The sequence below is a fragment of the Pseudorhodobacter sp. genome, assembly GCF_034675685.1.
GTDB lineage: Bacteria > Pseudomonadota > Alphaproteobacteria > Rhodobacterales > Rhodobacteraceae > Pseudorhodobacter.
The window spans coordinates 56824-107276 of sequence record NZ_JAUCDA010000012.1 but is presented as its reverse complement, the minus strand read 5'-3'; the positions used below and the strand labels follow the sequence as shown (position 1 = coordinate 107276).

The following is a 50453-nucleotide window of genomic DNA, read 5'->3' as shown; positions in this document are numbered from 1 at the left end:
AATTGCCACTGAGAATTGACCCGGCAACTGCCAAAATTGTCACTGAGAACTGCCCCATGTGCAACCTTGCCCCAGCTTAAACCAGTTGGGGGCATATGGAGTGATCGAGATGGGATTTTTGAAGGTTATCAGGACATGGGCGCTGCGAGACAAGATGCCCATTCGCGAGATTGCGCGGCGCACGGGCATTTCGCGTAACACAATCAAGAAGTATTTGCGGGAGGGGATTGTTGAGCCTGCGTTTCAGACGCCGGATCGTGCGAGCAAGCTGGATCCGTATGCCAGTCAGCTGACAGGATGGCTGGTTTCGGATCAGCGCAAATCACGCAAAGAGCGCCGGACGGCGAAGCTGATGCATGCCGATTTGGTGAAGCTGGGATATGAGGGTTCCTATGAGCGAGTTGCGGCCTTCATTCGGGAATGGAAAGGCGAACGGCAGCGGGCGCATCATACGACGGATCGGGGAACTTTCGTGCCGCTGGTGTTCGCTCCGGGCGAGGCATTCCAGTTCGATTGGAGCGAGGACTGGGCCTATGTTGGCGGCGAGCGCATCAAGCTGCGGGTTGCCCACATCAAGCTGTCTCACAGCCGCGCCTTCCTTGTGCGAGCGTATCTTCTGCAGACGCATGACCCTCTCGTGACATTTCCTGCAGAAATGCACTGCCGGGCAATGGATGCTGTTCGACGCGCATTGGCATGGCTTCCGCTTCTTCGAGGGCATCCCGCGCCGCGGCATCTATGACAGTGAGGCTTGACCGCCATGGGTCCGAGGTCAGGCCGAACGAAGACCGCCGTCGACAAGGTCGGCATTGGCAAGAAGCGCGATGTGAATGCGCGGTTCACGGCGATGACCAGCCATTATGTCTTCGATCCCGAGTTCTGCAATCCGGCCGCAGGATGGGGCAAGCCATTGGTGCGCCATTGGTTCAAGCCCAATGGCGGCGGGCAAGTCGAGAAGAATGTGCGCGATGCTCGTCACCGCATGTGGCAGCTGATGCCGGCCTTTCCTGATCTGGATGCGCTGAACATCTGGTTAGAAGATCGCTGCAAACTGCTGTGGACTGAGACGGCCCATGGCAGGTTGCCTGGAAGCATCGCCCCTCTCATGGTTTGCATGCAAACCACTGCCGGGCAGTGGATGTGTGGGAAGCTGAGAAGCCTGCGCTGATGCCGCTCCCCACAATGTTTGATGGCTTTGTCGAGGAAAGAAAGCGCGTCTCGCCGACCCGCTGCCCGGCAGCGCATGCTTGCATGCGCGAGAGGGGGCTTGATCAACTTTGATCGCACCCGTTATTCTGTGCCCGCCAGTTTTGCGAACCGCCCCGTCAGCCTGCGCATTTACCCTGAGCGGTTGATGGTTGTGGCCGAGGGGCATGTAGTCTGCACGCATGAGCGAATTATTGATAGATCCCACCGTCAGCCGGGGCGCGTGATCTATGACTGGCACCACTATCTGGCGGTAGTGCAGCGCAAGCCCGGGGCGCTGCGCAATGGTGCCCCCTTCGTGGAAATGCCCGAACCTTTCCGCGTATTACAGGCAAAGATGCTGCGCCAACCCGGCGGGGACCGCGAAATGGTCGATATCTTGTCACTTGTCTTGCACCATGATGAGCAGGCGGTGCTCTGTGCCGTGGAAATGGCGCTCGAAGCAGGTGTGCCGACCAAAACCCATGTGCTGAACCTGCTCCACAGGCTGCTGGATGGCAAGCTGACCGACCAGCCGGATGTGAACCCTCCAGCCGCCTTGTCGCTGAGCAAGGAGCCTGAGGCCAACGTCGCGCACTATGATGGGCTGCGCACCCAGAAAGGAACCCGTCATGCGTCATGATCCCGCGGGTGCTGCGCTGATCATCATGTTACGCAGCCTGAAGATGCCAGGCATGGCGCAGGCCGTGCAGGATCTGCATGAGCAAGGCTCGCCTGCATTTGAAGCTGCCATGCCGATCCTGTCGCAGCTGCTCAAGGCCGAAATGGCCGAGCGCGAAGTGCGCTCGATCGCGTATCACATGAAGGCCGCCCGCTTCCCGGCATACAAGGACTTGTCCGCCTTCGACTTCGCGGCCAGTGAAATGCGTGAAGCTCTGGTCCGCCAACTTCATCGATGTGAATTCCTGGATGCCGCAGAGAATGTGGTGTTGATCGGCGGCCCTGGCACAGGGAAATCCCATGTTGCGACGGCGCTCGGCATTCAGGCAATCGAGTATCACCGTAAGCGCGTGCGCTTCTTCTCAACGGTCGAATTGAATAGCCCCGAGTTTCCTAGACACCTTGCAGCTTCAGTTTTTGCTGCTGTTCGAAGTCAATCGGTGACAGCATGCCATTCCTAACGTGTTTGCGCTGTGGGTTGTAGAAAAACTCGATGTAGTCGAACACGTCCTGACGGGCTTCAGCGCGCGTTTTATACTTTCTGCGTCGGATGCGTTCGCGTTTGAGCAGGTTGAAGAAGCTTTCTGCCACTGCATTATCCCAACAGTTCCCGCGACGGCTCATGCTTTGCGTCAGATTGTGCTGTTCGAGGAACTCTTGCCACTCGTAACTGGTGAATTGTGAGCCTTGGTCGGAATGCACCTGAACTTTGGTCTTTGGTTTGCGCCGCCAGACAGCCATCAGCAGGGCTTGCAGCGGCAGATCGGTATATGTGCGGCCTTGCATGGACCACCCAACAACGCGCCGGGAAAACAGATCGATGACAACTGCGAGATAAAGGAAGCCCTCGTGGGTGCGGATGTAGGTGATATCTGTGACCCAGAACTGGTCCGGAGCGTCGACATCAAACTCTCGGTTCAAGGTGTTGTCGGCCACGACCGCAGGGCTGCCGCCATAAGAGCCGGGCTTCTTTTTGTAACCAATCTGGGCCCTTATCCCTGCTAGACGCGCCAAACGCCAAGCCCTGTTGGGGCTGATGTCTTCGCCCATGTCGCACAGATCATCGTGCAACTTGCGGTACCCATAGACCTCTCCGCTGTCATCCCAAGCCTGCTTCAACAGCACCGTTTGGCGCTGATCCTCCAGCGCACGCTGACAAAAAGGTTCACGCAGCCATGCATAGAAGCCGCTCGGATGAACGGCCAGCATCCGGCACATAGCCCTGACGGCAAAGATTGGCCGGTGTTCGGCGATAAACGCATACCTCACCGGGATTCCCTGGCGAAGTATGCGGTCGCCTTTTTTAGGATGTCCCGTTCCTCCGTGACCCGCAGCAGATCTCGCTTCAACCGGCGGATCTCATCAGCTTGCGCATCGACCTCTTGGATCACCTTTGCGGGCCGCGAAAACTGCTTCTGCCATGTGTAGATCGACTTGGTGCTGACCCCCAATCGCTCGGCCACCTCGCGCACCGGATAGCCCCGATCCTCGACCTGTGCGACCGCATCGCGTTTGAACTCATCTGTGAATTTGTTCGTGGACATATCGTCCTCCTTGCTTCCAAAATTACCAAGCAAGGCGTCTACAAATCTAGGGGCTATTCAAGGATCAGCCGGTCATAGCCTTCACCGCCAGTGATTTGGGCCACCCCATTTACGAAGAATACATCCTGTGCATCGGCGTAGATCACGTCGTGACCAGCACCGCCGTGCATGACATCGCGACCAGTGCCTCCCGCAAGGACGTCGCTACCATCGCCGTCGTTTCCACCAAAGAGGTTATCTAGGGCCGCATCAATGGTGTTCCCTACCTTTCCAAGGAAGCCGGACCGGTTGTGGACACGCACCCCACCCGCCACATAGGTGTGAAGGTCTTCGACCTCGAAATTGTATGTTTGCCAGGCGTCGATTGCGGCGGGCTTCAGGGCGGCGTTGCCTGCAATCATCCCTGCGACCTGCGCCTGTTCGAACAAATGCGCGGCTTCGGCGCTGTAGGCAATCCGCTCAGCACTGACTTCGGTCAACTCGCCCGAGGCAAGCACGACCGTCGCGCGGCCATTCTCCAGCATCTCCTCAATCGTCGGGAAGTTGCCGAAACGGTCGAGGAAATGGTGGCCGGGCGTGGCGACCAGTTCCTTCGTCTCGCCACCCTCAACCCATGCGAGCTTCACCCACTCATCTGTGGTATTCCTATACAGCCGCGCCACCTTGCGCGGCACCAAGGCACCACGGCCAAGATCGGCTGCAGGATCAAAGGCCAGAACAGTGTCGCCCACCCGGATGTCGGCGATAGGGCGGGTATCGGTCAGGGAAATGGCGATGGGGGTGGAGGAGGGGAAGCATTCATCCCAAGGACGACTTTCCATGTATTTCTCGATGGTAAGCCCATAGCCACTGAGCGTATCAGCGTACAGGTTATTGTAAAGTGTAGCAATCGCGGCTGGCGTTGCATTGGGCAATCGCTCTTGGATTTCAGAAAGAAGCTTGGCTGTGCGTTCAATGTTTAAAGATGGAGAATTCCGCACTTGGTCAGGCGTTACACGTAGGGCTTGTTGAGATTCAGGATTCACAATTTGGCTGACTTCTGATTCACTCCTTCAAAAAAGGAGGTTTGGATGTTGAGCGAGCGTTTTGTTATCAACGATACCCAGTGGGCTTTGATGGAGCCGCATTGTTTTGGCAAAAAAGGTGACCCCGGTCGCACGGGTGGGGACAGTCGCGTTTTCATGGAGGCGGTTTTGTGGATTGCCCGAACCGGTGCCCCGTGGCGTGATCTTCCAGCTGAATTTGGCAACTGGAACACCATTTTCAAACGCTTCCGACATTGGGTCAAAGCCGATGTTTTCAAACGGATATTTGACGCCGTGTCGGGTGATCCTGACATGGAATGCGTCATGATTGATGGCACAATCTGCAAGGTTCACCGCCACGGACAGGGCGCAAAAGGGGGACTCAAAGCCAGGCTATAGGGCGATCTCGCGGTGGAATTACCACAAAAATTCTGGGCCTGACTGATGCGCTCGGCAATCTGGTTTCATTTCGTCTGATGCCGGGGCAAGTCCATGATCTGCGCGAAACGGCGGAGATCATTGAGGGTATTTCCTGCAAAATGTTCCTTGCGGATCGCGCATTTGACGCCAACTGGCTGCGCGAAACCCTGAGTGTTTCAGGAATTATTCCGGTCATCCCGCCAAAATCCAACCGAAAATTCCCGCCAGAGTTCGACAACCATAGTTACAAATGGCGGCATCTGATTGAGAACTACTTTCAAAAACTGAAGGAATTCAAACGTATAGCCCTGCGGGCCTGTAAAACAGACCAGAGCTTCGCTTCAATAATCTATCTGGCCGCCGCTATCATCAACTCTCGATGAATCTTAGGGCTTGTTGAGATTCAGGATTCACAATTTGGCTGACTTCTGATTCACTCCTTCAAAAAAGGAGGTTTGGATGTTGAGCGAGCGTTTTGTTATCAACGATACCCAGTGGGCTTTGATGGAGCCGCATTGTTTTGGCAAAAAAGGTGACCCCGGTCGCACGGGTGGGGACAGTCGCGTTTTCATGGAGGCGGTTTTGTGGATTGCCCGAACCGGTGCCCCGTGGCGTGATCTTCCAGCTGAATTTGGCAACTGGAACACCATTTTCAAACGCTTCCGACATTGGGTCAAAGCCGATGTTTTCAAACGGATATTTGACGCCGTGTCGGGTGATCCTGACATGGAATGCGTCATGATTGATGGCACAATCTGCAAGGTTCACCGCCACGGACAGGGCGCAAAAGGGGGACTCAAAGCCAGGCTATAGGGCGATCTCGCGGTGGAATTACCACAAAAATTCTGGGCCTGACTGATGCGCTCGGCAATCTGGTTTCATTTCGTCTGATGCCGGGGCAAGTCCATGATCTGCGCGAAACGGCGGAGATCATTGAGGGTATTTCCTGCAAAATGTTCCTTGCGGATCGCGCATTTGACGCCAACTGGCTGCGCGAAACCCTGAGTGTTTCAGGAATTATTCCGGTCATCCCGCCAAAATCCAACCGAAAATTCCCGCCAGAGTTCGACAACCATAGTTACAAATGGCGGCATCTGATTGAGAACTACTTTCAAAAACTGAAGGAATTCAAACGTATAGCCCTGCGGGCCTGTAAAACAGACCAGAGCTTCGCTTCAATAATCTATCTGGCCGCCGCTATCATCAACTCTCGATGAATCTCAACAGGCCCTAGATCAGCACGAATAATGTCCAAATTCTGCTGCAACAGCCATGAGTCAGCCATCTCGGGCGGCAACGGCGCATGCAAGCCCTCGACTGAAATGTGTTTCCAGGCGGATTTCGTCGCGTTATCGTGCCGAAGATCGTCTTCCGGGTCACGCGAGTCAAAGCGCCGCAGCATTTTCAGCTTTTCGATCTTATTGCGTTCAAGTCGCACTACGTTGGAGAGCCACTTTCGTGCTTCCTCTGCCGTGATCTGTTGATCAACCACCTTTTCCATAATCATATCGCTCTCCGCACTGATCTTGCGGGATAATATAAGGGCAACACTATAGTCTGTCGTCCCCAAGGAGAGCTTGAGATCGACGATTCCTGTGGATTGTCTGTGCGATCTGCGCCGCCATTGATAAACATTGCCACGTTTAGCGAGGTGAGGATGAGCCTGCATGTTTGTGTCCGATCGCGTTTGGACAGGCATGAAAGGCCACGGTGGGGTGCCACACCTACGAAGCCACGCTGTGACTTCGTTAGGTTTTTCAACAACTTACGTTGAAGTTGGCTCCGGCGGTAGGGATCGAACCTACGACCAATTGATTAACAGTCAACTGCTCTACCGCTGAGCTACGCCGGAACATGTTGAGCGATATAGCAAGCTGTTCCGGGGGCGTCCAGAACCTATCTACATATTTTGAGAAAATAAATGTAAGGTGATCGCAGGCATCTCTTGGCTTGCCTTTGGAAGTGGTGCCGTGGCTTGTTTGGGCTTATCCAACCTTGTGGGCGCGCCCATATCGCGGTTGCTGAGGGCGTTTTGACTGCTTTTGGGGACTGGTTTCACCCTTTCAGGCGGGTATAGCCGCCATCAGTCGCCTGATTCCGATCGTGGCGACCATGCGCTTGATGTTGTAGGCCAGCACGTTCAGCGCCATTTCGGTCCTGACATTCTTCAGGCGGCGCATCAGGAAATGGGTGGTTCCCATCCAGGCCTTGATCGTCCCGAAAGGATGCGCGACCGTGCTGCGGCGCTGCGTAGGCGGTCGCGCATTTCATCCACAAGATGCTCATATTCCAACGGGTGACGCGGCGTTCCGTGCCCCTGGTGCAGCGCGACTTAACAGGGCAATGCTGGTATTCATTGGTCCAATATCGCCCGACACCGAGCCCGACTTCCTTGCGCCTGTAGCGGTAGATCAGCCCATTTTCTGTTGGGCAGATGTAGACATCCCGCTCGGCGTCATATTTGAAGTCGGCCTTCACATACATGCCCTTGCTGCGGTTCCCGGATGTTTCAGGGCGCGGCATCACCACCGTTATGCCAGCCTTGTCGCAGGCGGCAATCTTTGCGCCGCTGAAATAGCCCCTGTCGGCAAGGTCGGGTACAATCAGCCGCTTGTATCCGGCATAGTCGTCCATTGCCCGGTAGGCGAATGGAACATTCGCCGTTAGGGGGCTTGTAAGATGCCGCCAAAGCCCTGCAATATCCGTTCGGTAAGCAACCCGCCCCGGCCAGGTGCGTAGGTGAAGGCAACGCCCAGTGGCGCTGCACCTCTCCACGGTCGGTCATCGCGGGCCAGCGCCCAGAAGTATCCGGTCTTGGTCTTCTTGGAACCTGGGTCGAGCACCGGGGCACGGGCCTCGTCTGTTAAACTTGGGGCGGTTCACTGTGTGCCCGGCGCGCCTGACCGTTCACAGACATGAAGAGGACAGAATGTTCAAAAACTGGCAGCAAGAGAAAGCCACCACAGCCCTTATTGACGAGGCGCAAGCCCTGACCGAAAAGCTGGCGACGGCAAAACCGCATTGGCTGGAAAGCCACGCCGCATTCGCCGAGTTCTGGCGACATTCCCACCTTGCAAACGGGCAGGACCTTCAGGATGTGAAGCTGTGGAAGCCCGCCATCAGGGCGCGGTTCATCAAGGCGACAGAGGCCCAGATCGCAGCACTCCGCAAACAACGGGAGTATGAAAGCAGCGATGGCCTGACGGTTTGGCTGCACACCGCGCGTGCCGTGACAGAGCCGCGCATCGCGCCCGCGGTTCGTGACCTGTGGCAACTGCTTATGCATGCCGGGCCCAACGCCGACGCGATGGCGGATGATTTATTGCAAGACGCAGACCTCTCTCCCCAGCGAAACCGCCGCATTCCGACGGGTTTTCAGGGTGATGATGTGTAATTCACCACCCCGGTCTGACCGATCACAATCGCCAGATCCGGCTCTGCACAGATGCCCCCCTGAGGAGAGAAAACGCGAAACTTCAAGAAATTGATAGTGAACTGTAAGCGTTTGCAGCCGCTTTCAAATCAGGCCCTTAGCGACAATCAACCTACAGGCTGTTGACCTTCGTGCGCTTAACTGTGGCGCTGCTCCAGCGTGATGCGCCAAGACAACGCCTGGGGCACCTGACATATACGCGCTTATACAAAGCTAATCGGCCAGCGCCTCGGACACCGCCATATCCGCCATTTCCAACACAGCCTGTCGGGAAGCGGCCACCGCGATAAACCGACCGTTGTGGCAAAACTTCGCCCCTGTGACGCCGCTGGCAGCTTCAAGCGCGGCGTCGGTCAATCCCGCCCAGGCGGCAGGAAGGTCCGCACGGTTGTCAAAGCTGTCATCGCGCAGGCGGATCGTGGTCAGCGCCCAATCGGTGCCGCGAGGGTGGATCACGAACAGCAGATGATCAGCGCCCGCCTTTTCCACCCCCGCACGAAACGGCATACCCATCGGCAATTCCAGAACGCGCCCCTTACCCGCCGCCTTGATGGCAGCCATCACCATCGCTTCGGCCCGGTATTTCGCGGCCTTGCGTTTGACCTGCGCCTCAACAAAAGCGCGCGCCACGGGCAAGGCGGCCCTGAATGCGCGGTCATCAGACCCGTCATCGCGGTCATCAAACACCGGTTTCAGGCTTTCCAGCAGAATCGGCAAGGTCAGACCAGCAAACAACGGCCCAGCCTCGGCCGCGTTCACCGCGCCGTTGTCGAGCAAATCGACCGGCAGAACGAAGCCGCAGTCAAGCGAATCGTGGATCGCCTCAATATCCTGCGCGGGCACGTCAAAGGCGCGCAGGTAGTCGCGGCCATACTGCGCCCAGATCAAACCGAAAGAGCTATAAGGCTGGCCATCTGCGCGCAGCGGGTTGGGGCGCTGGTGGTGGTCAAAAATCTGCGCGCCTGCATCGAACTGGCCACCGACGTCATAGATGATCCGATCTTCACCGGGCGTGATCCACGCCTTGTCCCGGCTGCGGATCAACTTTGCTTCGGGGAACAGGCGCATCAGGATGACCGAGGACAGCAGCTCATCGGCATGAAAGCCACCGGAATGGGTGACAAGGTGGGTGATGGTCATCAAAGGCAGGCTCCAGCCGGGCTTGAAATGATTTGGGCGGCCTTACAAAAGCCGCCCGTCGGATTATCGCGATAGAGGTTCTTGCGAGGGTGGGCGCTGCGCCACATGCTGCGCCGCAAAAACGCCCGCCTACCCCATATAGGAAAGCGAACAGCTAGACGGGGCTTTCACCCCACCCCGAGACACTATTGCCCTGATTTACAGACTGTCAGTGTGTCCAAACACCGCGCCGATTGGTCGCAAAGTTGTCGCCGTAGCCACCGGGACGAATGTTGACTTTGCGGGCGTTCGGCTCAGAAACAGCATAGGCAATTCCATGCAGTTTGGCATAGGCCTCGGCCGCCACACGGCTGTCAAACTGCAAGCGCACTTGCGAAGTCATATCACCACTTGATGTCCAGCCCATCAGCGGGTCCAGCGACCGAGCCGATTCAGGGACAAAATCCAGCACCCAGCTTTTCGTATTGGCTGTCCCCGATTGCATCGCGTTACGGGCGGGTTGGTAGATACGGGCGCGCATGAATATACTCCTTGGCGTAGGGCAGGCTTGGGGTATATGGCTGAAAAACCGTGGGATTTGCAAGTGCTTTGGGGCTGCCCCAGCTTAAAGTGCTGTCGACCAATCGCTGGGAGTGTGGGTGGGGTGTGTGGTGCGATTGGCCGACAGTCTTTGCTGCTTGCCCCTTTACTCTGCATCATGCCTTCCAAAAGCTCAACCAAAAGATGCAATCTTGTCTTAGATATTCTTTAAAATTGAACTTCTATTCCTAACTTTTCCGAAACCTCGGTTAACAACGGCTTAACGCCCCCTTGAACCAGAACAAAAACAGATCAAATCTAAGGGGTCAAAGAAATCATCATGCCCCATAACAATACCAACGCCCCAGCAATACGGCCTGACGTGCTGACACGCCCGAAACTGGAAGGCGGGCGGCGGTTCAAGCTGTCCACACCGTTTGAGCCTGCCGGCGACCAGCCCACGGCAATCGTAGAGCTGTCAAACGGCATCATTGCAGGCGAACGTGATCAGGTTTTGCTGGGCGCGACGGGTACGGGCAAAACCTTTACGATGGCCAAGGTGATAGAGGAAACGCAACGCCCCGCGATCATCCTTGCCCCCAACAAAACGCTTGCGGCACAATTATATGGCGAATTCAAAGGTTTCTTTCCCGAAAATGCTGTCGAGTATTTTGTCAGCTACTATGATTACTACCAACCCGAGGCCTATGTCGCCCGTTCTGACACCTACATAGAAAAAGAATCGCAAATCAACGAGCAGATTGACCGGATGCGCCACTCGGCCACCCGTGCGCTTTTGGAACGCGATGATGTGATTATCATCGCCTCGGTTTCGTGCATCTATGGCATCGGCTCGGTCGAAACCTATTCGGCGATGACGCAAGACCTGAAAACCGGCGAAAGCTATGATCAGCGTCAGATCATCGGCGAACTTGTGGCCCAGCAATACCGCCGCAATGATCAGGCTTTTCAGCGCGGCTGCTTTCGGGTGCGCGGTGACAGCCTTGAGGTATGGCCAGCCCACCTTGACGATCGCGCCTGGCGGTTTTCGTTTTTCGGCGAAGAGCTGGAAGCGATTATCGAATTTGACCCGCTGACCGGGGCCAAAACTGATTCCTTCGATCAGATTCGTATCTACGCCAATTCCCACTACGTCACCCCGCGGCCGACGATGAACCAAGCCATTATCGGCATCAAAAAAGAACTGCGGATGCGGCTGGACCAACTGACCGCCGAAGGCAAATTGCTGGAGGCACAGCGCCTGGAGCAGCGCTGTTCCTTTGATCTGGAGATGTTGGAGGCGACGGGGGTTTGCAGCGGGATTGAAAACTACTCCCGCTATCTGACAGGCCGCGCGCCGGGCGAGCCACCGCCGACCCTGTTTGAATTCATCCCCGATAACGCCATTGTTTTTGCTGATGAATCCCATGTTTCTGTCCCGCAGATCGGCGGCATGTACAAGGGCGACTTCAGGCGCAAGATGACATTGGCCGAACACGGCTTTCGCCTGCCCTCTTGCATGGACAACCGGCCGCTGAAGTTTGAGGAATGGGACGCGATGCGCCCCCAGTCCATCTTTGTCTCGGCCACACCATCAAAATGGGAGCTGGAACAGGCGGGTGGTGTTTTTACCGAACAGGTCATCCGCCCCACCGGGCTGATCGACCCGATGGTCGAAATTCGCCCCGTGGAAATGCAAGTTGATGATTTGCTGGATGAAATCCGCCGCGTTGCCCTGCAGGGCCTGCGCGTTCTGGTTACCGTGCTGACCAAACGCATGGCCGAGGATCTGACCGAATATTTCCACGAACAGGGCATCCGCATCCGCTATATGCACTCGGATATCGACACCATCGAACGCATTGAAATTCTGCGTGATTTACGCCTTGGCGCGTTTGACGTTCTGGTCGGCATCAACCTGTTGCGCGAGGGGCTCGATATTCCCGAATGTGGGCTGGTAGCGATTCTGGACGCTGACAAGGAGGGATTCTTGCGCTCGGAGACTTCGCTCATCCAAACCATCGGCCGCGCTGCGCGCAATTCCGAAGGTCGCGTGATCATGTATGCTGACCGTATCACCGGCAGCATGGAGCGCGCGATCGGCGAAACCAACCGCCGCCGCGACAAGCAAATTGCCTATAACACCCTGCATGGCATCACCCCTACGACCGTCAAGAAGAATGTAGAGGACGTGCTTGCCGGCCTCTGGAATGGCGATACCGACCAATCGCGCATCACCGCCAAGGTTGACAGGCCGATGGTCGGCTCCAATCTTGCCGCCCATCTTGACGGGCTGCGCCTGCAAATGCGCAAAGCCGCCGAGAATCTTGAGTTTGAGGAAGCCGCCCGGCTTCGGGATGAGGTGAAGCGCCTGGAAGCTGTAGAGCTTGCCATTGCCGACGATCCCCTTGCCCGGCAATCGGTGGTTGAAGAGGCCGTCGAAGAGGCGCAAAAAATGGCTGGCCGGTCAACAGGTGGTCGCGCCGGCATGCGTGGCGGAAAAACCAGACGGGGCCGCTAACGCATGAAGAACCCGCCAATCAACGGCGGGTTTGCGCTGCTGGCAACAGGCCTTTGCCTCTGTCGGCAGCAGCGCGGGTTTCGCAAAATCAGATCTGGCAAGACATTACGCTGCCCCTACCTTTAAGCGCCCTCGGGCCCTTATCTTGTTTTCTGGAAACGGCTGCGCAACGCAAGAAGCCATGCGGCAATTTTTCGTACCGCCGACACCAAACGCGCACCAGCCGCCAAAGCGATGCAAATTCACCAACTGGATAGATGCCCCCCTTTCGTGACCCGGTTCCAACGGCAGCAGAGGCCCAGTTTGTTGTCTATCGGTAAATATCCCGTTACCGCGTTAAAACGTCTCCACCACCTCATACATCACCGGTTCAAAACTGCGGCACAGCGTGTGAATGACCCGGTTCCGTTCACGCATTTCCGGGGTACGCAGCATCGCCTGATAATCCTCGCGCCGCTGCCATTTTGAATAATTCGCTATCCGGGTCTGCGCGTCGTTCATGTGCAACCCGGCGCCCAGAAACCCCGGCTGATGGCGGATGAATTCGGCATAGGCAACTTGTAGCGCCTCCATCAAATCCGCCGCCGTTCCCGGTGACATCTCAAACGTCGTGATCACGGTCTGTCCGTTAAACTCTTTCGAAATCTCTGGCATCATCAGCCCTCCTCTTTTGCCGTATCCTGCCACAGCTTCCGGCGTATTGTCGCCGTTAATTTTGCCGCAGTCCTGGCCAACCCCTGCAAATCCCTTGCGTTCTGGGCAAGTTGACCGTATACAAGAGATGCGACGTTATCTCTATCGACCACTGTCTACCGCCTAACGGCCACAGCAACTCGATTACTAGCTGACGTGCCGAGCCGCCGCATTGTGTGGGCGGACCTAAGACAGGAGATCTCACGATGGCCAAGGGCACCGTGAAATGGTTCAACGAAACTAAAGGCTTCGGCTTTATTGCGCCAGAAGGCAGCAGCAAAGACGTGTTCGTGCACATCACTGCACTGGAGCGCGCTGGCCTGCGCACGCTGGCCGATGGCGCAGCCGTCACCTTCGATATTGAAGCTGGCCGCGACGGTCGCGAATTTGCGACCAACCTCGCATTGGCATAAGCTGATCGCCTGATCGCTCAGGCATTGAGAATACAAAAAGGGCGTATCTATATGGTGCGCCCTTTTTTTTTCGTGATACTGGCTGATCGCGTTTCGACCTTACCCTGAAACACAGCCCATCACATAACGCGTTGAAATCCTTGATTTCACGCAGGGATATATGAGCCAAGCCTCAGGCGAAACGCTTTGACCAAACGAAAACAGCGCTTCATCCGCCCGGCGTTACGCCCAGCCGCCCCCCGCCCCGACATGCGCTTACCGATGCCTTTGATCTGCGTCCACTCCACGAAAAAGCTTGGCCTGCCCGCGCCCTGCATTCTTGCAGGCATAAAGCGCCTCATCCGCATCGCTGAGCATTTTATCAGCGCTTGGCTGTCCGTAATCCGTTGAAATCGTTATGCCGATGCTGGCCGAAATCCGACAGACCGCGCCTTGAAAAATACTGGGTTCGCTAAGCTGCGCAACCACCCTGTCGGCGATCCCAGACAGTTTCGTGGGGTCGGTCAGATCACGGAACACGATCACGAACTCGTCGCCGCCAACCCGCGCGACCGTGTCACCTGCACGGGTAACCGATAAAAGGGTCTTGGCAACTTCACATAACACATGGTCACCGGCCGCATGGCCCAAGGTATCGTTCACCGCCTTGAAATAATCCAGGTCGATATGCATCAATCCAAAGGGAACCTTGCGGTCAATCCATATCGACATGGTCGCATCAAGCGCCCGCCTGTTGCGCAGCCCGGTCAACGTGTCTGTCAGCGCCTGTTCTTCTGCCGCATCCCGCGCCCCCTGAAGCCGCAGGTTCAACTGCCGCAGCTCTTCGGTCACGGCGGTCTTTGCCTCGACCACATACAGCAATTCCATCGCCAGATCGGTCGCGGCAAAATCGGCATCCGTCAGCCGATGTGCCGAAACCGCTTCAATCACACCAATCCCAAACGACAGGTTCACCAAAACGCCCCCGCATTTTGGCAATCCAACCGCAACCCCGCGCAGGCCTTGTACCTCGCATGGGTCTTTCGGGACGATTTGCAGCCGCGCACCATCATGCCTGCGCATATCTTCCACTGTGAAGACGCCGCCGGGGCGGCGAACCTCAAACAAATCGAAAAACCGGCCCCCGACCAGGGTCTTTGCCCCAAAGGCCTTGCGCAATGTGCTGCCCGCTGATTCGATATGGCCCTTGCCCGATATCCAAAGATGCATGGGCATCAGCCGATCAAGTGCCGCCCTCTCAATCTGCATTGCCCCATTGATCATAGTCCATCAACCTCTCGTGCGCCCGGTATCGCCAACTGAAAGCTGCGGCCCGCAGCATATGACATTTCCAGCAGTTGAATAAGGATCATCTCACCCTCAAGGCTCTCGCCATCATGATCCAGCAAAACCAACGCGCCATAATCATCTGCCATCGCCCGCAACAAACCTACGATCACATGACCGGCCCCCTCAATCGGGAATCGGCATTGCAGCGTATAAAGGCTTGGCGAAATCTCAAATAGATCCAGATCGGGCAAATCCAGATCGGGCAACGCCAAACGCCCGCGTCCGCGCGTATCCTCCAATGTTTGCAGAAAATCCGTAAACGTAACCCCGCCGAAACGCAGCAATCGGCGCAGCGCATCCGAGCTGTGGTTGGAGATAAGAAAGGTTCCCAGATCTTCAAGTATCGTCTCACGCGGCCGGCCCAGAATCGAAACGCAGCCCGTCAGCACAGCTTCCGTCACCGCGTCATCATAGGCGAGCATCGTCTCAAACCCCTCAAACCCAAGCCCGGCGTGGCGTGCAACCTTTTTCCAAGCCAATTCGCCATGCGTATCGCGCACATAGCATTGGATTGCCCTGTTAATTAGTCCATGCATCCCACCGTTCCCTTGTATCTGGCGTTCAAGGTTAGCGGTGAAACTTTAATTTCCTTCTCAACACGGCTTTGAAAACCAACGGCCATTGGCAAACGCTTCGCAAGATACGAGCCATGCAGAATTTTGCAACCGCTTGGATTCAAACCAATAGCAGCCCTGCGCGCCCATGAAATCCAGTGGCTCCGCGGCAGGTTCTTCAAATTTGCTGTACTTTATCTTTTCAGATACCCCATTTCACACCTTCCCCATTACAATCAATCAGCCGCCCGCTTCGCCCCCTTCCCCCGATTTCAATTCCCCTATATACCCCGCCAATGACCCAAAATCCGCCCAACCTCCGCCCTGATCTCGCGCCCAAAGCGCGCCTGTCCGAACCCCGTCGTCAGGGCCAGCCGATGATCGGCATGGTCAGCCTTGGCTGCCCCAAGGCGCTGGTTGACAGCGAGCGTATTCTGACGCGCCTGCGTGCCGAAGGCTACGCAATCAGCCCCGATTACGCCGGTGCCGATGCCGTGATCGTCAATACCTGCGGCTTTCTCGACAGTGCCAAGGCCGAATCCCTTGATGCCATCGGCGAAGCGCTGAAGGAAAACGGCAAGGTGATTGTGACTGGCTGTCTGGGCGCAGAACCCGATTACATCCGCGAACATCACCCCAACATCCTTGCCGTCACCGGCCCGCACCAATATGAACAGGTGTTGGATGCGGTGCATATCGCCGTGCCACCGTCCCCCGATCCGTTCATTGATCTGCTGCCGGCCTCTGGCGTTACCCTGACCCCGCGCCATTACAGCTATCTGAAAATATCCGAGGGCTGCAACCACAAGTGCAAATTCTGCATTATTCCCGATATGCGCGGGCGGCTGCAATCGCGCCCCGCCCATGCTGTTATTCGTGAGGCGGAAAAGCTGGTCGCTGCCGGTGTGCGCGAACTGCTGGTTATCAGCCAGGATACCAGCGCCTACGGTGTTGATATCAAGCACGCGACCGAGAAAGGTCACCGCGCCCATATCACCGACCTTGCCCGTGATCTGGGCAGGCTTGGCGCCCAAAATGAACTCTGGGTGCGTCTGCACTACGTCTATCCCTACCCGCATGTGCGCGACCTGATCCCGCTGATGGCCGATGGGCTGATTCTGCCCTATCTCGACATCCCGTTTCAGCACGCCCACCCCGACACCCTGCGCCGCATGGCCCGCCCGGCGGCGGCGGCAAAAACGCTGGACGAAATCGCCGCCTGGCGCAGCATTTGCCCCGATATTACCCTGCGAAGCACTTTTATCGTTGGCTATCCCGGCGAAACCGAGGCCGAATTCCAGACCCTGCTGGATTGGCTGGACGAGGCGCAGCTTGATCGCGTTGGCTGTTTCCAATACGAAAACGTCGCCGGTGCGCGGTCAAACGCCCTGCCCGACCATGTGGCGGATGCGGTAAAGCAAGACCGCTGGGACCGCTTCATGGAAAAAGCGCAAGCCATATCCGAGGCGAAACTCGCCGCCAAAATTGGCCAGACCCTTCAGGTGATCGTGGATGAGGTCGACACCGAAGGCGCCACCTGCCGCACCAAAGCCGATGCGCCCGAAATCGACGGCAACCTGTTTATTGACGAAGGGTTTGAAGGGCTTGCCCCCGGCGATATCGTGAGCGTTGAGGTGGAAGAGGCGGGGGAATATGATTTATGGGGGCGGTTGGTGTGAAGTTTTTACACCGCTGAACAACTTATGCTTGCGAAAAAAATTGTTCCCCAGTCTAATGTGATTATATTTTCACATTGGAGCTGGTATGGATTTTTCTCAAAAAGTTAAGGACTTAGCAAAACGCTCCACCCATGCGACCAAAAGCGCGCTAACCGAAGAGGCAACGAAGACATCTGTCGTGTTACCCCTTATTCAAGCGTTCGGCTTTGACGTTTTCAATTTGGATGAGGTTGTCCCTGAATTTATTTCTGATGTCGGAACGAAGAAAGGCGAAAAGGTTGACTTCGTATTGAAGATCGCAGGAAAGCTCTCGGTTTTGATCGAGGTCAAGCCTATCTCTATGTCCCTTGGCAGCTCGCAATACAGCCAACTATATCGTTATTTTGGCGTCACCGATGCGCGGCTCGCAATTTTGACGAATGGTCGGGATATCTGGTTTTTTTCCGACATTGATGAACCGAACAAAATGGATAAAAAGCCTTTTTTCGTTTTTGACTTGCAGTCCCATGATGCCGGGCAAGTCCAGGAACTTGCCAGGTTTCAAAAGTCCGACTTTACAATTGAAGGTATTCTTGAGGCCGCCTCTACACTCAAGTACACGACTGCCGCTGCGAACTATATAAAGAAGCAGCTGAAAGACCCGGATGACGAGTTTACGAAACTGGTTGGGCGACAGATTTATACCGGAATGCTGACAAAAGCAGTTATTGAGCAACTGCGCCCCGCGATACAGGCGTCATTGGACGAAGTGATTAGGGATAGAATTCAAGACAAACTCAACATCGCATTTCGTCCTGATGCACCAGCTGTCGAACTCAAGGAAAAGACGGTAGAGCCAACCGGTACTCAATCAGAAATTGAGACAACAGAAGAGGAAATCCAAGCATTCATGATTGTGCGTGCTATTGCAGGGCGCGCCATAGATCTGGAGCGGATCACAATGCGCGATGCCAAAAGCTATTGTAGCGTTTTTGTAGATGACAACAATCGCAAGCCCATTTGTCGCTTTTATTTCAACGGGAAATCCACAAAGTCCGTTGGGGTTTTTGATGCCGCCAAAGATGAAGTAAAACATCAAATTACTGGGCTATCGGACATTTACGGCTTAGAAAAATCAATCACAGATGTCGTCAAAGCCTACGCAGGCTAACTTTGCTGCCGCCCCCAACCAATTGGACCACCCCATGACCGACACCCCCAAAATCGCCCAACCCTCCCCCTTTCCTGTCGAAGTCGAAGCCGGGAAATCCTATTTCTGGTGCGCTTGCGGGCAGTCGGCAAAGCAGCCGTTTTGCGATGGCTCGCACAAAGGGTCCGGCTTTGCGCCGGTGAAATACACGGCCGAGGTCAGCAAGAAGGTGTTTTTTTGTGGCTGCAAACACTCGGCCAAAGCGCCGCTTTGTGATGGGGCGCATAAGGCGTTGTAAGTGCGGCAGCCCGCCGCCGCCCTACAATCGGGCGGCGCTGTAAATCCGGGCCAGATCGCCGCCCCATGCGCCGTGATACAGCGACAGATAACGATCTGCCTGCGTGACACCGGTTTTCACGCCTTCGACCACAGGCGCCAGAAACGCCTCTTCGCCAAAGCCCCGCGCCGCCAGCCCCGCATGCGAAAGGCCAACCGCCGCGCGGGCCAGATCGGCCAGCTTCACACCGCCCGCCTCGGCCTCCAGCCCGCGAACGGAAGCAGCCACCCGCAACCCTTCGCGCGTTTCGGCATCAAGACCCTTTACCAGATCCCAGGCGGCATCCAGCGCGGCGGAATCATACATCAGCCCCACCCAGAACGCAGGCAAAGCCACGGTATAATCACGGCTGCCCATATCGGCCCCGCGCATTTCAATGTATTTCTTCACCCGCGCCTCGGGGAAAACCGTGGTCATATGGTCGGCCCAATCCGACAGCGTCGGCAATTCACCGGGCAGCGCGGGCAATTCCCCCTTCAGGAAATCACGGAAAGATTGGCCCAAAGCGTTGATATATTTGCCATCGCGATAGACAAAATACATCGGCGCATCCAGCACCCAATCGACATAGGCCTGAAAGCCCGCGCCATCCTCAAACATGAAAGGCAACATGCCGGTGCGCGCGTTATCCAGCCCGCGCCAAATCCGCGAGCGCCAGGATTTATGGCCATTCGGCTTGCCCTCAAAGAACGGAGATGAGGCGAACAAGGCCGTCGCGACCGGCTGCAACGCCAGGGAAACCCGCATTTTCTTGACCATATCCGCCTCGGACGCAAAGTCGAGGTTCACCTGCACCGTGCAAGTGCGATACATCATCTGGGTGCCATGCGTCCCCACATGCCCCATATAATCGGTCATCAACCGGTAGCGCCCCTTGGGCATCCGGTCCATCTGGTCATGCGTCCACTCGGGCGCGGCCCCCAGACCCAAAAAGCCAACCCCCATCGGCGCGGCCACTTGCGCGACCTCGGCCAGATGGCTGTCCAGTTCCGCCGCCACATCCCCAACCGAGACCAGCGGCGCGCCGGAAAGCTCAAACTGCCCGCCGGGTTCAAGGCTGATATTCGCGCCATTCCGCTCCAGCCCGATCAGATGGCCCTGCTCCTTGACCGGGGCCCAGCCAAAGCCATCGCGCAACCCTGCCAACATCGCCTGCACAGACCGCGCGCCCTCATAGGGCAAGGGCGCGTGCGTGTCGGTCAAAAAGCCGAATTTTTCATGCTCGGTGCCAATGCGCCAATCTGCGGCCGGCTTGCAGCCGCTTTCCATATAGGCCGCAAGCTGATCAAAGCTTTCAATCGGGCCGCCACCGGATTGGGGAATAGACATGAAGACGCTCCGATCTCGTTTCTGAATCTTTGTGGCAGACCTGTCGTTTTGGCGCAGTCAAGTCAAGGCCGCGCGCGCAGGATGACGCCAAATCACGCGACTGTCAGCCGCGATTGCAAGCCCGTGCTGTGCCTTGGCACCTGCGACAGGGTCAACCGCCGCCACCAGCACCCCGGTATCCATGCCCGGCAATCCGGCAAAGGCATCAAACAAGCGCTCTGCCCCCATCGCATCAACCGGGATCAGCAGCGCCTGCCCATCTTGCTGGCGCAACCGCCACAACCTGCGCCCACCCACCTTGATCAGCCGCAGCTCCACCAATTCGCGCAACGCCACGGCGCCGCCAAGATCGGGCCCGAAATAGCTGATCTGCCCCTCATCCAATTCGACCACGCCCGGCGCATCGCCAGTTTGGGCAAAGCGCAACCGCCGCCACGCCAGCAACCCAAAGCCTGCCGCCAAAGCCACCACAACCGCCCCCAGCGGCAGCAGCACAAACCCACCCAGCGCCGCCAGCCACAGCCCCACCGCCGCCAAAGCCACAGCCGCAAACAGCTCACGCCAGCGCCACAACGCGGCCTGTGCCTCGGGGCGGATCAGGTTCATCCTTGGTCCCCCACCCAATCGCCCAGATGCGCTTGCCACAGCACCAGCGCCGCAACCGCCGCCGTATCGGCCCGCAAGATGCGCGGCCCAAGGCTGGCCTGTACCACCTGCGGCATTGCCGCCAGACGGTCCTGTTCTTCTTGCGAGAACCCGCCTTCGGGTCCGATCAGCACCGCCCAGGGGCCGGTGTCGCCCCCTTTAGGCAAAGCCTCGGCCACCCCCGCCAAATGCTCATTGCACCATAAAATCCGCCGATTTGCGGGCCAATCAGCCAGAACCTTTGCCAGCGGCATCACGTCATCCACCTGCGGCACAAAGGTTCCGCCGCATTGTTCCGCCGCCTCAATCGCATGCAGCCGCAGCTTGTCCACCTTTACCCGGTCGGCATTGGTGAACCGCGTCTGCACCGGCATCACCCGTGCTGCGCCCAACTCGGTCGCTTTTTCCACGATAAAATCCGTCCGCGCCTTTTTGATCGGTGCGAACAACAGCCACAGGTCCGGGGGCATCCGCAACCGCGCGGTCTGCTCGACACAGATCAACACGCCTTTGCGCTTGCCCGCCTCTGCCACCTCGGCCCGCCATTCACCATTCTGGCCATCGAATACCAAGATCGACGCGCCCACGCCCAGCCGCATCACCGCAAACAAATAATTCGCCTGCGCTTCATTCAGCGCAACCGCTTGCCCCGCACCAATCGGCTGATCTACAAAGAGTCTGATTTTTGCATTTCCCATAGGGGCAACTTATGACCGCATCCAGACAAATGCCAGAGGCCAAAACGGTCGCTGATGCCCCTGCTGGCAACTGGGTAGATCGTTTCGCCCCTGCGCCCACCCGCCCCTACCTGCGCCTTAGCCGCGCCGACAGGCCCATCGGCACCTGGTTGCTGCTTATCCCGTGCTTTTGGGGGCTGGCGCTTGCGGTTGCCGCCGATCCGGCGGGCTATCGCCTCTGGGATGCATGGATCGCCCTTGGCTGCACCCTCGGCGCCTTTTTGATGCGCGGCGCGGGCTGCACCTGGAATGACATTACGGACCGCGAGTTTGATGCCGCCGTCGCCCGCACCAAAAGCCGCCCCATCCCCTCGGGTCAGATCAGCGTCAAACAAGCCGTGGTCTGGATGGGCCTGCAAGCCCTGCTTGCCGCGCTGATTCTGTTCACCTTCAACGCCGCAGCTATCGCCCTCGGCATCGCCTCATTGGCGCTGGTCGTGGTTTACCCTTTTGCCAAACGCTTTACATGGTGGCCGCAGGTGTTTCTGGGCCTTGCCTTCAACTGGGGGGCATTTGTGGCATGGGCGGCCCATTCCGGCAGCCTTGGCCTGGGGGTGGTGCTGCTTTGGCTTTCCGGCATCGCCTGGACGTTGTTTTACGATACCATCTACGCCCATCAAGACAAAGAGGATGACGCCCTGATCGGCGTCAAATCCACCGCCCGCCTGTTTGGCGATGACAGCAGCAAAACGTGGCTGCGTGGTTTTCTGGTGGCCTCGGTTGTCTTGATGGCCGCCGCCGTTCTGCTGGCGCTGCTGCCAACCGACCCAAGCCTGACCAAGCTCATGCTGGCGCTTGCAGGCATCTGGGGCTTTGGCTGGCATATGGCCTGGCAACTGGCCCGGCTTGACACGACAGACCCCGCCAGATGCCTTGCGCTGTTTCGTACCAACCGCAATGCCGGCCTGATCCCTGCGCTGTTTTTTGCCGGTGCGGCATTGCTTTGATTGATCCTTTCGCCCCAACGGCCTAAGGATCATCCAGACGTGGCAGATAGTGGTCTAATGCACCTACGAAAAACAATTCTCATGCTTGCAGCCATTCTTGTCGCTGGGTTGCTTGCTTGGCTTGCGGCCTGGTGGTCGGCACTGGCGATTGAAAAGCGGTCTGCGGCTGCCGTCACCTCGCGCCTTCTTGGCGAGGGCGTCATGTGGGCGACGGTCGAGACAGACGGCTTGCAAGTCCACCTGATCGGCACCGCCCCGAATGAGGCCGCGCGCTTTCGCGTCGTCAACATGGTGGGTACAGTGGTACAAGCCAACCGCATCCGCGACGAATTTGAAGTCGCCGCAATGCGCGGAATTGAAGCGCCACGTTTTTCGGTGGAAATCCTGCGCAATGATGACGGAATTTCCCTGATCGGGCTGGTGCCGGGCAAAGAGGTTGATGCAGCCCTGTCCGAAAATGTCGCCGCCCTGACCAACGGCCTGCCGATTTCCGACATGCTGGAAAGCGCCGATTACGCAGCCCCCGAAGGGTGGGATGCTGCGCTGAAATTCGGTCTTGCCGCGCTGCGCATCCTGCCCCGATCCAAGATTTCCGTTGCCGCCGATCTGGTTGAAATCACCGCGATTTCAGATAGCCCGGACCAAAAGCGCAAATTTGAAAGCGATCTGGCCCGTCTTGCGCCCAAGGATCTGCGCGTGAAGATGAACATCTCGGCCCCGCGCCCGGTGCTTACCCCTTTCACCCTGCGTTTTGTGATTGATGATGTGGGCGCGCGGTTTGATGCCTGTTCGGCCGATACCGACAAGGCCCGCAACCGGATTTTATCCGCAGGTGTCACCGCTGGCGTTGTGGGTAAATCGGTTTGCACGATTGGCCTTGGTGTGCCAACGCCGCGCTGGGCCGAAGCCGCCGAAGCCGGGATCAAGGCCGTCGCCACGCTCGGCAAGGGTACTATCACCTTTTCCGATGCCGATGTCACGCTTTTGGGGGCAGTTGAAACCTCACAATCCGATTTTGACCGGGTTGTCGGCGATTTGCAGGCGCAGCTTCCGCCGGTTTTCTCGCTGAATGCAACGCTGACACCAAAACCTACGGCCAGCATCGCAGGCCCCACCGAATTTACGGCGGCGCTGGATGAGGCGGGCAAGGTGCAACTGCGCGGGCGTCTGTCCGATGATACCCAGCGCGCGGCCGTCGACAGTTTTGCGCGCGCGCAATTCGGCGCCAAAAGTGTATATACCGCAACCCGCGTTGATGAGAGTTTGCCCGATGGCTGGGCGATTCGTGTGCTCTCGGGCCTTGAATCGCTGGCATTTTTGCACCACGGCACGCTGCTGGTTCGCGCCGATACGGTAGAGGTAGCAGGCGTTACCGGCAATCCTGATGGCCGCGCCCTGATTTCGCAGGTTCTTTCCGACAAGTTGGGTCAGGGAAAAAGTTTCCGCATCAACGTCACCTATGATGAAAAATACGACCCATTGGCCGCCCTGCCCACCCCCGAAGAATGTGCCGCCGATCTGAACGCCATCATGCGGCGCCAAAAAATCTCTTTCGCGCCCGGCTCTGCCGAAATTGACGCTTCCGCCTCGCAGATCGTCGATGCCCTGTCCGAGGTGTTGGGCAAATGCCCGCCCCTGGAAATGGAAATCAGTGGCCACACGGACAGCCAAGGCTCTGACGGTGGCAATCGTGCGTTAAGCCAGGCACGCGCCGAGGCCGTACTGACCGCCCTGCAGGGCCGCCGTCTGAGTGTGGAAAATTTCACCGCCAAAGGTTATGGCGAGGATGCCCCGATCGCCGATAATGCAACCGAAGACGGGCGCGAAGCGAACCGCCGCATTGAATTCAAACTGCTGAGCGAACCCGAGCCCGTGCCTGCCCCATCTGCGATTGATCTGGTTGCAGCCGCCATGGCCGAACAAAAGCCCGCCGCAAAAACCGCTGCCGCACCAGAACAGCCCGGCAGCGGCAATGAATCAGACGGAACCAAGGACGACACATTCGTTTTTGAACCCACAACTGAAAAATGGGCGCGGCCCAAGCCCAATCCGAAATCTGACTCCCCCCCCTAAATCACGGCCCCGATGACGCCGCTTGCCCCGCCCGACAGCTCTGGATACAAATACCGCCATGAACCGCACCGAGTTTATCATTGCCACAACCATAATCCTTTTCGTGGCCTTCATGCTGGGCTGGTTCGCACATTGGCTGCTGCATCGTTTCACCCGCGTTGCAGGTGGCGATGTGACCGAGGTCGACACCCTTGCGCAATCACTGCACGACGCCGAGGAAATGCGCGATCAGGCAATCTTGTATCTGGAACAGCGCGAGGCAGAGCTGACAAACCAGATCAGCCAAACCGAAGCCGAATTACGCGCCGCGATGGAGGGTCTGCGCGACGCACGGCATGAGGCCGAAGAAATGCGCACCTATATCGAACGATTGCACAGCACCGCCAGCTAAAGCATGTTGCGCCCCGTCAAAAGCGCGGCATTGGAAAATACCCCGAGGCAGCGTTTGCAGTGCCTGAACCATGCGGGGGACAGGCTGAATGTGGTTCGGTGAAACCGCTTTGCAACGGCCAGCTTTTTTCGGTGTTGCCCGGCACTGAACGCAAACCGCGTTACGGCGCGGCGCAGCCCTGAATTTCCACGGCCCGATTCTTGCCCAGAACCGTCAGCAAGATCGCATCGCGCTGCACGGCAATCGGCCCCCCTGCGGTGCTGACCATGTCAACTTCGGCCCGCAATTCCTTGCCCTGCCGCGTTACATCGGCAGCCGAGACCCAAACCCCCGGCAGCCCGGCCTCGACCACGACCACCTCATCCCCGCCCAGCGACGGCAGTTGCAAAATCGCCGTCAGCTTCACGCCATCCTTTTGTGGCGTAAGCTCACAGCGGGCGGCGGAAACGCCCGCCTCTTGCGCGGTTGAGGGGCGTTGACGCAGGGCGCGACGAATGGCGCCATCCTCGGTGCCGGGGCGCGGCAAAACCGCTGCCACCCGAAACGAGGCCGGAACACAAATATCGGAACACACCCCCAAATCCACCGCCGCCATCACCTCTACCGGCTTGGATGGGTCCAGCGGCACGATCTCGACCGGCAAAACCAGTTCTTGCGCATAGCCAAAGGTCTGCATCCCCGCCAAAGAAAACACTTGCGGGCGCGGCCAGTGAAAACGCACCGCTTTCACATTGCGCGAGCCGGCCCAATCAAAGCTGGGCGGAATGCCCGCATCGCCCGGCGCGCGCCAATAGGTTTTCCAGCCATCACGCAGGTTCAGATGAATCGCCACCATCTGGCTACCGTTCTGCATCTGCCAGCCCACGCGCAGATTGGCGGTGAAAACCTCTGGCTGGGCCGTGGCAGGCGCGGCCCCCGAAAGGCAGGCGAAAACGGCAAGGGCGGCAAGCGGGTTGGGTATATGTGTCATACCGACTTGATAAGCGCCCTGCCGCCGCCTGCACAATCACATTGCGGCGAGGTCGATCTTATACCTCCCGGCTGTGCCAAATGTGACAAATAAGGACTTGAGCAATCGCCCCGCCCGCCCCATGTTGAACAAATGAAAACCCAAACCGCGATGGACCTTACCGGAAAACTGCTGATCTCCATGCCCGGCATGGAGGACCCGCGGTTTGACGCGTCGGTTATCCTGATCTGCACCCATACCGGCGATGGGGCGATGGGGCTGATCGTCAACAAACCGGTCACCGATCTCAGCTTCAAGACCCTGCTTGAACAGTTGGGCATCCCGCATTTGCCTGCTGGGCGCGGCATTTCGGTACATTTTGGCGGGCCAGTCGAACGCGGTCGCGGGTTTGTGCTGCACTCGCCCGATTACTACGCCAAAGACGGCACGATGAGTATCACGGGCAGCTATGGCATGACAGCGACCCAAGACGTCCTGCGCGCCCTTGGCCGGGGCGAAGGGCCAACACAGGCCCTTTTGGCACTGGGCTATGCAGGCTGGGGGCCGGGGCAGCTAGAGGCCGAGATTTTGCGGAATGATTGGCTGACCACCGACGCACCCGCCGATCTGGTCTTTGCCAGTGATGCAGGCGCAAAATGGGGGGCCGCCCTGCGCCATCTGGGCGTCGAGCCAATGGCGCTTTCATCCACCGCTGGCCGCGCCTGAAACCGATTTCGGCGCGTTTCCAACGGCCCTGCAGCGTTTCGCCTTTGGCCTGCAACCCAGCCCATCGCATAACACATTGAAATCTTTGATTTCAGGCAGCGATATGTAGGCCGGTGTTAGGGCGACCCGCCCTAGCGCACAGTCACCGAAGCCGGTGACAGGCCGTCGATCTCGACCACGCAGGTTTGCCCTTGCGCAATCGGCCCCACCCCGGCTGGCGTTCCGGTCATGATCAAATCGCCCGGCTGCAACGTCACCAGCCCCGACAGATAGGCAATAATTCCCGCAACAGGCCAGATCATCTCGGCCAAATCTGCATCTTGCCGTATCTCACCATCGACCAGACAGCGTATCCTGCCCTGCGGCACTGCGCCGCCTGCCGCGCGGTGCAATGCCCCGACGACCGCAGATTGATCAAACCCCTTGGCCATATCCCAAGGCCGCCGCGCCGCCTTGGCCGCCGCCTGCAAGTCACGCCGTGTCAGGTCATTTCCCGCCGCATAGCCCCAGACATGGTCCAGCGCCGCGGCAACCGAAATATCTGCACCGCCGACACCGATCGCAACCACCAGTTCCGCCTCGTGGTGCAAGTCCCGGGTTTGCGGCGGATAGGCGATCACGGCTCCGCTTTCGACCACCGCATCACCGGGCTTGGTGAAAAAGAACGGCGGTTCCGCATTGGGGTCATGCCCCATTTCCCGTGCATGTTCCGCATAATTGCGCCCCACGCAAAAAATCCGGCGCAGCGGAAAGCGGGCGACCGTTCCGGCAACCGCAAGGCTGGGCAGTTCGGGGGCGGGAATCACGAAAACAGGTTCGGCCATTGCATCCTCGGTAATGCGTTTCGTTTAGGCAGAGATTAGCGACGCCATGGGCCAAATGACACCCCACCGCCCGCAACTTGCGAACCGCCCCACGTCACGGCCCTATGGTAAAGCATTGCACAGCCCGCGCCTGCAACCGGCGGCATGCCAGATCGGCCTGCTCACGGCTCAGCCCCATATAATTCGCATCATAGCCGCCGCTGCGTTCAACCACCTTGCGCAACCCATCGCGCAACGTGGCGCTTTCGGCCAGCGCGGTCTGCATCAGCGTCCGTTCGGCAACCCCGCGCGAGGCAAAGCGGCCAAGGTTAACCCCCCAATGCCGCCCACCCGAAGTAGAGACCCGCGTCACAACCACCGGGGCCGCTTCAGGGGCTGCCTTGCGCTCGGTCTCGGCACTGGCCATCAAAAGCTTGACGGGGCGTTTGCGGGGCGTGTCAGCGATCACAACCTGCGGCCCCTCTGGGGGCGTCGGGGGCTTTGCGATCTCTCGCATCGTGGCGGCAATCTCCACCGGCTTGGGCTCTGGTCGGGCTACAATATCTGCCGCTGTCGCCACAGAAGTATCCGCCCCCGTATCCAGCCCCGTATCCAGCCCCGTATCCAACCCGGTATCCAACCCGGTATCTGCTGCGGTTTCCATGACGGCCGCAACCGCCGCATCCGCGACCTTGACCGCTGGCGAAAGCTCGGGCGGGGGTGCTGTGGGGGCAATAACTTCGGCCAGAATACCCGCAATATCCTCTTTCATCGCCAGCACGGCGACTTCGGTCTCGGCCACTTTTTCGGCACTCACCGGGCGGGACCGCGGCCGGGGTGAGGTCGCCATAGAGGTGACCAGCCGAATGGTTTTACCCGCGCTGCGCCCGTTGCCGTTGCCTTGGGTGCCGTCGCTGCTTGCCACCAGTTCGGCATCTGCCCCCGGCAAATCCGCCGGGGCTGGCCTGCGCACCGCGACATTGTTGCGCGCGTTGCCAAACCCAAGATCAAGCAATTCAGCAATTTTGGCGTTACGATTCGCCGTCGATGTGCCACCAAAAACCGTGGCGATAATGCGCTTGTTGCCGCGCTCGGCCGAGGCTGTCAGGTTAAACCCCGCAGCCGAGGTGTAGCCGGTCTTGATTCCATCCGCGCCCGCATAGGCATCCAGAAAACGGCGATTGGTGTTGCGCACTTTGGTTATGCCCGCATCGGTTTCGCGGCGCGAAAAGATATTGTAATATTCCGGAAAGTCATAAAACAGGCGGCGCCCCAGCGTTGTCATGTCGCGCGCGGTTGACAGGTGCCCGGCCTCGGTCAGGCCATTCGCGTTCTTGAACGTCGAATTTCGCATGCCCAGCGCCTTGGCCGTCCGGTTCATCCGTGCCGCCCAGCGTTCTTCATTGCCGCCCAGCGCATCCCCGATCGCCGAGGCCGCATCATTGGCCGATTTTACCGCCGCCGCCCGAATCAGATAGCGCAACGCAATTTTCTGCCCCGCCCGCAGCCCCAGTTTCGACGGCGGTTTTGCCGCCGCGCTTTTGGATACCGTGATCATCGAATCCAGCGATATTTCGCCCCGCCTGATCGCGTCGAATGCGATGTAAAGCGTCAGCATCTTCGTCAAGGACGCCGGATGCAGCCGCGCATCGGCATTTTGCTCATACAAAGTTTCCCCGCTGCGCGCGTCAATCACAATCGCTGCAAAAGGCGCTGCCTGCCCTGATAGGACAGACGAAATTGCAATAAGCGTCGCAAATGCGAGCATTAGGAAGATTCGGGCGAGAAGCCCTTTAAGCGATGCCACGTCGCTGGTCCTTGTACTGCCTCATTGTGCCCCGGTTTTTTGGTGGGGCTTTAACTGCTTCGACAGAACCGTAGCACGCGGGAGGGTGTCGGAAAACCCCAAATTTTCCCAAAAGTATCAATAGCTTTCCGCCCGATCTTCACAGCGGCAAACAAGCGCCACATATGCGCATCCCCCCCGGTCAATCCGCAACCTATAGATGATCACCCCTTGATGCCGGATTGTAACGCCCGCAGCAAACCTGCCAAAGCCCCCAGATCGGCCAGGCTGTGAAAGCGCGGGTTGTCCAGTGGCGCCTCTGCCTGTTCCAACGCCCAGATCAGCCCATGCGGTATATGCACGCCATAGCCACCCGCCGTAATCACCGGCAAAACATCAGACTTCAGCGAATTTCCCACCATCAGCGCCCTGTCGGCCCGACCACCATGGCGCGCAAAAATTTTCACATAAGCCTCGGCTGTTTTGTCCGACACGATCTCGACCCCATGAAACAGATCCCCGAGACCCGATTGCGCAAGCTTTCGTTCCTGATCCAGCAAATCACCCTTGGTGATCAACAAGACTTGATGTTCCTGCGCTGCCGCCACCACCGCCTCTTGCGCATGTGGCAACAGCTCGATCGGATGCGCCAACATCTCACGCCCCGCCGCCATGATCTCGGCAATCACGGGGGCCGCAACCTTTCCGTCTGTAACTTCAATCGCGGTTTCAATCATTGACAGCACGAATCCCTTGACGCCAAAGCCATACTGCCCAAGGTTGCGCCGCTCTGCCGCCAGCAACCGTGCCTCCAAATGCTCAGGCTCAGCGTAATCGGCAAGCAACTCGCTGAAATATGCCTGCGTCAGACGAAAAAACGCTTCATTTTGCCACAGGGTATCATCTGCATCAAACGCAACTGTCGTAATGGATTGCACCGCTTTTCTCCTGAACATCAGCACAGCATCATCGGTTTTTGCGTCGGTTCAAGCAATCCCCTTGCAAGATTTTCAAATCCGCATCGTTCCAGCAAGGGAAACACGCCGAAATGCCGTTCCGCCTTGCGTGCTTGCGCTGCCCCCTTTGCGCCCCGGCATAATACGCTATACTAGGCGCAAACACGTCACCATCCGAATCCCATGAAGCGGAGCAAGCCTTTGTCAAACCTGCCATTCCAGATGTCTGAAAAGCCGGACGGAACCAATGGCGACCCCGGCTTGCTGACCAAGGTCAAACCCAAAACCCAGCGCCCCCCGATGTATAAGGTGCTGATCCTGAACGATGACTACACGCCAATGGAATTTGTCGTGCATATTCTGGAGCGGTTTTTTGGGCTTGATCATGCCCAGTCCTTTGAAATCATGCTGACAGTACATAAAAAAGGCCTTGCCGTGGTTGCTGTATTTTCCTTTGAAGTCGCGGAAACCAAGGTCGCACAGGTGATGGATTTCGCGCGCCGCCATCAGCACCCGTTGCAATGCACCATGGAAAAAGAGTAAAGCTGCGCCTTTCGGCCAACCAACGAACCCATAAAAGGAGCCGAGCCGTAGTTACGGCCGCCCATGCGCTCAGATCGTCTGACATTCGCGTTGCGAAACAATTTGCTGGCCCTGCCCGAGGCGGGCGAGATTCTGGTTCTGCGCCCGCGTGGCGGCGACAGTCTTTCGATGCTGCCCAAGGCGCGGTTGACGGTGGTGCAATCCTTTCGCCCTGATTATGATGATTTCGCGGCACGCGGCTACCACGTTTTGGCCGAAACGCCAAAATCCGTGCCGTTTGCAGCCGCCCTCGTCTGTGTTCCCCGCGCCAAGGCCGAGGCTTACGCCCTGTTGGCCGAGGCTGCTGCCGCCATTGGCCCTGCGGGAATCATCCTTGTGGACGGTCAGAAAACCGACGGCATTGATAGCCTGTTGCGCGATCTGCGCCGCCGCTTCACCCTGTCCGAGCCAGTCGCGAAGGCGCATGGCAAGCTGTTCAGCTTTCGTCCCGGCGCGGATTTGATGCCGGATTGGGCCGCCAAGCTGCGCACCGTTGGCGACCATACCGAAGGCAATTCGGTGGCCCCGCCCGAGCAAGGCTTTCAAACCCTGCCCGGTGTGTTTTCTGCCGATGGCCCCGATGCAGGCTCTGCCCTTTTGGCCGCAAATCTGCCTGCCAACCTGCCAGCCCGCATCATCGACCTTGGGGCAGGCTGGGGCTATCTGTCTCGGGCCATCTTGTTGCGCCCCGGTGTCAAGGAATTGCATCTGGTCGAGGCCGAGGCGACCGCGCTGAAATGCGCCCGCCTTAATATCACCGACCCGCGCGCCCAATTCCATTGGGCGGATGCCACCCTTTTCAAACTTGATCGCGGCGTCGATGCCGTGATCTGCAACCCGCCCTTCCACACCGCCCGCGACCCGGACCCGGCACTTGGCCTGGCCTTCATACAAGCCGCGGCGCGGCTTTTGGCCCCGCACGGCACGCTGTGGATGGTTGCAAACCGCCATTTGCCCTATGATCGCACCTTGGCCACCCTGTTCCGCGAAGTCGAGGACATCGGTTCAGACCGTCGTTTTCGCCTGACCCGCGCCGCGCGGCCAATCCGCCCGCCCCGCCCATAGATCAAGCCAATAACGCATGCTTGTGATCCGACACGATATTCAAGCACATAAAACGCAGGAGAAACCCCATGTCGTTTTCCCTTTCCGGCAAGACCGCGATTGTCACCGGGTCTGCAGCCGGTATCGGTCTTTCCATCGCGCGGCATTTTCTGGCCAAAGGTGCCAATGTCATGTTCGCCGATATGGATGAGGCCAGACTGGACAATGAATGCGGCGAAGAGGCCAAAGCCGATGGCGCCTTGCAGTTTTTCGGCGGCGATCTGCGCGAGAAGCTGACGATCGCGAACCTGCTTTCCGCCACCATTGACGCCTTTGACCGGGTGGATATTCTGGTCAATGCCAGCCGCAAAATGTACCCATCTGAGCCGCTCAACCCTGATGCCGATGTGGTAGAACTGATGTGGCAGCAAAACGTGCTGACCAGTCTGCGCCTGTCCCAAATGACGGCCAAGCGCATGATATTTCAGGCCGAAAAGGCCGGAGATACCGAAAACACCATTGGCTCCATCATCAATATGTCGTCTATTGCGGCGCGGCGTACCCAGCCCGGACTGCTGGGCTATTCGATTTCCTGCGCAGCCGTCGAACAGATGACCCGCTCGCTTGCCGTTGCGCTTGCGCCCAACCGGATTCGCGTTAACGCTGTGTCCTTTGGCTCGGTGATGAGCGACAGCCTGCATTGTGCGCTGAAGGGAAACCCGGACTACCGCGAGACGATTGTCGCAGCCACCCCGCTGGGGCGCATCGCCGCCGCGGATGAGCTGGCGGAAACCGTGCAATATCTGGCCTCTGACGCCTCTGCGTTCATGACCGGCCAGATCATCACCCTTGATGGCGGTCGCGGCCTGATTGACGCCGCCGCAGCACCGGCACATTAAGGCATCCCGCCCCCATCACGGTTGGGGTTGAGGGCAAACAGACTGGCATGCGACGGGTATCTGTCGCATGCAGATCAGTCTTTTTCATTTGGGGTGGGTCAGCTTGCACCTGGCCACAGCCGGCCCGCTTGCCTTTGCCAGTGCAGCGCGCTTCTTTTTCAGCTCATCCAGCTTGATCTGCTCATCGGCAAGGTTGATGGCACGCGGTTCGGTCACTGTATAGGCATGTTCGCGCATGCACATTTGCGGCGCCTGCGCCGCCTCGGTCGCCGTGGCAGGCCGCCCCGGCTGGCACACCGCCCAGCGCAGAGAGGTTTTTTCAACCTCGACCAAGGCATAGCCCCGGTCCAGATTGCCCTGTACCTCTGCCGTCAGCCGGTCAACCACCCGCAAATACCGTGTTGCCGCCGCAATGCAGCGTTCTTGTGGCGTGCCACAGCCCGCCAACGCGGCCAAAGCCGAAATCAAGACCAAGCGTTTCATGCCCACACCCCTCAAACCTGTTTCCCAGTTACGCCGATGCAAAGCACAAGTCATCCAAAGATGCGACGCTTTCCTTTGCCCATGCCCCTGCCTGCCCCCCCCGAGTCTGATCAGGTACAGGCCCGCCCAGTCTAACGCCTTGCATCCCCAAAGCAAACCGCGCGATACTGTCTCGGCACCCGCAGAAAGCCCCGTCATGGTCATAAGCAAACCCATCCTCGACTTCCCCCCCGGCAGCGAGTTTTCGGTACGCGTCACCCCCAAGGCCGCGCGCAACGCGGTTGTTGCCCAAGGCGATACGATCCGGGTTTATGTCACCAGTGCGCCAGAAGACGGCAAGGCCACCAAGGCCGTGATCAATTTACTGGCCAAATCCTTGGGCATTGCAAAATCCCGGCTTGTCCTGATCCGCGGGGCCACCAGCCGCGACAAACAGTTCCGGGTCATGTAACGCCGATGCACAGCCGCATTGCAGCGCGGTTTGGCAAAGAGATGTTTGACCTGCGGTGTGACCGGCGAAAGATTTTCTCCTATAGCCTTTCCACTTTGACTTGAAACACAGCCCATCAGATAGACCGCTGAAATTTCTGATTTCAGGCGGCGATATATGTGCCAGAGTCAAGGCGAAACGCTTTAGGCGTTCGTTGCCTGCCGCATCAGCCGATAGCTTCCCTCGGGCAAATCAAGCGCTGCCAACAGATCTTCCACCTGCACCATGGAAAGCGTCAGCACAGCCGGAACGCCGCTGCGCGGGTCAAGCTGCGCCAGCGTCACACAATCCTCAAACGCCGAGATCGTTACATCGTCAACAAGAGTGGGCGCACCCTCATCAATCAGGGTGATAATGGTCGCATCAAATTCATGCTCTATGGTAAACATCGGCGCATCCTTTTCCCCGCTGTTCTGCTGTTCATCCCCTTGTCGCAAATTACACCCCTGCGTGATAGGGGCTTTTCCCGGCGCTGACATCTGCTAGGTAGATGGCACTGGGGCCAAAACTTGGAGACAAAGGTTGACCATACGCCTGATCGCCGCGCTGTTGCTGTCACTCTCGCTTGCTGGCTGCGTTGTTCCCTCTGCGCAACCGCCCACCGGGCACCCCGCCCCCCAAGCCAAGCCGTTGAGAATACACAAGCTCTGCCCCCCTCACAGGCCGCAAAAAACTTTGTCACCGCCGTTGCTGCGGTCGAACCCGTGGCCGAGCAGATCTGCCGCGCCCGCACCCGTGGGCTGAACTGCGATTTCCTGATCGCGATTGATGACCGCCCAAATCAGGCCCCCAACGCCTATCAATCCCTGGATGATTACGGCCGCCCGATCCTTGCCTTCAACCTCGCGCTGATCGCCAACGCCCGCAACGTCGATGAAATCGCTTTTGTCATGGGGCATGAGGCCGCCCATCACATCCTGGGCCACATCCCGCAACAACAGCAAAGCGCCAGCCAGGGCGCGCTGTTGGCTGGCATCCTTGTCGCTGTCGGCGGCGGCGATACGGCCACCATTCAAGAGGCGCAAAAGATCGGGGCCTCGGTAGGGGCCCGCCGTTTTTCCAAAGGGTTTGAGCTGGAAGCAGACGCGCTTGGCACCGAGATCACCGAGCGCGCGGGATTTGATGCGCTGCGGGGGGCAGCCTTCTTTGACCGTCTGCCAGATCCCGGCAATACTTTCCTTGGCAGCCATCCGCCGAATGCGGATCGCCGTGCCACGGTGGCACAGGCGGTCGCTGCCCTGCGCTAGGTTTGAAACGCCAATCCCCTTGCCAGCCGCCCCAGCGGCGGGCAGGCTGCGGCCATGACCCATAGCAAAGGCCCCACGCATGATCTCCAAATGGCGGCTGTTTCTGAAAGAACTGTTTGAAAAGCTGTGGTTCGTGGCTTTGCTCTATGCTGGCCTGGCGGTTCTGACCAATGGCGCGGCCATGTTCATCGGCCCGCTGCTGCCCGATGGTCTGGGCGAGATTCTTGGCGCCGATTCGGTAGAGGCGGTTCTGACCATCCTCGCCAGTTCCATGCTCTCGGTCGTCACCTTCTCGCTTGGGATCATGGTTTCTGCCTTTGCCGGGGCTGCCAATGCGGTCACCCCCCGCGCAACGGCGCTGTTGAAAACCGACCGCACCACCCAGCGCGTGCTGGCGACGTTCCTTGGCTCGTTTCTGTACAGCCTGATCGGGATCATCGCCCTGAACGCCGGGGTTTTGACCGGCAATGACCGGCTTGTGCTGTTTATCGGCACCATCCTTGTGGTTGCCATCGTCGTTATCGTCATTCTGCGCTGGATCGCCCATCTTACCGTCTTTGGCCTGATGTCAGATTCCATCGACAAGGTTGAAGCGGCCGCTGCCCACGCTCTCAACACCCGCATTGCGGCCCCCTATCTTGGCGGCCACGGCCATTCTGGCCCGCCCCCACCCGACGCACATCCGATCACCCAAGCCAAAATCGGCTATATACGCTATGTGCATATGGATTGGCTGCAAGACGCCGCCGAGGCTATGGACTGCCAAATCTATCTGGCCGCGCTGCCGGGGGCCTTTGTCTATCCCGGCGCCATTATTGCCTATGTTTTGGGCGAACAACCCGAAGATGCCGCAAGGATCAGCAGCGCCTTCAAGATCGGCAACACCCGCAGCTTTGAACAAGACCCGCGCTTTGGCCTTGCCGTGTTAACCGAGATTGCCGAACGTGCGCTGTCGCCCGCGATCAACGACCCCGGCACCGCGATTGATGTTCTGGGCCGCGCCGTGCGCCTGCTTGCCAGTCTGTCCGAACACCGCGACCCGGAATTGAAATTCACCCGCATCTGGGTGCCCGCCCTTACGCTTGAGGAAATGATGGAAGACATCTTTCCCGCCATCGCCCGCGATGGTGCCAGTTTTTTCTCGGTGCAGATCCGGCTGCAAAAAGCCCTGTTGGCCTTGGTACAAATCGCGCCCGCACAATTTGGCAAGCAGGCGTTGCATCAGTCGGAAATGGCGCTGAAGCGGTGTCACGACAGCTTGCTGGCGCATGAACGTGCCGCCCTCGCCGCCGTCTCGGCCCAGATCAGCGCCAGCGCCGGCCCCATACGCAACCGCCCGCTTTAGCGCCGCTTCCCCGCCCCACGGCCCACGGCCCCGGTTTTGCGCAAACACCTCGCCGCTTGATCTGCGTCAAGGCGACACCGGTCGATCTGCCACACCCTTGCAAGACCCGCAGCTTGCAAAAGCCTTTCCAGCAAGCGTGGAGCGAAACAATAGCCTATGAGGGAAAAACCATGATCGGATTTGTCGAAGCACCCATCACATGGGGTCTGGTTCGCGGCATGGCACGCCGCGCCGGGCTTGACGTGCCACGCGCCGTAGTCGATGGCTGGCTGACGCGGGCCGAATTGGCCAGGATCGTAACGCGCTGCCAAACCGCAGATTGTGCAAAGGGTTGCATGGATGTTCTGGCCCATCCCACCGGCCCCGCCACCCAATCACCGCCCAGCTTTTGCGCGATCAAGGCCGAACTGGAGGCACTGGCGCCCGAACGCCCCGACGCGTAAACCTCGCCGTTACTGGAACAAAAGGGGCGCAAGATGCTGCAAATCCTGAACGTGGTCAGCGACCGCGGCTCTCGCTATGCGGTGTCTGGCGGCCCGGTACACAGCAAGGCCGATATCGACAGCTTCCTCAAGGCCCTGAAATCATCCAAGAAATTTGCCAAAGCCACGCATAACAGCTGGGCGGCACAGCTAAGCGCCGACGGGCCGCAACGCAATGACGACGGCGAATCCGGGGCCGCCGCCGCCATTCTGCGCATGTTGGAACGCGAAGGATTGACCGATCACATCATCACCGTGACCCGCTGGTACGGCGGCACGCATCTGGGCGGCGATCGCTTTCGCCATGTTACCGCCTGCACAAGGGCCTATCTTGACGCGTTGGCAGCAACCAGCGCCTGAAGTGTTTTGCCTTTTTGCGCGGTCGCAGCAAGGTAAACGCGGTACACGCGCTGGCAAAAAAACCCGCGCGCGCCCTCCCCCTCGCCCGAAATGCCTCCAACGTCAGCCCCAAGCGGATTTTTCGGCGAAAAATCGGGGGCGGAAAATCGGGGGCCGAAGGTCAGCCCTTTTTCCCGATCTTCGGCTCGGTCCCCGCCTTCAACCGCTTTATGTTGGCACTGTGCCGCCAATAGACCAGCAATGTCAGAATGATGCCCAAAACCATCATCTGCCCGTGGCCGAAAACCAGCATCCAGATCGTTGATGATGCCGCCGCAACCAGCGCGGCCAGCGATGAAATCCGCCCGATCAGCGCCGCCACCAGCCAGCTTGCACAGGCGGCCACGCCCACCGGCCAGGCCAGCGCCAGCAGCGTTCCCAGAAATGTGGCAACCCCCTTGCCGCCCTTGAAATTCAGCCAGATCGGAAAGATATGCCCCAAAAACGCCGCCAGCGCTGCAAGCTGCGCCGCATCATTTCCCACCGCTCCCCGCGCGATAAAGACTGCAATTCCGCCTTTGCCCGCATCCAGCAGCAATGTCGCCAGCGCCGCGCCCTTGTTTCCCGTGCGCAGCACATTGGTCGCCCCGATATTCCCCGATCCGATGGTCCGCAAATCGCCCAGGCCCAGCGCCCGCGTGATCACCAGACCAAACGGCACCGACCCCAGCAGATAGGCCAGCACCGCCACCAGTATCAGCACCATCGGCGCAGATGTTATCTCAGGCATTTACGCTTCCTTCCCCAAAAACCTGACGGCCCGCCACAAAGGTCGCGATCACCCGCCCCTCCATCCGCTGCCCGTCAAACGGCGTGTTCTTTGATTTTGACTGCAATTTGCTACGGTCGAGCACAAAGGGCGCGTCCGGGTCAAACAGCACCAGATCCGCCGGTGCCCCCTCTTGCATCCGCCCCTGTGGCAGGCCCAGCCGCTTTGCCGGGTTCAGGGCCATCGCCCGGAACAGCCCTGGCAAATCCATCGCCCCTGCATGATAAAGCCGCATCGCCGCCGGCAAGAACGTCTCCAGTGCCACTGCGCCTGACGCGGCGTCTTCAAACGGCAACCGCTTGCTTTCCTCATCGGCAGGCGTGTGCATCGAACAGATGATATCAATCAACCCGCTTGCCACCGCCTCTACCACCGCCACCCGGTCATCTTCGGGGCGCAACGGTGGGGTCATTTTGAAAAAGCTGCGATAGTCGCCCACATCCAGATCATTCAGCGTCAGGTGGTGGATAGACACCCCTGCCGTCACATCCAGCCCATTGCGTTTCGCCCGTGCCAAGGGCGGCAAAGACCGCGCGCAGGTGATCTGATCGGCATGATAGCGCACGCCCGTCATCTCAACCATGCCCAGATCCCGGTCCAGCCCGATGCGTTCGGCCATCTGGTGCACCCCAGGCAGGCCCAAAAGCGAGGCGAACTTGCCGCTGGTCATCGCCGCCCCTTTGGATAATCCGGGGTCTTGCGGATGCCCGACCACCAAGGCCCCAAGGCTGCGCGCATAGGTCAGCGCCCGGCCCAAAACCTTGGTATCCGTGACCACATGGTCAAAATCGGTAAAGGCCACAGCACCGGCATCCAGCATAAAGCCGATCTCGACCATCTCACGCCCCAACCGCCCCTTGGTCAGCGCGGCCATATGATAAATCCGCACCGGAACTTCTGCCGCGCGGCGGGTCACGAACTCCAGCACCTCGGGCGTGTCAATCGCGGGGTTCGTATCGGGCCGCGCGATGATCGTCGTCACCCCGCCCGCCGCCGCAGCCAAACCCGCCGAGCGAAAGCTCTCACGGTGCCGCTCTCCCGGCTCGCCGATCTTGACGCCGATATCCACGATCCCCGGTGCCAGCACTTTGCCGCCACAATCCACAATCCGCGCACCCTTTGGGGCCGTAACCGCCCCAATCGCCGCGATCATCCCGGCGTCCAGCACCAGATTGCCCCGTGTCTCGGACCCGGCCTCGGGGTCGATAATCAAAGCGTTTTCCAGAAAGACTGTCATAGTGGCTACCAATGCAAAAAGGTCCGGGCACCGCCCTGTGCAGGATTATAGCTATGCAATCCAAAATGAAAGCTGCCATGCAGCGCAATCACCCTCATCGCGCCCGCCCCGATTTACGCCCGGATCGGGCCGCCTCTATCGCCGCCACCACCGCCCCGGCATCCGCCATGTATTTCATCAGATGTTTGTCGCCCGCCTGCGTCACCACCTGCACATCGCCCAGAAACTTCCGCACAGTCTTGATCTGGCCAAGTGAGATATTGCGGCCACCGGGGCCTTGCAACCGCTGATCGCTTAACCGCCATTGCGCCACCAGGGCCTCGGATGCCAGATACCAACCGCGCGCGCCCATCGCCGCCACCGCCGCCACCGGCCCGACCCAGGGCGAGGGGTTGCCGATGGCCACCAAAACCACACCGCCAACAAACCCACCGATCACGGCCATGATCGCATGGCTGCGCCAATAGCTACCCTTATCCGCAGGCCATTCGGCCAGCATCACCTCACCGGGGCGCAGCGGGGCCATGACGCCCTGCCCCATCACCGTGTCGCGTGGTAACTCAGGCATCTCCATCCCCTTTCACATTGTTTTTTGTCACATTGCCCCCTTCCGGGTTTGCCTGTGCAATCTGCACTTTGCGCATCATCGCATACACCTCCCGCGCATTGGCAAGCCGTTCAAACCCGATCCGCGCTTGGCTATTGGTCGCACCACCGCGCATAACGCCACGCCCCGGCTGCACCATGACGCGCGGGCGGCTGTAGCTTGCCCGCGCAAACCAGATCGCCCCCAAGGTGCCTTCCTCCAGTGTAATCGGGTTATTCGGCCCGATCGCATAGCGATCAAGGCTGCGCGTGCCCTTGGTCCTTACCCCGATATAGGCTGCGCGATTGGTCAGCGTATAATGGCTGTTGCGGCGCCTGCGCGCATCGGCCCAGAACCGGCCCAGCAGCAGCTGCAAACCAACCAGCAAAAACGGCACGCCGAACAGCGGAAAAGCCAGGTGAAACACCTGCCCGATATTATCCGTCATCTGCGCCGTCATCGAAAACGTCAGCATGATCCAGAACAGCGAAAACCCGGTAAAAAATACCGCGAAAAGCGATTGCAGCGACCAGATCCCGCTAAAATCCACCGCCCCATCCGGCGCTCCCTGCCAGAGGATCGTCTCGCCCTCCTCTAAAATCCCGTCCCAGCCGGACGGCGACAGGCCGCGCCCGTTTCTCACACCATCACCCCGGCCGCCTTTGCCCCACGCTCTGCCCGCAGATTGCGCGCCAAAAGGTCCATGCAGGCCATGCGCACCGCAACGCCCATTTCCACCTGTTCCTGAATGACGCTGCGGTTGATGTCATCGGCAAGCTCGCCGTCAATCTCTACGCCCCGGTTCATCGGGCCGGGATGCATCACAATCGCATCGGGTTTGGCATGGGACAGCTTGTCGGCATCCAGCCCGAAACGGTGGTAATATTCGCGCTCTGACGGAATGAAGCCACCATCCATCCGTTCTTTTTGCAGCCGCAGCATCATCACCACATCCGCGCCTTCAAGCCCCTTGCGCATATCGTCAAACACCTCGCAGCCAAATTCGGCCACACCCGCAGGCATCAGGGTTGGGGGCGCAATCAGCCGGACACGGTTTTCCATTTTCCCCAGCAATATCAGGTTGCTTCGCGCCACTCGGCTATGGGCCACATCGCCGCAAATCGCCACGGTCAGCCGCTGAATCCGCCCCTTTGCCCGCCGAATGGTCAGCGCATCCAACAGCGCCTGCGTCGGATGTTCATGCCGCCCGTCACCCGCGTTCAGCACGGCGCAATTCACCTTTTCCGCCAACAGGTTCACTGCCCCTGACGCCCCGTGCCGCACCACCAGCAAATCCGGGTGCATCGCATTCAGCGTCAGCGCGGTATCAATCAGCGTCTCGCCCTTTTTGACGCTCGACTGCGCCACAGACATGTTCATCACATCGGCACCCAGCCGCTTGCCCGCCAGCTCAAAACTCGCCTGCGTGCGGGTGGAGTTTTCAAAGAACATGTTGATCTGCGTCATCCCCGCCAAGGCGTCGGATTTCTTGATCGAGCGGCGGTTGAGATCGACATATTTGTCGGCCAAATCCAAAACCGCCCTGATCTCATCGGGGGCAAGATGCTGGATCCCCAACAAATGACGCGCGCGAAAACTCATGTCTGCCTCACATTCTGGATTGCGGTCTGGCCTGCACCGCTTATGGCAAAGCCGCGCCAAGGGGGCAACGCTTTCTTCGCGGCCCAAAGCGCGCGGCGGCCAAGCCACCGCTTGCCCCGCCCGTTGCGCCGCCTTACTCTGCCCCAAATGGGAATCGACACGCATATTACGGATTATGACTGGAACGCCGCCCTGGCTGCACTTGTGTGGCAGGTGGAGCTTGGCGTGGATGAGGTGATCTGCGAGTCCGCGATAGACCGTTACGCCTTGCCGGATCGTCAGGCGCCCATAATCCCCAAGGCCAAGCCAGCCGCCCCCGTCATGGTGCAAGACGCACCCAAACCCGACACGGCCCTGGCGGCACAAATCGCCGCCGCTGCCTGCAATGATCTTGCCTCTTTGCGCATGGCCCTGGACGGGTTTGAGCATTGCGAGCTGAAAAAGGGCGCGCGCAATCTGGTCTTTGCCGATGGCACCCCGGGCGCGCCGCTGATGATCATCGGCGAGGCACCGGGCCGCGAGGAAGACCTTGATGGCCGGCCCTTTCTGGGCAATGCGGGCCGGTTGCTTGATAAAATGCTGGCCGCGATCGGCCATGACCGCAGCAGTCAAGAGGCTGAAAAGGCTGTCTATATCACCAACACCGTCCCATGGCGCCCCCCCGGCGACCGCGATCCATCACAAGATGAGATTGCCATGATGCAGCCCTTCCTTGCCCGCCATATCGCACTGGTCAAACCCCGCGTGATCATCGCGATGGGCAATATCGCCTGCGCCGCGCTTCTGGGCCAAAGCGGTATCTTGCGGCTGCGCGGCACCTGGGCGCAAAGCCAGGCTATCCCCGTCATGCCCATGGCCCACCCGGCCTATCTGCTGCGCAACCCGGCGGCAAAACGCGAAGCCTGGGCCGATTTGCTGAATGTGCAGGCAAGGTTGACCGCCGGGGTGACCCGATGAGGCCTGCCATGAGTTTCCCGCCTGTCGTCCTGCCAATGCGCCCGGCAGATTGGCTTGCCCGGATCACCGCCGCCATCACGCCGCGCTTTGGCCGCACCCCGACCGGATCAGCGCGGATGTGTTTACCGCCCTCCGCCCTTGCCATCCGCCCTCGCCCTTTTGCAGAAGGTCTGAACAAATGTCGCGTATAGATGAAACCAAACCCTTTTTGCCGGTTAGCATTGCCGTGCTGACCGTATCTGACAGCCGGCAAATGAGCGATGACAAATCCGGCGATACCCTTGTCGCGCGGCTGACCGAGGCCGGGCATATCCTTGCGGCCCGCAGCATCATCCAAGACGAGCGCGCCGAGATTGCCAGCCAATTGCGTGACTGGTGCGCTGACCCGGATATTGACGTGATCCTTTCGACCGGCGGCACCGGCCTGACAGGCCGCGACGTGACGGTAGAGGCGCACCGCGATGTCTACGAGAAAGAGATTGAGGCGTTCGGAACCGTCTTCACCATGATTTCCATGCAGAAAATCGGGACTTCGGCGGTGCAAAGCCGCGCCACCGGCGGCGTTGCCAATGGCACCTATCTGTTCGCGCTGCCCGGAAGCCCCGGTGCCTGCCGCGATGCCTGGGATGAAATTTTGAAATGGCAGTTGGATTACCGCCACCGCCCCTGCAACTTCGTCGAAATCATGCCCCGGCTTGATGAACACCAGCGCCGCAAATAGGCAGAATTCTTTCATCTCTCTGCGACGGAATCGCAAACCCTCATCGTATCACATCCATGATATTGTTTTTCATCCGCCTGCCCGGTTTGGGCGTACAGGTAAACAAGGCCCCGTCGGCCCCGTCGGAGTGAATATATGCGGTTTTTCAGACGGTCACTGACTGGTCTTTTTCTGTTTGCACTTACGCTTGGGCTTTTGGCCATGGCGGGCCAAGCCATTCGCACAGCGTTTGAGACAAGACTGGCAAGTGGTGGCCCCGGCCAACCCGCCCGCGAGCGGGTGTTTTCGGCCAATGTCGTTACGGCAACCCCAACCACATTCGCCCCAACTCTTACCGCCTTTGGCGAAATCCGTTCGCGCCGCACGCTGGAGCTGCGCAGCCCGCGCGCCGGCACCGTAATCGCACTTGGTGCAGGCGTCGAAGATGGCGCCGCAGTCACCGCAGGCCAGCTTTTGCTGCGGCTGGACCCGGCCGACGCCACCGCCGCCCGCGATCTTGCCCGCTCGGATATGGCGCGGGCAAATGCCGAACTGCTTGAGGCGGGGCGCGCGCTGTTGCTGGCCCGCGATGATGTGACAGCCGCGCAAACCCAGGCAGGCCTGCGCACCCAGGCCTTGGACCGGCAGCGTGATCTTGAAACCCGCGGGGTCGGCGCGGCGGCTGCGGTTGAAACGGCGGCCCTTGCCGCCTCGGCCGCCGATCAGGCTGTGTTGTCGCGCCGCGCGGCCCTTGCTGCCGCCGAAGCGCGGGTGGATCAGGCCAGAACCGCGCTGTCCCGGCAGGCGATCACCTTGGCCGAGGCGGAACGCGCCCTGCGCGAAACCGAGCTTTTTGCAGGGTTTGACGGGGTTCTCAGCGGTATTTCCACCGTTCCGGGCCGGATCCTTGGCAGCAATGAACGCATTGGTGACCTGATAGATCCCATGGCGCTAGAGGTGTCCTTTCGCATATCTACCGCCCAATTTGCCCGACTGATCGACGCGCAGGGCCAGCTTATTGCCACCACGGTCAGCGCCGCGCTTGAGGTGTCGGGGGCCGAACTCATCGCCACCGGCACTTTGTCACGCGTCGGCGCGGCCGTGGGTGAGGGCCAGACCGGGCGGCTGGTCTATGCCACTCTCGGTTCTGCCCCCGGTTTTCGCCCCGGTGATTTTGTCACAACCCGCGTATCCGAGCCGCCCCTTGCTGACGTGGTCCTCCTTCCCGCCACAGCACTTGGGGCTGATGGCGCGGTGTTGGCCCTGGGCGCAGAGGATCGGCTTAAATCGCTGCCCGCCCGGCTGTTGCGACGCCAGGGCGATCAGGTTATTCTGGACGCTGCGGGCCTTGCCGGGCGCGATGTGGTGCGCGAACGCTCGCCGCTGCTGGGGGCCGGTATCAAGGTCAAACCCATCCGCCCGGAGATCAAAACCGATGCCCAGCCCGCCCAACCCGAGCTTGTAGACCTTAGCCCCGAACGCCGCGCCGCCCTGATTGCCTATGTCACCGGTAATGACCGGATGCCCGCCGATGCGAAAACCCGCATCCTTGCGCAACTGGCCGAAGACAAGGTTTCCGCCCGCGTGATCGAACGGCTGGAAAGCCGGATGGGGGGCTAAGCGATGGCCGCCCCCTCCCGCACAGGCCGCACGCAATCCAAGGGTATTTTGTCGTATTTCGCACGGCATAACACGCTGTCGAACCTGCTTTTGGCGGTGATGATCGTCGCAGGCCTGGCCGCCACGACGCGTATCCGCGCCCAGTTTTTTCCCGATATCGTCAGCTCTGAGGTCAGCGTCTCTGTCGCGTGGCAAGGGGCGGGCGCAGAAGACGTTGATCACGCGATTGTACAGGTTCTGGAACCGGCGCTGCTGACGATTGATGGCGTCACCGATGCAACCTCTATCGCCTCGGAAGGGTCTGCACGGATCACGCTGGAGTTTGAGCCGGGGGTAAATCTGTCGCGCGCGGCTGAAGATGTGCAAACGGCGGTTGATGGCCTGAACACCCTGCCCGCCGATGCCGATGAACCGGTGGTGCGCCGTGCGGCCTGGCGTGACCGCGTGACCGATGTCGTCATCACCGGCCCTGTGGCCGTCGATCAGCTTGGCCGATTTGCCGATGAATTTGTGGCGCGATTGTTTGATGAAGGGATCACCCGCACTTCCATTCAGGGGCTCGCCGATCCCGAAATCACCGTTGAGGTGCCTTCGGTCAATCTGATCCGCCATGATGTGACCATGGCCCAGATCGCCACCGCGATTGCGGCTGAAACCCAATCTTCGCCGGCGGGGGATGTGGGCGGCGGCGCCTCACGCGTGCGTACCGGGCAAGAGGCGCGCACGGCCGATCAGATCCGCGCGATTGTGCTGCGCCAAGCCAGCGACGGCACTTCGCTGACCGTGGGCGATATCGCACAGGTTCGCAAAGAGCCCGCCGACCGGGGGCGCGCCACCTATGTCGGCCAAAACCCGGCAATGACCGTGCGCGTTGACCGCAACGATACCGGCGATGCCATTCGCATGCAGGCCAATGTGCAAAGCGTCGTTGACAAAATGACCCCGCTGCTGCCGCCCGAGGTCAGGGTGGAGCTGGTCCGCGCCCGCGCCGAACAAATCTCGGGGCGGCTGGAGCTGTTGTTGGATAATGCGCTGCTGGGGCTTGGCCTTGTGGTCGGGCTGCTGTTCTTGTTCTTGAATGCGCGCACCGCGCTATGGGTCGCCGCCGGGATTCCGGTATCGCTGCTGGCGGCAGTCGCGATGATGTATGCCTTTGGCCTGACCATCAACATGATCTCGCTTTTTGCCCTGATCATCACGCTGGGCATCGTGGTCGATGACGCCATTGTGGTCGGTGAGCACGCCGATTTCCGCGCCCGCCACCTTGGCGAAAGCGCGATAGAGGCGTCTGAAAACGCCGCCAACCGTATGGCGATGCCGGTTGTCGCCTCAACGCTGACCACGGTGATCGCCTTTGCCGGGCTGGTCACCATCGGCGGGCGCTTTGGCACCTTGATTTCCGATATCCCCTTCACCGTGATTGCGGTGCTATTGGCCAGCCTTGTCGAATGTTTCTTCATTCTGCCCAGTCACATGGTCCACGCCCTGCGCGCAGCACAGGTTGACGCATGGTACGACTGGCCGTCGCGTCAGGTGAACAAGGGCTTGGCCTGGCTGATCCGCGTTGCCATCCGCCCTGTGATTGCCGTTGTCATCCGCGCCCGTGCCGCCACGATTGCGCTTGCACTCTTGCTGCTGGCTATGCAAGCCGCCGTTTTCATCAGTGGCGATCTGAAGTTCCGTTTTTTCAACTCGCCCGAGCAATCCTCGGTCACCGGCAATTTTTCCATGCTGCCCTCGGCAACCCGCGCCGACAGCTTTGCGATGATGCGCGAATTGCAGCGCGCGGGTGATGCCGTCACCGCGCGCTACCGGGCCGAACACGGGCTTGACCCCACGACCTTTGTGATGGCCCAGATCGGGGGCGGGCTTGGGCGCGGGTTGTCCAGTGCGGGCACCAAGGATGCCGACCTGCTTGGCGCTATTTCCATGGAGCTCATTGACCCCGATGATCGCAGCTATACCACATCAACCTTTGTGGCCGACCTGCAAGATGAGGTGAACCCCCACCCGCTGCTGGAAGAGCTGAGCTTTCGTGGGGGAAGCTATGGCCCCGGCGGCGATTCGCTGGCGGTTGATCTTTCGGGCGCCGATGCCGAAACGCTGAAGGCCGCCGCCGAGGCGCTGAAAACCACGCTGGCGCCCTTTCCCGAAATTTCGGCGCTGGAAGACAGCCTGGCCTATGACAAGGAGGAGCTGATCCTGTCGCTGACGCCGCAGGGTCAGGCGCTTGGCTTTTCCATCGACATGCTGGGCCGCAACCTGCGCGAACGCCTGAACGGGATCGAGGCCGCAACCTTCCCCGATGGTCCGCGCTCGGCCAGTGTGCGCGTCGAATTGCCCAAATCCGAACTGACCGCCGATTTTCTGGAAAGCACGCTGCTGCGCGCCGGGCCGGGGGTCTATGTGCCGCTGGGCGACATTGTGACGGTGGAACGCCGCTCGGGCTTTTCTACCATCCGGCGTGAAAACGGGCTGCGCATTGTCACCGTCTCGGGCGATCTGGCCGAGGATGACCCGGCCCGTGCCGCCGAAGTGCAACGCGCCCTGACGCAAGACATCCTGCCAAAGCTGGAGCAGGACTTTGGCATAACCACCCATCAATCCGGCCTTGCCGAACAAGAACGCGAATTTCTGGGGGATGCCGCACTGGGGATGCTTCTGTGCCTGCTGGGCATCTACATGGTGCTGGCCTGGGTATTCGCAAGCTGGACCCGCCCCGTGGTGGTGATGGCCATCATACCCTTTGGCCTGATCGGCGCGATTTACGGGCATGATGCCTGGGGCGTGCCGCTGTCGATGTTCTCTATCGTCGGCATGATCGGGATGACCGGGATCATCATCAACGATTCGATCGTTCTGGTGTCAACCATCGACGAATACGCCGAAAAGCGCGGGCTGTACCCGGCGATCATCGACGCCGTGGCCGACCGTTTGCGCCCGGTTTTCCTGACCACAGCAACCACCGTTATGGGGCTGGCGCCTTTGCTCTATGAACGCTCGTCGCAGGCTGAATTTCTGCGGCCCACGGTTATCACCCTGGTTTACGGCCTTGGATTTGGCTTTGTGCTGGTCTTGGTGCTGGTTCCCGCCATTCTGGCGGTGCAGGCCGATATCGGTCGCCAGTTCCGCGCCTTGCGCCGGGGGTTGCGCAGCAGCGCCGCCGCTGCCGGGCGTGCCCGCACCATCCTTGGCGTGGCAACGCTGGCGGTTTGCCTGTGGTTCGCGGTAACGCTGGGGTGGGTCGTGGCAACGGGCATTTTGTTCGCGGGATTGGCGGGTTTGATGCCGGCCACGGGGCCGATGACGGCAGCATTTGTGCTGTTTTTGGCCGGTACTTGTGTGATTGTGGGTCTGGCTTATGCGGCCGGTATGCTTGTCTTTCGGCCGATGGCGAAAGAAAGCCGCTGACGCGGCTTGCCTTCGGCGAGGATATTTTTTCCGAAAAGAAAGCGGGGTCAGGCGCTGGCGACCAAAATTTTGACCAAGGCCGAGTGTGGATCTTGCATCGCATCGCAGACGTCGAAATGGTGCTTGCCGGGGGCGACAGTCCAGTCGCAGGCCCAGGCCTCGGACAGCAATCGCGCCTGCCACAGAAAACTTGGCCGCTCTTGCCCGCCCACCCAGATATGGGCTTGCACGCCCGGACGCAGCGCCTGGCGCGCGGGCGACCCTGTGGATATTTCATCCGCATCCAGACGCAGCACCGCTTGCATTCTGGTCTGGGCAATCGGTGCCAACTCGGACAAGGGCGAGATTGGAACCACCCGCACCACCCCCGGCACAGCCAGATCGGCACAGCCCATCCGCGCGCTTAAATGCCCGCCCGCCGAATGGCCCGCGACCACCATCGGCCCCGGCACCTCGCGCCGGATCGCGGCAATCGCCGCGACCATTTCCGCCGTCATCTGCGTTATCCGCCCCTCGGGGGCCAATGTATAGGACGGCATGGCGCAGGCCCAGCCCCGCGCCAGAACCCCGGCCGCCAAATGCGACCAGGAAGATCGGTCAAACGCCATCCAATAGCCCCCATGAATAAAGGTTACACAGCCCTTGGCCGGGCCGTCGGGCAAGAACAGATCGAACTGTTGCCGCGCAGCGGGGCCGTAGGCCAGGCCAAGCCGCGCACGCACGCCCAAACCATCGCGAAACGCCGCCGCTGCTGCAGCCCAGCGTGGCGGAAACCCCTCTGCCCCCGGAATAAACGCACCATTGGCATAGGCCATATCCGGATCCATCGCCATCACATCCCCCATTTCCATCGAAGAACTGGACATCTCCGCCTGCCCATGATTTGCATATGCCAAACTGAAATGGGAGGCTTCAATGTCCAATATTGCATCCGAAACCGTGAAATCAACGGCAACCGATTTGCGCGCCATGCTCAAAGACCCCAGCCTTTTGGCGACAAAGGCCTATGTTGCGGGGGAATGGGTGGATGCCGATGATGGCGGCACCTTTGACGTGGTAAACCCGGCGCGCGGCGATGTGATTTGTTCGGTTCCCAACCTTGGCCGCGCCGAGACCGCCCGCGCCATTGCCGCCGCTGATGTGGCGATGAAAGACTGGGCCAGCCGCACCGCCAAAGAGCGGGCCAATATAATGCGGGCCTGGTACAACCTGATGATCGCCAACCAGGATGATCTTGGCGCGATCCTGACCGCCGAGATGGGCAAACCGCTGGCGGAAGCCAAGGGCGAGGTCGCTTATGGCGCGTCCTTCATCGAATGGTTTGCCGAAGAGGCCAAGCGCGTTTACGGTGAAACCATCCCCGGCCATATGAAAGACAAGCGCATCACGGTGCTGAAACAACCCATCGGGGTTGTCGGCTCGATCACGCCCTGGAACTTTCCCAATGCGATGATCACCCGCAAATGCGGGCCCGCCCTGGCCGCAGGCTGTGGCTTTGTTGCGCGCCCCGCTGCAGAAACGCCATTGTCGGCGCTGGCGCTTGCCGTATTGGCCGACCGTGCGGGCCTGCCAAAAGGTATCTTCTCGGTCATCACCTCCAAACGCTCGTCCGACATCGGCAAGGAATTTTGCGAAAACCCCATCGTGCGCAAGCTGACCTTTACCGGCTCCACCGAGGTTGGCCGTATCTTGCTGAAACAGACTGCCGATCAGGTGATGAAATGCTCGATGGAACTGGGTGGCAATGCGCCGTTCATCGTGTTTGATGATGCCGATCTGGATGCCGCCGTGCTGGGTGCCATGGCGTCGAAATTCCGCAATAACGGCCAGACCTGCGTTTGTGCCAACCGGATCTATGTACAGGCCAGCGTTTACGATGCGTTTGCCAAAAAGCTGGCCGAGGCACTGGCGAAAACACGCGTCGGCGATGGATTGACCGAAGCGGTAGAGTTTGGCCCCTTGGTCAATGTCGCCGCCGTCGAAAAGGTTGAAGAACATATCAAAGATGCGGTTGCCAAAGGTGGCAAGGTGATGACCGGCGGCAACCGCCATGCGCTTGGCGGTTCGTTCTTTGAACCGACAATCGTGACCGGCGTCACCCAGGACATGATGGTGGCCCAGGAAGAAACCTTTGGCCCCATGGCCCCCCTGTTCCGCTTCGACACAGAGGAAGAGGTGATCGGCTACGCCAATGATACCATCTTCGGCCTCGCTGCCTATTTCTACGCCCAGAACATCGGCCGCGTGACCCGCGTGCAAGAGGGCCTTGAATATGGGATCGTTGGTGTAAACACCGGCATCATTTCAACCGAGGTTGCGCCCTTTGGCGGCGTCAAGCAATCCGGGCTTGGCCGCGAAGGCAGCCATCACGGAATGGAGGATTACCTGGAGATGAAATACATCTGCCTTTCTGTATGATTAACCAATGAAAATCAACGACCTAACTTGATTCAGGATCACCTTGCTGGAACATTATCGGGACGTGTGCTGGAACCGAGGGGAACCAGAATGCGTCCCAGATAGCCGTCTGGTTTCGAAAGCAGCCAGTCAAAAACGATATGCGTGAAATGCGGCAATCTACCTATGGCAGGTTGTTTGCCGCATTGGCCAGCGCCTTTTATGGCTGCGCCAATCACACGGCTTGCCAGACCCACCG

Annotated in this window: 48 protein-coding genes, 1 tRNA gene and 3 pseudogenes; 27 read left to right on the top strand and 25 right to left on the bottom strand. The window is 59.3% G+C overall.

All coding sequences use genetic code 11. The features are described from left to right. Positions 1–109 precede the first annotated feature (109 nt). Positions 110–1828: pseudogene (gene istA, locus VDP61_RS10005) on the top strand (IS21 family transposase). Further along, positions 1818–2291 (top strand): annotated as a pseudogene (locus VDP61_RS10000) (ATP-binding protein); the annotation flags it as partial. The pseudogenes istA and VDP61_RS10000, both read left to right, overlap by 11 nt. On the opposite strand, the gene VDP61_RS09995 reads toward VDP61_RS10000, so the two are convergent. Beyond that, a protein-coding gene (locus VDP61_RS09995; protein ID WP_416236508.1) for an IS3 family transposase occupies positions 2260–3410 on the bottom strand; the annotation gives its coding sequence in 2 pieces (ribosomal slippage) (positions 2260–3161 and positions 3161–3410; 1152 coding nt in all). The pseudogene VDP61_RS10000 and the gene VDP61_RS09995 sit on opposite strands and share 32 nt — an antisense overlap. A gap of 53 nt (positions 3411–3463) precedes the next feature. Beyond that, on the bottom strand, positions 3464–4435 hold the full coding sequence (locus VDP61_RS09990; protein ID WP_323006759.1) for a hypothetical protein: 972 nt from the start codon (positions 4433–4435) through the stop codon (positions 3464–3466). Positions 4436–4480: 45 nt separating this feature from the next. Between VDP61_RS09990 and VDP61_RS09985 the strand changes: the two genes are divergently transcribed. Beyond that, a protein-coding gene (locus VDP61_RS09985) for an IS5 family transposase (RefSeq protein ID WP_323006441.1) occupies positions 4481–5238 on the top strand; the annotation gives its coding sequence in 2 pieces (ribosomal slippage) (positions 4481–4817 and positions 4817–5238; 759 coding nt in all). 76 nt (positions 5239–5314) lie between these two features. Next, positions 5315–6072, top strand: a protein-coding gene (locus tag VDP61_RS09980; RefSeq protein ID WP_323006441.1) for an IS5 family transposase whose coding sequence is annotated in 2 segments (ribosomal slippage) — positions 5315–5651 and positions 5651–6072 — 759 coding nt in all. Because the reading frame shifts where the segments join, the coding sequence is not laid out codon by codon here. Here VDP61_RS09980 and VDP61_RS09975 read toward each other — a convergent pair. From VDP61_RS09975 to VDP61_RS09965, 3 genes and pseudogenes are all read right to left on the bottom strand, one after another. Further along, positions 6039–6362, bottom strand: coding sequence for a hypothetical protein (locus tag VDP61_RS09975; RefSeq protein ID WP_323006758.1), 324 nt, complete (start codon positions 6360–6362; stop codon positions 6039–6041). The two genes, VDP61_RS09980 and VDP61_RS09975, sit on opposite strands and share 34 nt — an antisense overlap. A 270-nt stretch (positions 6363–6632) precedes the next feature. Further along, positions 6633–6707, bottom strand: a tRNA-Asn gene (locus VDP61_RS09970). A 211-nt stretch (positions 6708–6918) separates the two neighbouring features. Continuing rightward, positions 6919–7716 (bottom strand): annotated as a pseudogene (locus VDP61_RS09965) (IS66 family transposase); the annotation flags it as partial. 68 nt (positions 7717–7784) lie between these two features. Between VDP61_RS09965 and VDP61_RS09960 the strand changes: the two are divergent. Continuing rightward, the gene (locus VDP61_RS09960) at positions 7785–8249 is read left to right on the top strand and encodes a hypothetical protein (RefSeq protein ID WP_323006757.1); all 465 of its coding nucleotides are present in this window, start codon (positions 7785–7787) and stop codon (positions 8247–8249) included. Positions 8250–8501: 252 nt separating this feature from the next. On the opposite strand, the gene VDP61_RS09955 is transcribed toward VDP61_RS09960, so the two are convergent. Together VDP61_RS09955 and VDP61_RS09950 are read right to left on the bottom strand one after the other, a co-directional pair. Beyond that, positions 8502–9428: an MYG1 family protein gene (locus VDP61_RS09955; protein WP_323006756.1), complete on the bottom strand. Its 927-nt coding sequence runs from the start codon at positions 9426–9428 to the stop codon at positions 8502–8504. A gap of 208 nt (positions 9429–9636) precedes the next feature. Continuing rightward, on the bottom strand, positions 9637–9948 hold the full coding sequence (locus VDP61_RS09950; protein WP_323006755.1) for an ETC complex I subunit: 312 nt from the start codon (positions 9946–9948) through the stop codon (positions 9637–9639). Positions 9949–10287: 339 nt separating this feature from the next. Here VDP61_RS09950 and uvrB point away from each other — a divergent pair, with 339 nt between their 5' ends. After that, positions 10288–12468, top strand: a complete 2181-nt coding sequence (uvrB, locus tag VDP61_RS09945) for an excinuclease ABC subunit UvrB (RefSeq protein ID WP_323006754.1) — start codon at positions 10288–10290, stop codon at positions 12466–12468. 336 nt (positions 12469–12804) lie between these two features. Here the strand turns inward: uvrB and VDP61_RS09940 are convergent, their stop codons facing one another. Then, complete coding sequence (locus VDP61_RS09940; RefSeq protein ID WP_323006767.1) at positions 12805–13122, bottom strand: antibiotic biosynthesis monooxygenase family protein; 318 nt, start codon at positions 13120–13122, stop codon at positions 12805–12807. Positions 13123–13367: 245 nt separating this feature from the next. Here VDP61_RS09940 and VDP61_RS09935 point away from each other — a divergent pair, with 245 nt between their 5' ends. Further along, a complete protein-coding gene (locus tag VDP61_RS09935; RefSeq protein ID WP_323006753.1) occupies positions 13368–13574 on the top strand; it encodes a cold-shock protein in 207 nt (68 codons plus the stop codon). A 255-nt stretch (positions 13575–13829) separates the two neighbouring features. Here VDP61_RS09935 and VDP61_RS09930 read toward each other — a convergent pair whose 3' ends face one another. Next, on the bottom strand, positions 13830–14837 hold the full coding sequence (locus tag VDP61_RS09930) for a diguanylate cyclase domain-containing protein (RefSeq protein WP_323006752.1): 1008 nt from the start codon (positions 14835–14837) through the stop codon (positions 13830–13832). Further along, complete coding sequence (locus tag VDP61_RS09925) at positions 14834–15439, bottom strand: heme NO-binding domain-containing protein (protein ID WP_323006751.1); 606 nt, start codon at positions 15437–15439, stop codon at positions 14834–14836. The genes VDP61_RS09930 and VDP61_RS09925 overlap by 4 nt, the downstream gene beginning before the upstream one ends. Positions 15440–15753: 314 nt before the next feature. On the opposite strand from VDP61_RS09925, the gene rimO reads away from it, so the two are divergent. The 3 genes from rimO (at position 15754) to VDP61_RS09910 (ending at position 18563) form a co-directional block, all read left to right on the top strand. Continuing rightward, on the top strand, positions 15754–17136 hold the full coding sequence (gene rimO / locus VDP61_RS09920) for a 30S ribosomal protein S12 methylthiotransferase RimO (RefSeq protein WP_323006750.1): 1383 nt from the start codon (positions 15754–15756) through the stop codon (positions 17134–17136). An 85-nt stretch (positions 17137–17221) separates the two neighbouring features. Next, positions 17222–18286 (top strand): type I restriction enzyme HsdR N-terminal domain-containing protein, encoded by a 1065-nt coding sequence (locus VDP61_RS09915; protein WP_323006749.1) that lies wholly within the window; start codon positions 17222–17224, stop codon positions 18284–18286. 34 nt (positions 18287–18320) lie between these two features. Beyond that, positions 18321–18563 (top strand): CDGSH iron-sulfur domain-containing protein, encoded by a 243-nt coding sequence (locus VDP61_RS09910; RefSeq protein ID WP_323006748.1) that lies wholly within the window; start codon positions 18321–18323, stop codon positions 18561–18563. A gap of 21 nt (positions 18564–18584) precedes the next feature. On the opposite strand, the gene VDP61_RS09905 is transcribed toward VDP61_RS09910, so the two are convergent. From VDP61_RS09905 to VDP61_RS09895, 3 genes are read right to left on the bottom strand one after another with little or no spacing between them, the layout of a single operon-like run. After that, positions 18585–19931 carry a glutamate--cysteine ligase gene (locus VDP61_RS09905; RefSeq protein WP_323006747.1) on the bottom strand — a complete coding sequence of 449 codons (1347 nt, stop codon included), beginning with the start codon at positions 19929–19931 and terminating at the stop codon, positions 18585–18587. A gap of 57 nt (positions 19932–19988) precedes the next feature. Further along, complete coding sequence (locus tag VDP61_RS09900) at positions 19989–20537, bottom strand: hypothetical protein (RefSeq protein ID WP_323006746.1); 549 nt, start codon at positions 20535–20537, stop codon at positions 19989–19991. After that, the gene (locus VDP61_RS09895; protein ID WP_323006745.1) at positions 20534–21274 is read right to left on the bottom strand and encodes a 16S rRNA (uracil(1498)-N(3))-methyltransferase; all 741 of its coding nucleotides are present in this window, start codon (positions 21272–21274) and stop codon (positions 20534–20536) included. The genes VDP61_RS09900 and VDP61_RS09895 overlap by 4 nt, the downstream gene beginning before the upstream one ends. A gap of 11 nt (positions 21275–21285) precedes the next feature. Here VDP61_RS09895 and ubiA point away from each other — a divergent pair, with 11 nt between their 5' ends. The 3 genes from ubiA to VDP61_RS09880 are packed head-to-tail and all read left to right on the top strand — an operon-like array spanning position 21286 to position 24724. Continuing rightward, positions 21286–22260, top strand: a complete 975-nt coding sequence (gene ubiA / locus VDP61_RS09890; protein WP_323006744.1) for a 4-hydroxybenzoate octaprenyltransferase — start codon at positions 21286–21288, stop codon at positions 22258–22260. Positions 22261–22317: 57 nt separating this feature from the next. Beyond that, positions 22318–24333, top strand: a complete 2016-nt coding sequence (locus VDP61_RS09885; RefSeq protein ID WP_416236523.1) for an OmpA family protein — start codon at positions 22318–22320, stop codon at positions 24331–24333. A 58-nt stretch (positions 24334–24391) separates the two neighbouring features. Then, positions 24392–24724, top strand: coding sequence for a hypothetical protein (locus VDP61_RS09880; protein WP_323006742.1), 333 nt, complete (start codon positions 24392–24394; stop codon positions 24722–24724). A 160-nt stretch (positions 24725–24884) separates the two neighbouring features. Here the strand turns inward: VDP61_RS09880 and VDP61_RS09875 are convergent, their stop codons facing one another. Continuing rightward, positions 24885–25694: a protein-disulfide reductase DsbD domain-containing protein gene (locus VDP61_RS09875; RefSeq protein ID WP_323006741.1), complete on the bottom strand. Its 810-nt coding sequence runs from the start codon at positions 25692–25694 to the stop codon at positions 24885–24887. 132 nt (positions 25695–25826) lie between these two features. Here VDP61_RS09875 and VDP61_RS09870 point away from each other — a divergent pair, with 132 nt between their 5' ends. Continuing rightward, entirely contained in the window at positions 25827–26399 is a 573-nt protein-coding gene (locus VDP61_RS09870) for a YqgE/AlgH family protein (RefSeq protein WP_323006740.1), read from the top strand. 131 nt (positions 26400–26530) lie between these two features. Here VDP61_RS09870 and VDP61_RS09865 read toward each other — a convergent pair whose 3' ends face one another. The 3 genes from VDP61_RS09865 to VDP61_RS09855 all read right to left on the bottom strand — a co-directional run bounded on the left by VDP61_RS09865 (position 26531) and on the right by VDP61_RS09855 (position 29944). Continuing rightward, positions 26531–27223 (bottom strand): fumarylacetoacetate hydrolase family protein, encoded by a 693-nt coding sequence (locus VDP61_RS09865; RefSeq protein ID WP_323006739.1) that lies wholly within the window; start codon positions 27221–27223, stop codon positions 26531–26533. A gap of 94 nt (positions 27224–27317) precedes the next feature. Further along, the gene (locus VDP61_RS09860) at positions 27318–28970 is read right to left on the bottom strand and encodes a D-alanyl-D-alanine carboxypeptidase family protein (RefSeq protein WP_323006766.1); all 1653 of its coding nucleotides are present in this window, start codon (positions 28968–28970) and stop codon (positions 27318–27320) included. Between the two features lie 242 nt (positions 28971–29212). Beyond that, entirely contained in the window at positions 29213–29944 is a 732-nt protein-coding gene (locus tag VDP61_RS09855; protein ID WP_323006738.1) for an HAD family hydrolase, read from the bottom strand. Positions 29945–30166: 222 nt separating this feature from the next. Here VDP61_RS09855 and clpS point away from each other — a divergent pair, with 222 nt between their 5' ends. From clpS to VDP61_RS09840, 3 genes are all read left to right on the top strand, one after another. Next, complete coding sequence (gene clpS, locus VDP61_RS09850; protein WP_323006765.1) at positions 30167–30487, top strand: ATP-dependent Clp protease adapter ClpS; 321 nt, start codon at positions 30167–30169, stop codon at positions 30485–30487. Positions 30488–30550: 63 nt separating this feature from the next. After that, positions 30551–31591, top strand: a complete 1041-nt coding sequence (locus VDP61_RS09845) for a class I SAM-dependent methyltransferase (RefSeq protein WP_323006737.1) — start codon at positions 30551–30553, stop codon at positions 31589–31591. A 68-nt stretch (positions 31592–31659) separates the two neighbouring features. Further along, positions 31660–32469, top strand: a complete 810-nt coding sequence (locus tag VDP61_RS09840) for an SDR family oxidoreductase (protein ID WP_323006736.1) — start codon at positions 31660–31662, stop codon at positions 32467–32469. An 84-nt stretch (positions 32470–32553) separates the two neighbouring features. On the opposite strand, the gene VDP61_RS09835 is transcribed toward VDP61_RS09840, so the two are convergent. After that, entirely contained in the window at positions 32554–32952 is a 399-nt protein-coding gene (locus VDP61_RS09835) for a hypothetical protein (protein ID WP_323006735.1), read from the bottom strand. A gap of 196 nt (positions 32953–33148) precedes the next feature. Between VDP61_RS09835 and VDP61_RS09830 the strand changes: the two genes are divergently transcribed. Beyond that, positions 33149–33403, top strand: coding sequence for a DUF167 domain-containing protein (locus VDP61_RS09830; protein ID WP_323006734.1), 255 nt, complete (start codon positions 33149–33151; stop codon positions 33401–33403). 182 nt (positions 33404–33585) lie between these two features. On the opposite strand, the gene VDP61_RS09825 is transcribed toward VDP61_RS09830, so the two are convergent. Next, positions 33586–33831 (bottom strand): hypothetical protein, encoded by a 246-nt coding sequence (locus VDP61_RS09825; RefSeq protein ID WP_323006733.1) that lies wholly within the window; start codon positions 33829–33831, stop codon positions 33586–33588. Between the two features lie 315 nt (positions 33832–34146). On the opposite strand from VDP61_RS09825, the gene VDP61_RS09820 reads away from it, so the two are divergent. From VDP61_RS09820 to VDP61_RS09805, 4 genes are all read left to right on the top strand, one after another. Then, the gene (locus tag VDP61_RS09820) at positions 34147–34689 is read left to right on the top strand and encodes a M48 family metalloprotease (protein WP_416236522.1); all 543 of its coding nucleotides are present in this window, start codon (positions 34147–34149) and stop codon (positions 34687–34689) included. 79 nt (positions 34690–34768) lie between these two features. Next, positions 34769–36034 (top strand): DUF2254 domain-containing protein, encoded by a 1266-nt coding sequence (locus tag VDP61_RS09815; RefSeq protein ID WP_323006732.1) that lies wholly within the window; start codon positions 34769–34771, stop codon positions 36032–36034. Between the two features lie 170 nt (positions 36035–36204). After that, positions 36205–36477, top strand: a complete 273-nt coding sequence (locus VDP61_RS09810) for a DUF6455 family protein (protein ID WP_323006731.1) — start codon at positions 36205–36207, stop codon at positions 36475–36477. A gap of 33 nt (positions 36478–36510) precedes the next feature. Next, on the top strand, positions 36511–36876 hold the full coding sequence (locus VDP61_RS09805) for a YigZ family protein (RefSeq protein ID WP_323006730.1): 366 nt from the start codon (positions 36511–36513) through the stop codon (positions 36874–36876). Between the two features lie 160 nt (positions 36877–37036). Here VDP61_RS09805 and plsY read toward each other — a convergent pair whose 3' ends face one another. The 5 genes from plsY to VDP61_RS09780 form a co-directional block, all read right to left on the bottom strand. Continuing rightward, entirely contained in the window at positions 37037–37645 is a 609-nt protein-coding gene (gene plsY, locus VDP61_RS09800) for a glycerol-3-phosphate 1-O-acyltransferase PlsY (RefSeq protein ID WP_323006729.1), read from the bottom strand. Beyond that, positions 37638–38921 (bottom strand): dihydroorotase, encoded by a 1284-nt coding sequence (pyrC, locus tag VDP61_RS09795; protein WP_323006728.1) that lies wholly within the window; start codon positions 38919–38921, stop codon positions 37638–37640. The genes plsY and pyrC overlap by 8 nt, the downstream gene beginning before the upstream one ends. A gap of 94 nt (positions 38922–39015) precedes the next feature. After that, positions 39016–39489 carry a hypothetical protein gene (locus VDP61_RS09790; RefSeq protein WP_323006727.1) on the bottom strand — a complete coding sequence of 158 codons (474 nt, stop codon included), beginning with the start codon at positions 39487–39489 and terminating at the stop codon, positions 39016–39018. Then, a complete protein-coding gene (locus VDP61_RS09785) occupies positions 39482–40150 on the bottom strand; it encodes a hypothetical protein (RefSeq protein ID WP_323006726.1) in 669 nt (222 codons plus the stop codon). Before VDP61_RS09785 ends, VDP61_RS09790 begins: the two co-directional genes overlap by 8 nt. Then, positions 40147–41109 (bottom strand): aspartate carbamoyltransferase catalytic subunit, encoded by a 963-nt coding sequence (locus tag VDP61_RS09780; protein ID WP_323006725.1) that lies wholly within the window; start codon positions 41107–41109, stop codon positions 40147–40149. The genes VDP61_RS09785 and VDP61_RS09780 overlap by 4 nt, the downstream gene beginning before the upstream one ends. A gap of 147 nt (positions 41110–41256) precedes the next feature. Between VDP61_RS09780 and VDP61_RS09775 the strand changes: the two genes are divergently transcribed. The 4 genes from VDP61_RS09775 to VDP61_RS09760 all read left to right on the top strand — a co-directional run bounded on the left by VDP61_RS09775 (position 41257) and on the right by VDP61_RS09760 (position 47797). Continuing rightward, positions 41257–42066, top strand: a complete 810-nt coding sequence (locus tag VDP61_RS09775) for a uracil-DNA glycosylase (protein WP_416236521.1) — start codon at positions 41257–41259, stop codon at positions 42064–42066. Between the two features lie 178 nt (positions 42067–42244). Next, the gene (gene moaB / locus VDP61_RS09770; protein ID WP_323006724.1) at positions 42245–42787 is read left to right on the top strand and encodes a molybdenum cofactor biosynthesis protein B; all 543 of its coding nucleotides are present in this window, start codon (positions 42245–42247) and stop codon (positions 42785–42787) included. A 135-nt stretch (positions 42788–42922) separates the two neighbouring features. Continuing rightward, a complete protein-coding gene (locus VDP61_RS09765) occupies positions 42923–44386 on the top strand; it encodes an efflux RND transporter periplasmic adaptor subunit (RefSeq protein WP_323006723.1) in 1464 nt (487 codons plus the stop codon). A gap of 3 nt (positions 44387–44389) precedes the next feature. Further along, the gene (locus VDP61_RS09760) at positions 44390–47797 is read left to right on the top strand and encodes an efflux RND transporter permease subunit (protein ID WP_323006722.1); all 3408 of its coding nucleotides are present in this window, start codon (positions 44390–44392) and stop codon (positions 47795–47797) included. A 47-nt stretch (positions 47798–47844) separates the two neighbouring features. Here VDP61_RS09760 and VDP61_RS09755 read toward each other — a convergent pair whose 3' ends face one another. Further along, positions 47845–48624, bottom strand: a complete 780-nt coding sequence (locus VDP61_RS09755; RefSeq protein WP_323006762.1) for an alpha/beta hydrolase — start codon at positions 48622–48624, stop codon at positions 47845–47847. Positions 48625–48712: 88 nt separating this feature from the next. On the opposite strand from VDP61_RS09755, the gene VDP61_RS09750 reads away from it, so the two are divergent. Beyond that, entirely contained in the window at positions 48713–50215 is a 1503-nt protein-coding gene (locus VDP61_RS09750) for an NAD-dependent succinate-semialdehyde dehydrogenase (protein ID WP_416236520.1), read from the top strand. Positions 50216–50453 lie beyond the last annotated feature (238 nt).

Excerpts from the sequence above, each read along its gene's own strand:
- VDP61_RS09975 (WP_323006758.1), bottom strand. The coding sequence starts at position 6,362 with ATGATTATGGAAAAGGTGGTTGATCAACAGATCACGGCAGAGGAAGCA.
- VDP61_RS09960 (WP_323006757.1), top strand. The coding sequence starts at position 7,785 with ATGTTCAAAAACTGGCAGCAAGAGAAAGCCACCACAGCCCTTATTGAC.
- VDP61_RS09955 (WP_323006756.1), bottom strand. The coding sequence starts at position 9,428 with ATGACCATCACCCACCTTGTCACCCATTCCGGTGGCTTTCATGCCGAT.
- VDP61_RS09950 (WP_323006755.1), bottom strand. The coding sequence starts at position 9,948 with ATGCGCGCCCGTATCTACCAACCCGCCCGTAACGCGATGCAATCGGGG.
- uvrB (WP_323006754.1), top strand. The coding sequence starts at position 10,288 with ATGCCCCATAACAATACCAACGCCCCAGCAATACGGCCTGACGTGCTG.
- VDP61_RS09940 (WP_323006767.1), bottom strand. The coding sequence starts at position 13,122 with ATGCCAGAGATTTCGAAAGAGTTTAACGGACAGACCGTGATCACGACG.
- VDP61_RS09935 (WP_323006753.1), top strand. The coding sequence starts at position 13,368 with ATGGCCAAGGGCACCGTGAAATGGTTCAACGAAACTAAAGGCTTCGGC.
- VDP61_RS09930 (WP_323006752.1), bottom strand. The coding sequence starts at position 14,837 with ATGATCAATGGGGCAATGCAGATTGAGAGGGCGGCACTTGATCGGCTG.
- VDP61_RS09925 (WP_323006751.1), bottom strand. The coding sequence starts at position 15,439 with ATGCATGGACTAATTAACAGGGCAATCCAATGCTATGTGCGCGATACG.
- rimO (WP_323006750.1), top strand. The coding sequence starts at position 15,754 with ATGACCCAAAATCCGCCCAACCTCCGCCCTGATCTCGCGCCCAAAGCG.
- VDP61_RS09915 (WP_323006749.1), top strand. The coding sequence starts at position 17,222 with ATGGATTTTTCTCAAAAAGTTAAGGACTTAGCAAAACGCTCCACCCAT.
- VDP61_RS09910 (WP_323006748.1), top strand. The coding sequence starts at position 18,321 with ATGACCGACACCCCCAAAATCGCCCAACCCTCCCCCTTTCCTGTCGAA.
- VDP61_RS09905 (WP_323006747.1), bottom strand. The coding sequence starts at position 19,931 with ATGTCTATTCCCCAATCCGGTGGCGGCCCGATTGAAAGCTTTGATCAG.
- VDP61_RS09900 (WP_323006746.1), bottom strand. The coding sequence starts at position 20,537 with ATGAACCTGATCCGCCCCGAGGCACAGGCCGCGTTGTGGCGCTGGCGT.
- VDP61_RS09895 (WP_323006745.1), bottom strand. The coding sequence starts at position 21,274 with ATGGGAAATGCAAAAATCAGACTCTTTGTAGATCAGCCGATTGGTGCG.
- ubiA (WP_323006744.1), top strand. The coding sequence starts at position 21,286 with ATGACCGCATCCAGACAAATGCCAGAGGCCAAAACGGTCGCTGATGCC.
- VDP61_RS09885 (WP_416236523.1), top strand. The coding sequence starts at position 22,318 with ATGCACCTACGAAAAACAATTCTCATGCTTGCAGCCATTCTTGTCGCT.
- VDP61_RS09880 (WP_323006742.1), top strand. The coding sequence starts at position 24,392 with ATGAACCGCACCGAGTTTATCATTGCCACAACCATAATCCTTTTCGTG.
- VDP61_RS09875 (WP_323006741.1), bottom strand. The coding sequence starts at position 25,694 with ATGACACATATACCCAACCCGCTTGCCGCCCTTGCCGTTTTCGCCTGC.
- VDP61_RS09870 (WP_323006740.1), top strand. The coding sequence starts at position 25,827 with ATGAAAACCCAAACCGCGATGGACCTTACCGGAAAACTGCTGATCTCC.
- VDP61_RS09865 (WP_323006739.1), bottom strand. The coding sequence starts at position 27,223 with ATGGCCGAACCTGTTTTCGTGATTCCCGCCCCCGAACTGCCCAGCCTT.
- VDP61_RS09860 (WP_323006766.1), bottom strand. The coding sequence starts at position 28,970 with ATGCTCGCATTTGCGACGCTTATTGCAATTTCGTCTGTCCTATCAGGG.
- VDP61_RS09855 (WP_323006738.1), bottom strand. The coding sequence starts at position 29,944 with ATGTTCAGGAGAAAAGCGGTGCAATCCATTACGACAGTTGCGTTTGAT.
- clpS (WP_323006765.1), top strand. The coding sequence starts at position 30,167 with ATGTCTGAAAAGCCGGACGGAACCAATGGCGACCCCGGCTTGCTGACC.
- VDP61_RS09845 (WP_323006737.1), top strand. The coding sequence starts at position 30,551 with ATGCGCTCAGATCGTCTGACATTCGCGTTGCGAAACAATTTGCTGGCC.
- VDP61_RS09840 (WP_323006736.1), top strand. The coding sequence starts at position 31,660 with ATGTCGTTTTCCCTTTCCGGCAAGACCGCGATTGTCACCGGGTCTGCA.
- VDP61_RS09835 (WP_323006735.1), bottom strand. The coding sequence starts at position 32,952 with ATGAAACGCTTGGTCTTGATTTCGGCTTTGGCCGCGTTGGCGGGCTGT.
- VDP61_RS09830 (WP_323006734.1), top strand. The coding sequence starts at position 33,149 with ATGGTCATAAGCAAACCCATCCTCGACTTCCCCCCCGGCAGCGAGTTT.
- VDP61_RS09825 (WP_323006733.1), bottom strand. The coding sequence starts at position 33,831 with ATGTTTACCATAGAGCATGAATTTGATGCGACCATTATCACCCTGATT.
- VDP61_RS09815 (WP_323006732.1), top strand. The coding sequence starts at position 34,769 with ATGATCTCCAAATGGCGGCTGTTTCTGAAAGAACTGTTTGAAAAGCTG.
- VDP61_RS09810 (WP_323006731.1), top strand. The coding sequence starts at position 36,205 with ATGATCGGATTTGTCGAAGCACCCATCACATGGGGTCTGGTTCGCGGC.
- VDP61_RS09805 (WP_323006730.1), top strand. The coding sequence starts at position 36,511 with ATGCTGCAAATCCTGAACGTGGTCAGCGACCGCGGCTCTCGCTATGCG.
- plsY (WP_323006729.1), bottom strand. The coding sequence starts at position 37,645 with ATGCCTGAGATAACATCTGCGCCGATGGTGCTGATACTGGTGGCGGTG.
- pyrC (WP_323006728.1), bottom strand. The coding sequence starts at position 38,921 with ATGACAGTCTTTCTGGAAAACGCTTTGATTATCGACCCCGAGGCCGGG.
- VDP61_RS09790 (WP_323006727.1), bottom strand. The coding sequence starts at position 39,489 with ATGCCTGAGTTACCACGCGACACGGTGATGGGGCAGGGCGTCATGGCC.
- VDP61_RS09780 (WP_323006725.1), bottom strand. The coding sequence starts at position 41,109 with ATGAGTTTTCGCGCGCGTCATTTGTTGGGGATCCAGCATCTTGCCCCC.
- VDP61_RS09775 (WP_416236521.1), top strand. The coding sequence starts at position 41,257 with ATGGGAATCGACACGCATATTACGGATTATGACTGGAACGCCGCCCTG.
- moaB (WP_323006724.1), top strand. The coding sequence starts at position 42,245 with ATGTCGCGTATAGATGAAACCAAACCCTTTTTGCCGGTTAGCATTGCC.
- VDP61_RS09765 (WP_323006723.1), top strand. The coding sequence starts at position 42,923 with ATGCGGTTTTTCAGACGGTCACTGACTGGTCTTTTTCTGTTTGCACTT.
- VDP61_RS09760 (WP_323006722.1), top strand. The coding sequence starts at position 44,390 with ATGGCCGCCCCCTCCCGCACAGGCCGCACGCAATCCAAGGGTATTTTG.
- VDP61_RS09755 (WP_323006762.1), bottom strand. The coding sequence starts at position 48,624 with ATGGATCCGGATATGGCCTATGCCAATGGTGCGTTTATTCCGGGGGCA.
- VDP61_RS09750 (WP_416236520.1), top strand. The coding sequence starts at position 48,713 with ATGTCCAATATTGCATCCGAAACCGTGAAATCAACGGCAACCGATTTG.